The following is a 41,157-nucleotide window of genomic DNA, read 5'->3' on the forward strand; positions in this document are numbered from 1 at the left end:
TCCGCGCCGAACAGGCCCGCGCCGAGAGCGACGAGAGCGCCGCCCTCGCCGAGCTCGACCGGCTCAGCAACAAGGTCCGCACCCGCGCCGAGGACGCGCAGCGCGTCGGCCAGCTCGGCGGCGCGCCGCGTCCCCGGGGCCCAGGTCGCCGTGACGACGGCGGTACGGGCGCCGGCGGCCGCGTGCCGCGCGAGGACGCCGCCCGCGTGCAGGGACTCGTCGTTCGGGTGGGCGAAGACGCCCAGCAGACTCGGCTCAGCGGCCACGGACGGCACTCCTCCCGGACAGACACACGGCCCCGTAGAGCACGCGGCGGACGCGCCTGATGGTACGCACGAGTCGACCCCCTCTTTGGTCGTACTGAAGGCCGCAGAAGGCCGCAGAAGGCCACGGAAGGCCACGGAAGGCCACGGAAGGCCACCGAAGGTCACCGAAGGCAGCGGCGCATGCCTTGACTGCCCGGTCCGGCGCTCCCTCACCGGGACCAAGGTCCTTGTCTCCGGAGACCTTCGGCCGGCCGCCCGCCATGGCCCGGGTCACCGGGCCCTTCGAGCCTGCGGAGGCGGGCCTTTGGCCCCTGAAGCGGGTGAGGAAGGTCCCGGTATGCGGCTTTCCACTTGCGGAATCACCACTCGCGAGACCGCACGAACCGCGTGGGCGAAGCGAGTGAGATGAGGCTGCCGTGACTGTTCCGAGGGACGCACGACGCGTATGGGTGGGAGACAGGACCCTGCGGAGGGGCGGAGGAACGCGCCTGATACCGGCCGGCGACCGTAAACCGGTCGCGTCCGCGGGGAGCCCGCCGCCGGGCACTCTCGGCAAGGCACGCGGGGCGCCGTGCTGGCTGAGCCTGGCCTCCCGGGACCTCAAGGCCGCCCAGGAGTTCTACGGCAGGGTCCTCGGCTGGTGCCACGTACCGCTGCTCGGCTCGCCGCGCAGGCCGCGCGCCCTGGCCCTGAAGGCCGGGGTGCCGGTGGGCACCATCAGCGAGACCGCGTGCGACCTGGGTGTCCACGCGGCCTGGACGCCCTACTTCGCCGTCGAGAACGTGGACGGTGCGGTGACCCGGCTCCGAGAGCGCGGTGCCACCGTGGCGGTCGGCCCGCTGGCGACCGACGCAGGACGGATCGCCGTGGTGGCGGGCCCCGAGGGCGCGGTGTTCGGTCTGCGCCAACGGGCCCCCGACGAGCACTGGACGGTGGGCGACGGCCCCGTCGCCTGTCTCGAACTGCACACGCGGGACATCTTCGCCGCGGCCCTCTTCTACGGGGGCGCGCTCGGCTGGGCCGACGGGTCCGCGGACAGCTGCGAGGTGGAGTACGCCGACGGCCGGATCCTGGTGCGCGACGGGCTGCGCACGGTCGCCGCGCTCCGGGACGGAACGCCGCCGGGATTCGAGGGCCGTCACCGTTGGCACGCGTGCTTCCGCGTGGCCGACGCCGACGCGGCCGCCGCCGCGGCCGTGGCCTGGGGCGGACGGGTGGTCTCACCGCCGCAAGGACCCCCGCACCGGCGCGAGGCCGTGCTGGAGGACCGCGAAGGAATCCCCTTCACGGTGGTCGCGAGCTGACCGCGTTCGCGAGTGGAGTCATCGCCGGCGCAGTGAGTCGCGGGCAAGTCGAGAGCAGGGAAAACAGACGATGTTTCTTGGGGCAATGGGCGTGGACGCGACCGTCGAGCCGACCGAATCAGCCCGACCGGCCCGGCCGATGCAGCCGGCCCGGCCGACCCAGCCGTCGCGGGACGAGATCGTCGGCCTGCCGCGGATCGAGGCCGACCAGGTCGCGCCGAAGGACGCCCGGGAGCTGTCGAAGCTCTTCTTCGAGCGGCTGGAGACCCTGGAGGAGGGCTCGCCCGACCACCTGTACGCCCGCAACACCCTGATCGAGATGAACCTCTCGCTGGTGCACTACGTGGCGGGCCGGTTCCGCAACCGCGGCAACGGCCACATGGAAGACATCGTCCAGGTCGGGACCGTGGGCCTGATCAAGGCGATCGACCGGTTCGACGTGAGCCGCGGGTTCGAGTTCGTGTCGTTCGCCGTCCCCTGCATCCTCGGGGAGATCAAGCGCCACTTCCGCGACACCAGTTGGGCCGTGCACGTGCCGCGCAGGCTGAAGGAACTCCGCTCCGAACTGGTCAAGTCCCGGGAGCAGTTGTTCGCCACGCTCGGCCGCGAACCGACGGTCAACGAACTCGCGGCCGACCTCTCGGTGACCCAGGAGCAGGTCCTGGAGGTGGTCGTGGCCGCCAACGGTTACGCGGCCGGGTCCCTGGAATCCCAGCATGGCGGGAACGACGACGGTGACGCGCACCGGAACAGCCGCTCACTCGCTGACGTCATGGGCGAGCCGGACCACGCCATCGAGGTCTTCGAGAACATCCACGCCCTGGCCCCGCTCCTGGCCGAGCTCGACGAACGGGAGCGCCGCATCATCGAGATGCGCTTCGGCCAGGAGATGACCCAGGCCGAGATCGGCGCCGTGCTGGGGATCTCGCAGATGCATGTGTCGCGGCTGCTCTCGCGCACGCTGGCCCGCCTGCGCACGGGTCTGCTCGCGCACGAATAGAGGGGCGGGGCTCCTGGAGATAGGGGGCGGGACTTCGGCCGCGGGCGGCGGCGGTGGTTCACGGACAAGTCACCGTAAGGTAACTGGTCCGGCCTCGTTACCTCACCAACGGGATCTAGCGTCACGGGAGTTCACGCCGGGCAGCACGCTCCACAGACCCGGCCCGGCCAGAGGCAAGGATCCCCGTGAGACCCGTGAGACGACGCACTCCCTTCGTGATCACCGCCGCGTCCTTGGCGCTGCTGTTCCCGGCCGCCGCCCAGGCATCCGTCCCGACAGCCGGGGCGGCGGCCCGCCCCGCGGACCCGGCCCGCACCGCCCCGGCCTCCCCCGACTTCAGCAGCGCGGGCGGCCGCTACGAGCGCCCCGTCTCCCTGACGCTGCGGGCCGAGCGCGGCACCACGGTCCGCTACACCCTGGACGGCACCACGCCCACGCGCGAGAGCCGCCTCTTCGTGCCGGGCCGCCCGCTGCGCATCACGAAGGACACCAACGTCACGGCCGTCGCGTTCCGCGGCGGGCGGGCGAGCGTCCCCGTGTCGGCCGGATACCTCGTCAGGACCGCGGAGAAGCCGCTCGCGCGGCTGGTCGTCATGTCGGACGTGCACATCGGCGACCACAAGAACAACGACAAGAAGTACGAGAGCTTCTTCGACACCATCGCGTCGGTCTTCCCCGAGCCCGACGCGATCCTCTCCAACGGCGACATGATCAACGACAACGGGGACGGCCGTGGCGCCGACCACCGCATCGTCTCCGAGATCTTCCAAGCCAACCTGAAGCGCAAGGGCATGGACGACACACAGCTCCTGCTCTCCAACGGAAACCACGACGCGAGCCTCGCCGACATCCGCGCCCACTACCCGCGCGACTGGTTCCCCGACTCCGGCGGCGGCTACTACGAGTCGACGGTGCGGGGCGTGCACCTGTTCACGGTGAACACGGAGACGTACAACTCCGATTCCGCACAGCGCACCTGGCTCAAGAAACGGCTCGCCGAGCTCACGGCCGACCCGGCGAACGCGCGCACGCCCATCCTCGTACAGGGCCACCGTCCCGCGCCCGGCACCGCGATGGACGGCCAGCAGGCATCGAACCCCAGGCTCACCGAGGACCTCGGCGCGCACCCGCAGGTGATCTACTTCTCCGGGCACTCGCACCTGAACATCAACGACGAACGCTCGGTCCACCAGCGCGACTTCACCGCCGTCAACGACGGATCGATGTCGTACGTCGAGATGGACCACGGCTATCAGGCGGTCACGGAGACGGGCCTGGCGGACCGCTTCGAGGCGCCGACCGCGCAGGCGCTGTTCGTCGAGGTGTACCGCGACCGCACGGAGATCGCTCGCGTCAACATGGCCGCGGACAAGCACGACATCTACACCGGAGGCGAGTGGTCGGCCAACTGGCAGCCCCCGTACGCCAGCGCGGGCACGCTCAGCGGACCGACGTGGACGGTACGCCTGAAGGGGAGCAGCCCTCAGCAGATCAAGGACGGCTTCACGTACACCGACGCCCGACGCAACACCACCGCCCCCGAGTTCACGGACCGCCACCCGCTCGGCCTGGTCCGGAGCGAACGGCCCTCCGGGAGCGAGCGGCCCTCCGGAGAAGCGGAGGGCAAGGCGCTGCGCGTCCGGCAGGCACGGGACGACCAGATGGTGCATCACTACCGCGTCGACATCGAGGAGAAGGCGACCGGCACGAAGCTGCTCTCGTCGAAGGTCCTCTCCGAGTACTACTTCATGCCGCGCCCCAACTCCCTGGACATCCCGGTGCCCGCCACGAAGCACGGCGTGCGGTACGCGGCGCGGGTGCGCGCGGTGGACGCGTACGGGAACGCGTCTCCGGAGGCGAAGTTCACGTTCACGGGCTGAGCAGGTGGCCTGATGGTGCGGGATGGCAGAATCGCGTGCATGGACCAAGTGATTGTGCCGGGGTCGGAGCCGGAGGGCCCCCTGCTGGTCGTGGCCGCCGCGATCGTGCAGGAGGGCCGCCTCCTCGTCGTCAGCAAGAAGGCGGCCCCCGACGTCTTCTACCTGCCGGGCGGCAAGCCCGACGCGGGCGAGTCCCCGCTGGAGGCGCTGGCACGGGAGCTCGACGAGGAGCTCGGGGTGGACCCGCTGGAGCCGCGCTTCCTGGCGGACGTAGAGGCCGTCGCGGCGCTGGAGCGCGTCCCCATGAGGATGACCGTCTTCGAGGCCCGCATCGGCCGCACGCCCGAGCCCGCGGCCGAACTGGCCCACCTGCGGTGGGCGTCCGGCCACGAGGACGAACTGCATCTCGCCCCTGCAGTACGGGATCACGTACTGCCGCTGTTGCGGCAGCAGGGTCTGCTCGCGGCCTAGGCGCATGTGTCCTGCCAGTCGATGGCGTCATGGCCTGAGTGGCCACTGCCCCTGCCTTCCGATTCATGAGCATGATTGTTTATCCTGCTCTGATGAAACGTATGTTCGAGCGAAGACGGCGTCTTCTCGGGTTCTCCCTCGGTGTGGCCACAGCGTTATCGGTCCTCATGCCGATCCAGTCGGCTCAGGCCGCAACCGGCCTGGAGCCGTTGGACACCGCCTCTTTTCAACTCACGCGTATCGGTGCGGACAACACGGACCTCATCAAGTCGGTCGAGGCGACCTTGGGTGCGGACAAGGTGGCGCCGGTCACCGAGGTCCTGGGCGGACGCACGGGCCGTGCGAACCTCTGTCACGGCACCGGAGTGAACTGGGCTCTCAAGGTCGATGGGTTCTGCTGGGACGAAGACGACGACAAGAGCGGGTACACCGACGAACCCCTCGGTGGCTGGATGCCCCAAGGCTTCGCCGGAGCGCACGCCGCCACCCCCGACGGGCTGTATGCGGGCCGGCATCTCTACGCCACCTCCTGGTACTTCGGCAAGTTCCGCAACGGCGACCCAGGCGAGGACTACACGCGGATCTCGATCGCAGAGTCCACCGGTGACCGGGTCACCTACGGACACATCGCGCTCGTAGAACCGACAAGTGGCGGCTTCAAGCAGCTGAGGTACAAATCGCACGCGGACGGTGTCGCCTGGTACGGCGACCGGCTGTTCGTCGCCAACGGTGTGGAACTCCAGGTGTACGACCTGACACACATCTGGCGAATGGACGACACGACCCGCGGCGACACCGGCTTGATCGACGGCAAGACCTCTGCCCGCTTCCACCGTTGGGCCCTGCCCCTCGTGGCCCGCTACAGCACCTACACGAAAGCGGGCAAGGACCCCACCGAACCGTTCCCGGGCGCGAACCCCCGCAGTTGCGGACCGGCCAACGACGAACTGTGCCTGAGCACGGTGAGCGTCGACCGTTCCGACAGTCCGAGCCTGGTCTCCGCGGAAAACAGGAAGGGCGCCGGCGGGCGCATTGTCCACTGGCCGCTGGCGGACCTGGGCGTCGGCGCACCCACGGTCGTGCCCGCACTGCAGAAGGGGTACACGTCACCGGTGTACAACATGCAGGGCATCGCCACGGACGGCACCGACTACTACATGAGCGGCGACTGCCCGGAAACCTGGCCGGGATACAAGACCTACAGCTGCATTCACGTGGCCGGGCCTGGTGACGCTCCGCACGTCAAGACTCAGGCGCCATGGCTGACCCAGGGGCTGTCGTGGGATCCCCATGCCAAGCGGCTCTGGGGCGCCAACGAAGCGCTCAAGGACACGAACGGCAACGGGCGCCGCGTCGTGTTCTCCCTCGACCCCCACGCCGGGCGGACCGTCGACGGCTGGGGCTGGCTCGCCAACCACAACCGCCCCGGCTCCGTGTGCGCGACGCCGCAGAGTGACGACACCGCCGACGGAACGCCCGTCACCGTGTGGACCTGCACCGGGGCGGAAAGCCAGCGCTGGGCCTTCCGGGACGGGCGCATCGTGCACAAGATGAGCGGTAAGTGCCTTACCCCCAAGGGCGACGCCAGTGACGTCGACGGCACCGTCCTGACCCTGTGGACCTGCAACCCCGCATCCAACAGCCAGAAGTTCAGCCCCGGCGTGGGCGCCATCGTCAACAGCTCCGGCAAGGCCATCACGCCCAAGGGCAATGAGTTCATCAACGGAGCGTGGCTCACCCTGTGGACCGCCTCCCCTGATCCGTCACGCCCTGAGAAGCCCGACCAGCACGACGTAGTTCAGGAGTGGGCCGTCACCGGCTTCTGAGTAGCCCTACCTCACCCGGCCAGGGAACGTGCAGGTCGACAGACTTCCCGGCCGGGTGATCTCCCCGTCATCGGAGAGGTGCTCAGGCGCGGACGAGCGGTGTGTCGACCAGGTGCTCGGCCAGGAACCAGGACTGCAGTTCCCCGGTCCTGATGACCTGCGACACCAGCAGGTCGTTCGTGCCGTCGTCGCCAAGCTCGGCCGTTCGGGCGGCGGCGTCGTGCGCCTGCACGAGGATCGACTCGTGGGCCTCAAGGAGTCGCGACAGCATCGCGGGCACCTCCTCCACCCCGTCCGGCGGGCGCGGGATCGACGTCAGTTCCGCGACGTGGCGGGGATCGCCCACCGCGACGCCGCCGAGGGACTGGACGCGCTCCGCGAGGGTGTCGACGAGTTCGAGCTGGTCACCGGCGTGCTTGTCCAGGACCAGATGCAGTTGGTAGAACGTCGCACCGCGCATGAGCCAGTGGTGCTTCTTGTAGAGGCCGTAGAGGATCTGCGTGTCCGCGAGGACCCGGTTCAGTCGCTGGCAGGAGTACATCCGCGCCTCGTACGACAGGCCGATCGGGAACTGCTTCACGGTGCCGTACTCCTGGATCACTTCTCCCCTCTGGTGCAGCCACGGCTGGCTGCCGCCCGCCGCCGGACGGGAACTGCCGCTCACGGGCCGGGCCTTGACGTTCTTGTCGGTCATGGTGTGCCTCCTGTGGATTCGTGCTGTGTGCCAGAAGGACGCTAGGCGTCGGCGAACGGACCTTCTTGACCAGCAGCGCACGCGGTCCTGCCGGGCAGTGCACTGCTGGTGGCCCTGGTGACCTGCGCTGTCGTCGTTCGCTCTCGGGCCAGCACCCGTGCACTGACGGGCAGGGGCGGGGCGCCGGCCGACCTAGCGTCGGCCGGGTCGCCCCCGACCGCGGGGCGGGGAGAAGAGGCAGACAGGCATGAGCGCGCACGAGTGGGCGGACGTGGTGGTCGTCGGGCTGGGGCCGGGCGGCGAGTACGTCGCCGGGACACTGGCCGAAGCGGGACTGGACGTCGTGGGAGTCGAGGCGGAACTCGTCGGGGGCGAGTGCCCGTACTGGGGCTGCGTGCCCAGCAAGATGATGATCCGGGCCGGAGACCTGCTCGCCGAGGCGGGCCGGGTGCCCGCCCTGGCCGGTACGGCGACCGTGGCCCCGGACTGGGGCAGAGTCGCCGCGCGCATCCGTGAGGAGGCCACCGACGGCTGGCACGACCGAGTGGCGGCCGACCGCCTCGCCGCCAAGGGCGGCCGCCTCGTACGCGGCACGGGCCGCCTGGCCGGACCGCGCCGCGTGAGCGTCGGCGACCGCACGATCGAGGCACGGCGCGGCGTTGTGCTCGCCACCGGCACCCGGCCCCGCGTCCCGTCGGTGCCCGGACTGCGGGACACCCCCTACTGGACGAACCGCGACGCCATGGCCGCCAAGGAACTGCCCGAGTCGATGGCCGTGCTCGGCGGCGGCGCCATCGGCGTCGAACTCGCCCAGGTCTTCGCCCGTTTCGGCTGCGCGGTCACCGTGATCGAGGGCCAGGACAGGCTGTTGTCGCAGGAGGAGCCCGAGGCCGGGGAACTGGCCGCCGAAGTGCTGCGGGCGGACGGCGTCACCGTACTGACGGGCGCTCGTGCGCGGGAAGTCCGTCACGACGGCGACCTGTTCACCGTCATGCTCGAAGGCGGCGCCGGGCCGCTGCGGGCCGCCCGGCTCCTGGTGGCCGCCGGCCGTCAGGCCGATCTGGGCGCGCTCGCCGTGGACGCGGTGGGTCTCGACCCGACGGCACGAGCCGTGCACACCGACGGGCGGATGCGGGCGGCGGAAGGACTCTGGGCGGTCGGCGACATCACCGGCCGCGGCGCCTTCACCCACGTCTCGATGTACCAGGCGCAGATAGCCGTACGGGACATCCTCGGCGAACCCGGCCCCGACGCCGACTACCGGGCGCTGCCCCGCGTCACCTTCACCGACCCGGAGATCGGCGCCGTCGGCCTGACGGAACGACAGGCAAGGGAGCGGGGGCTGCGGGTGCGCACCAGCTTCCTCCCCGTCGCCTCCTCCACACGAGGCTGGATCCACGGGCCGGGCAACGAGGGATTCATCAAGCTCGTCGAGGACGCGGACCGTGGCGTCCTGGTCGGCGCCACCTCGGCGGGCCCGGCGGGAGGAGAGGTGCTCTACGGACTGAACGTGGCCGTCCACGCCGAAGTGCCCGTCCACACGCTCCGGCACATGATCTACACGTACCCGACCTTCCACCGGACGGTCGAGGCCGCGCTCGGAGCGCTCCGCTGAACGCCATGCGCGGCCGCGACCCCGAAGAGCGGCACAGGACCGCCACTTCGCTGGAGCTGCTCTTCGACCTGTGCTTCGTCATCGCGGTGGCGCAGGCCTCCGCGAGCCTCCACGAGGCCCTGGCCCACGGGGCGTACGCCACCGGCGTCCTGCGCTTCGCGCTGGTCTTCTTCACCGTGTGGTGGGCGTGGATGAACTTCACCTGGTTCGCCTCCGCCTACGACCCGGACGACGTCCCCTACCGGCTGACGGTGCTCGTACAGATCACGGGTTCGCTCGTGCTCGCCGCAGGTGTCCCCCTCGCGTTCGCGGAGGGGGACCTGCGGGTCATCACCATCGGATACGTCGTGCTGCGCACCGCACTGGCCGCCCTCTGGCTCCGCGCGGCGCGCGCCGATCCCGTACGCCGGGCCACCGCCCTGCGCTTCGCCACCGGAGTGACGGCGTGCCAGGCCGGCTGGGTGGGCCTGCTCCTCCTGCCCGACGCGGCACGGCTGCCCGGCATCGTCGTGCTGATCGCCGCCGAGGTCTGCGTACCGATGTGGGCGCAGTCCGCCGGAATGACGCCGTGGCATCCCCGCCACATCGCCGAGCGCTACGAACTCTTCACCCTCATCGTCCTCGGCGAGTCCGTCGCGGCCGCCACCGTCGCCGTCCGTATCGCCTTCGACCGGCACCAGAGCACGGGCGCGCTGTACGCGACGGCGGCGGGCGGCCTCCTGACGGCCTTCGCCCTGTGGTGGCTGTACTTCGCCAGGCCCGCGCACACGCTCCTCGCGACCACGCACCGGGCACACCGCCGCCGGTTCGTCTGGGCCTACGGCCATTACCTGGTCTTCGCGTCGGCGGCCGCAGAGGGCGCCGGTCTCGCGGCGTACGCGGATCACCTCACCGGGCATGCGGACACCTCGTCCACGGCCGCCGGGGCGGCGGTCACCGTCCCGGCGGCCGTCTTCCTGGTCACCGTCTGGGCCGTACACCTGCGACCCCACTTCAAGACGACGGCCGAGCGCGTGCCGTATCCGGTCGCCGCGCTCGGCCTCCTCGGTGCCACCTGGTCCCCGGCGCCCGCGCTCGCCGCCGGTGCTGTGCTGACGGTGCTCGTCGTCCTGGTCACGGCACCGGCGTCGCGCCGGTGACGAGCGCGGGCGTCCGGGGGAGGTCCGCCGGCGGTCAGCCCGTGGCGCGCACCGCGTCACGGATCAGGCCGGCGACCTCCTTGGGCCGGGACACGGCGACGGCGTGCGACGCACCGTCGAGCTCGACGACCGTCGCACCGGCCCGCCGGGCGCCGAAGCGCTGGACATCGGGGTTGATCGCCTGGTCGGCGCCTGCGACGAGCGCCCAGGAGGGCTTGGTGCGCCACGCGGCGGTCGCGGCCTTCTCCGTGAACGCGGCGGCGGCCAGCGGGCGTTGCGCGACGGCGAGCACCTCGGTGACGTCGGCGGCGACGTCGGCGGCGAAGATCTCGGGGAAGGCTTCGGTGCGCACGGTGAACTCGACGGCGGTCCCGGCGCCTTCGACGGGGTACGTCCACTCCGTCAGCTTGCTGCCGAGCGGCGAGAGGGGGTAGCGGTCCTGCAACTCGCCCAGGCTCTCGCCCTCTTCGGTGACGTAGGCCGCGACGTAGACCAGTCCGGTCACGTTCTCGGCGGCGCCGGCCACGGAGATGACCGCGCCGCCGTAGGAGTGGCCGGCCAGCACGACGGGGCCGTCGATCCCGGCCGCCACGGAAGCGATGTACGCGGCGTCCGACGCGAGGCCGCGCAGCGGGTTGGCCGGGGCGATCACGGGGATGCCGTAGTTCTGGAGTTCCTTGATGACTCCGGCCCAGCTGGAGGCGTCGGCGAACGCGCCGTGCACGAGCAGGACGGTGGGGGTGGGGTGAGCGGTCATGACGGGGTCTCCTCGTCGGTCGTGGGTGGGGATCTCGGATGCTGTCGGGCGTCAGCGGCGGTGGAGAGCCGCCCGCAGGGTGCCCGTCGCCAGCGTGATCGCGGCCTCCGCGGCGTGGGTCTCGCGCAGGGCGTCGAGCATGACGAAGTCGTGGATGATGCCCTGGAAACGGACGGCGGTCACCGGGACGCCCGCCTCGCGCAGCTTGTTGGCGTACGCCTCGCCCTCGTCGCGCAGCACGTCGGCCTCGCCCGTGATGACGAGCGCCGGCGGCAGCCCGGCCAGCTGCTCGGTGGAGGCCCGCAGCGGTGACGCGGTGATCTGAGCGCGCTCGGCCCCGTCGGTCGTGTACTGGTCCCAGAACCACTGCATGCCGTCGCGGCGCAGGAAGTACCCCGTGGCGAACTGGTGGTAGGAGTCGGTATCGAAGGAGGCGTCGGTGACCGGGTAGAACAGCACCTGCTGGACCAGCGGCACGTCACCGCGCTGCTTCGCCATCAGCGTCAGCGCGGCCGTCATGTTGCCGCCGACGGAGTCACCGACCACGGCGAGCCGTGCACCGTCCAGACCCTTCGACGAGCCCTCCTTGACGATCCACCGGGCGACGGCGTAGTTCTGCTCGACCGCCACCGGATAGCGGGCCTCGGGGGAGAGGTCGTACTCGGGGAAGACCACCGCCGCGTGCGCGCCGACGGCGAGCTCACGGACCAGCCGGTCGTGCGTGTGGGCGTTGCCGAACACCCAGCCCGCGCCGTGGATGTAGAGGATCACCGGCAGCGTGCCCTGCGCACCGGCCGGCTTGACGACGCGGGTGCGGACGCCGCCCGTGGGGCCGCCCGGAACGGTGATCCACTCCTCGTCGACCTCCGGCTTCCCGATGGCGCCGGACTGTACCTCGTCGACCGCCTTGCGGCCTTCGGCGGGCGGCAGTTCGAAGAGGTAGGGCGGTTGGGCGGTCGCTTCGGCGAAGGCGGCCGCTGCCGGTTCCAGGACGGGCTGGACGGGCTGGACGGGCCGGAGCGGCTCGACGACGTCGGACATGTGGTTCTCCTGAGTGTCATGTGAGAAAGCCCCGAGGCAAAGCTCCGTGGGGCTGCAGGTCCCACGCTAAAAGCGGCCGGGCGGCGTGAATTGACCATGAGCGCACCGGCACTGACCTGACAGCGCACGGCAGGAATCGGAGTGCACTGTCGGACCGAGAGCAGTGCACTGACGGAAAACACGGCGGTTTTCGCCCGCCATAACGTGGCGGCGAAGCGAATGAAGCGATGGAGCGGTTCCGACACATCAGGAGGTTGTCGAAAGGTGTCCACGATGCCGGTCGGTGGGCTGGTCCCCAGCACCACGGACAACGCGGCGGACCATGCCGCAGGCCACGCCGCGGACCTCGTCGTCCGCAACGCGAAGATCCACACCGGAGACCCCGGCCGCCCCCGTGCCGAGGCGCTGGCCGTGCGGGACGGTGTCATCACGGCCGTCGGGGACGACAAGGACATGGCCGCCCGGATCGGCCCGGCCACCAGAGTGGTCGACGCCCTCGGTCGCCGGATGGTCCCCGGCCTGAACGACTCACATCTGCACGTCATCCGGGGCGGCCTCAACTACGTACTGGAACTGCGCTGGGACGGCGTCCCCACCCTGCGCCAGGGGCTGGCGATGCTGCGCGAACAGGCGGCCCGCACCCCGAAGGGCCAGTGGGTGCGGGTGGTCGGAGGGTGGTCGGCCGAGCAGTTCGCCGAGCGGCGCCTGCCGACCGTCGCCGAGCTCAACGCCGCGGCTCCGGACACCCCGGTGTTCGTCCTGCACCTGTACCAGTCGGCGGTCCTGAACCGCGCCGCGGTCAAGGCCGCCGGCTACACCAAGGACACGCCCGACCCCCGCGGCGGCCAGATCGTACGGGGACGGGACGGCGCCCCCACCGGCATGCTGCTCGCGGCGCCCAGCGCCCTCGTCCTCTACTCGACCCTGGCCAAGGCACCGGTCCTCGGGGAGGCCGACAAGAAGATCTCGACCCGCCATTTCCTGCGCGAACTGAACCGCTTCGGCCTCACCTCGGCGATCGACGCCGCCGGTGGATTCCAGAATTTCCCGGACAACTACAGCACGGTCGTCGAACTCGCCGAAGCCGGACAGTTGTCGCTCCGCATCGCCTATCACCTGTTCCCGCAGACCGCGGGGCAGGAAATAGCCGACCTGAAACGCTGGATCGAGATGGCCCGCCCGGAAGACGGGGACGAATGGCTGCGTCTCAACGGCGCGGGCGAGAACCTCACCTGGGCGGCGGCGGATTTCGAGAACTTCGCCCAGCCGCGCCCGGAACTCGCACCCGACTACGAGCAGGACTTCGAGACCGCCGTGCGCCTCCTCATGGCGAACGGCTGGGGATTCAGACTGCACGCCACCTACGACGAGACGATCAGGCGCGACCTCGCGGTGTTCGAGAAGCTCGCCGCGGAAGGCCTCTTCCCGGCCGGGAACCGGTGGCTGTTCGACCACGCGGAGACCGTCTCCGCCGACAGCCTCGACCGCGTCGCCGCCCTCGGCGGAGCCATGTCCGTGCAGAACCGGCTGTCCTTCCAGGGCGAGGCGTTCGTACGCCGTTACGGCCCCGGGGCCGCCGCGGACGCCCCGCCGGTCCGGGCCATGCTGGAGCGGGGCCTGGCCGCCGGTGCCCTCACGCCCGCGGCGGCGATGGCCGCCATGGGGGTCATGACGGTCGCGGGCACCGTCAAGTGGCGCCACGGGCTCTGGGTGCAGAACGACGGTTACGAATACCCGCTGGTCCTGGTGGCGGCCTCGGCGGTCATGGTCCTCACGGGGCCCGGCCGCTGGTCGGTCGACCACGCCCTGGGGCTGACGCCTTGGCCGCCGTGGGTGCAGGCCGTGGCTCTCGTGGCCGGCCCGGTGAGCGGGCTGCTCACCCGAGCGGTGCTGCACCGCCCGCCCACCGCCGGGGCCGTCAGGAGGAGTTCGTATGCGCGCGCTGCTGACTGACGCGGCCCACACCCTGGTGCCGCCGAGGGACGACCGGCACGGCCCGCTGCCGCCGCTCCTCCTGGTGCTGACCGTGGTGACCGGCCTGGTGGACGCCGTGAGTTATCTGGCGCTCGGGCACGTCTTCGTGGCCAACATGACCGGCAACGTCGTCTTCCTGGGGTTCGCCCTGGCGGGCGCCGACGGCCTGTCCGCGTCCGCCTCCGTCGTCTCGATGGCGGCGTTCCTCGCGGGCGCGCTGGCAGGAGGGCGGCTCGGCACCCGCTTCGCGGCGCACCGCGGGCGGCTGCTCGCCCTCACCACGGCGCTGCAGGCGGCGCTGGTCACCGCGGCCCTCGTCGCGGCCGCGGTCACGCACGGCCGGGTCACCACGCCGGTCCAGTACACCCTGATCGTCCTTCTCGGCCTCGCCATGGGGCTGCAGAACGCGGCCGCGCGCCGCCTGGGCGTTCCGGACCTGACCACGACGGTGCTGACCCTGACCCTGACGGGTCTGGCCGCGGACTCGGTCCCGGCCGGCGGTGCGGCGCCCCGGCCCGGCCGACGCATCCTGTCCGTCCTGGCCATCTTCCTCGGGGCCTTCACCGGAGCCGTACTCCTGGCACACGCCGAACTCACCCTGACCCTGGGCCTGATACTGGCCGCACTCGTGGTGACGGCGCTGGTCGCCCGGCACGTGTCCTCACCGGAGGCGAGTTGGGCCGGACCTCTGAAGTGACAGGGGCCGCCGAAGCTCCGGATCAGCGCGTAGGGCCTTTGCCTGCGGGGACTTCGCGTACGGGGTGCTTGCTCATGATGGAGACCCGGTTGAACGCGTTGATGGTGATCGCCACCCAGATCACCGCCGATATCTCGTCGTCGGTGAGAGCCCGGCGGGCGGTCTCGTAGGCAGCTCGACGAGCGTGCGGTCCAGCCCCGCGTCGGCCGCGACCGCGCGCACTGCCTCCGACGTCTCGACCAGCGAGTGGTACGCCTTCGGGCTCTGCTTGTCGACGAAGACGCGACGGCCCGCGCGGCCCGCCGTCGTATCACTCGACCTGGACTTGTCACTCGACTTGGACTCGTCGCTCGACCTGGCTTCCATGGCCGTATCATCCGACATGATTGTTGAAACTCAAAATACATCGGTGGGGCAGTGACTGTGGAGAGCCCGATGAGCAATGCCGTGAAGGTCGAGGTCCTGTCCGCCCGTGACGTCCCGCTGGGCGGCCCGCGCTCGATGACGGTGCGCCGCACGCTGCCGCAGCGGGCCCGCACACTGATCGGCGCCTGGTGCTTCGTCGACCACTACGGACCCGACGACGTCGCCGACACGGGCGGCATGGACGTCGCACCCCACCCGCACACCGGCCTGCAGACGGTGAGCTGGCTGTTCACGGGGGAGATCGAGCACCGGGACAGCCTGGGAACCCACGCGTTCGTCCGGCCCGGCGAACTGAACCTCATGACCGGCGGGCACGGCATCAGCCACACGGAGGTCTCCACGCCCCGCACCACCGTCCTCCACGGCGTCCAGCTGTGGGTCGCGCTCCCCGACGAACACCGCCACGCCGACCGCGACTTCCAGCACCACGTCCCGACCCCGGTCGAGATGGAGGGTGCCGAAGTCAGGGTGTTCCTGGGCGAGTTGCAGACATCCTCTTCCCCGGTTCGAACCTTCACGCCGCTGCTCGGCGCCGAACTCCTCCTCCGACCGCACGCGACGCTGAAGCTCACCGTGAACGCGGATTTCGAGCACGGCCTCCTCGTCGACAAGGGCCAGGTCGACATGGCCGGCACACTCCTGAACCCGGCCGAGCTGGGCTACCTCGGCCCGGGCCGCGACACCTTGACGCTCACGAACGACACGGACGACGCCGCGAGACTGATCCTGCTGGGCGGAGAGCCGTTCGAGGAGGAGTTGGTCATGTGGTGGAACTTCGTGGGCCGCACACACGAGGACATCGCGCGGGCCCGCGAGGACTGGACGACCGGCGACCGCTTCGGCGTCGTGAAGGGATACGAGGGGGACCCACTCCCCGCCCCCGAACTGCCGAACGTGCCGCTGAAGCCGCGGGGACGGGTGCGCTGACCTGGGGTTTTGCGTCTGGGACAGGTGGGCGGGAGGTCTCTCGGGAGAGGCCGTGATCGCCCGCGGCGGGCGTAGCGGAGGGGTTGGGCCGATCTCAGATGTGATCGGCCCGTCCGCGGGTGATGCTCGCGCGTGTCGGCACGTGTGACCAGGTCCAATCGGACTCATGTTGAGCGTTGATGCGAGCGCGGCCAGGACGTCGATGGCCTCGCGGATGTAGCGGTAGACGGTCGCGATCCCGAGGCCGAACCCGGCGGCGAGCTGGGTGGAGGTGTCACCGCACCGCAGATGCGCCAGGGCAAGCAGAGCCTCACGGCTCGCGGTCAGCCGTCTCCACCGCGTGCCGACCTCCCCTCTCCGTGCGGCGAGTTGTCCCGCCAGGTACCGCAGCGTGCGGCTGGACAGATCGATCGACGACGGACAGGCAAGCACACGGAGCTCCTGGCGAAGACGGTTGATCCGGGTCGACAACCCGTCCACCAGGCGCTTCACCATTATGCAGATGCGTCCAACTCCCGTTCGTCACAACCAGGTCGGAAGAGGCTCAGGTAATACCGACTCATTCGGTCCTCAGTCCATCAGGACGCATCATGCGCCACAGCGGTGGCAGGCTGAGCAGCGTCACCAGGAGGACGACGCCGCCTCCGATGCCCGCCATCACCGCGATGCCCGCCCAGTCCACGGTCAGCGGCAGGGCCGCCATCTTCAGCAGGATCGCGCCTAGGGCCAGACCGCCGACGGTTGCCAGCGTCAGGCCGAGCGCCACCGGCAGCGCTGTCTGCCACAGCACCGACAGGCTGAGGGCCGCGCGCGGGGTGCCGAAGGCGACCAGCACCGCAAGGAGCTTCTTCCGCGCGCGGAGCTGCTCCAGCATGACCACCAGCATGCCCACGCCGATCAGCAGGAGCGTGCCGGTCGCGCCGATGAACAGGCCGCGTTTGATGTTCACGAACTCCGGTGCCTGCTCGACCTGGTCGTAGTATTCGACGCTCTGCAGCGGATCGATCCGGGCGACCGTGTTGCGGACCCGCTCGGCCGCGTCGCGGTCGGAGGGGTTCAGCTTCGCCAGCAGCTCGGTGTTTGCGCCGCCCAGGTCGCCGATCCTGATCGCCTCGGGTGTGGCGAAGACTCCGGTGTGGAAGGATCCCGCCGGGTCCGGAACCAGCCGGGTGGGAACGGTGGTGGCGGGGACGGTCCACATTCGAGGCTTCGCGGTTGTGCTCTCCTCGGCGTTCAGGTCGACCTGTTCGCCGGGGGCTGGGATGAACTCGTCGCCCGTCTCGTCCGGGCCCTGAGCGGGTGGAGGGGCCGCGGTGTAGACGCTGCCGGGCCTGCAGCCGGGGGTCTCGACGATCTGGCCCAGGGCCGCGCAGTCGCCGACCACCACGAAGGCCCCGGGAAGGCCGCTGCCGGGCTTGTTGGCGTAGCCGAGTGTGTACGTCAGGGTGGACGTCACGCCGGCCGTGGCGCGCAGGGCGGCGATGTCCTTGGCCTGCTGTGCCGTATCGATGGAGTCCCGGGAGACCCGCAGTTCGGCGCGGACCGGGCTGTGGCCGGTGTTGTGCGTGTACCGGCTCTCCAGCCCGGAGAGCAGCATCTGCACGGCTATCGCCCCGGCCACCGCGACCGTGATGCCGTTGACCAGCCGCGCCGACGCGCCGCTCTCCAACTGGAGGCGACGGGTTGCCAGCTGGAGCGGCAGCGGACCGCCGCGTATTCGTCCGACCACGGCATCCAGCGCCGACGGCAGCAGCACCGTCACCCCAGCAAGCAGCAGGACCGCGCCGGCCGCGATCGTCGGCTCGTTGACACGGGTGGTCGGATCGAGGCCGTCGACCATCGGGAACAGCAGCATCAGTCCGAGGACCGGCAGTAGCAGCCGCCACCACAACCGCCGCTTGGCCGTGCCTGCTTGGCGTACGACTCCCAGCGGTTCGATGGAGACCGTACGCAGCGCGAACAGGGTGACGGTCACGGCCACGACCGGCACGCCGACCACGATCAGCGCGGCAAGGACCGGGTTCGGAGTCACGTCGGAGGCGAAGACGCTGATCCGCCACAGCTCGACCGTACCGATGAGACGTCGTCCGCCCACGAAGAGAACGAGGCCCACCGCGAGCCCGATCAGCGCGCCGAACAACGCCTCGCCGGCCGCGATCCGCCGCATCATCGTGGTGTCCGCGCCGACCAGCCGCAGCGCGGCCAGCCGCCGGTCACGGCGCTCGCCGCCGAAGCGGACGGCGGTGGCGATGAACACGGCCACCGGCATCAGCAGCACCACGAAGGTGACGATGACCAGCAGCATCAGGAACGAGTCGAGACCGTCGGCCGAGCTGGGTCTGCCGATGTCGTCGGTGCGGGTCGGGTTCTCACCGCCCGCGACCAGATCGTCGGCCCCCGCGTAGTAGGCGAGCTCCCGCGGACCGAGGAGCCCCGCATCACCGATGGTGCCGCTGATGCGGTGGCCGAGGCGCTCCCTGAGGAGGGCGCCGTCGGGCGAATCGAGCACCTTCTTCAGCTCGGGGGAGACGAACATCTCGCCGGGGGCGGGCAGTTCGTCCAGTCCTGGCGGGAGAACCGGCTGGTCGCCGTCCGGCTGGACCAGCCGCCCGTAGATATCCTGGCCCCGGTAGGTGGTATCCACCTTGCCGGTGACGATCGTCTCGGCGGTCGGCTTCACCAGAGTGCCGTAGGCGGAGTCGTCGCGGGCCGCGCCGCGGTCGTCCCTGGCGTTCAGGACGGCCGGGACCGCGGCAGCGACGAGCAGCAGGGCGACGCCAAGGCCGACGCCGACGGCGGTCAGGAGCGTACGGGTCCAGCCCTCGCGCCCGCCGCTCACCGCGAACCGGACGCCGACCGCGAGGTCACGCGCCCAGTCAACGGGAGTGGCGCGGACCTCGCCCCGCGCTTCGCGGCGGCGCTGCATACGGCTGGCCTTCACGCGGCCGGGCTTCACGCGGCTCGTCTTCACGCGACGCGCTCCGTCTCGCGGGACTTTCCGTCGCGGACGACGACCTCGCGGTCGGAGTAGGCGGCCACACGCGCTTCATGGGTGACCAGGACGACGGCCGCACCGGTCTCCCTGGCGGCCTCGGTGAGCAGGTGCATCACGCGCTCGCCGCTGAGGGAGTCCAGGGCGCCGGTCGGCTCGTCGGCGAACAGGACACGGGGCTCCGCGACCAGGGCGCGGGCGACGGCGACGCGCTGGCCCTGGCCGCCCGAGACCTCCCCGGGGCGCTTGCCCGCCAGGTCGGCGACCTCCAAGCGTTCCATCCACTCGGCTGCCCTGCTCCTGGCCTCCTTGCGCTTGGTGCCGTTCAGCCGCAACGGCAGCGCGACGTTGTCCACGCACGTCAGCTCGGGCACCAACTGGCCGAACTGGAACACGAAGCCGAAGTCGCCCCGCCGCAGCCTGCTGCGCCCGGCGTCCGACAGGGTCGCCATGGCCCGCCCTTTGTACATCACCCGTCCTGAGTCGGGTGTGACGATGCCCGCGAGACAGTGCAGGAGAGTGGACTTGCCGGAGCCCGATGGCCCCATCACCGCGACGACCTCGCCAGAGCTGATGCTGAAGTCCGCGCCGTCCAGCGCGGAGGTCCGACCGTAGGCCTTGTGCAGGCGCGTGGCAGACAGAATGGGGTCGGTCATGTACGGATCTCCGTGGCGAACTGGTCGGAGCGGGCGGTGTGGGTACCAGCCACTGCGGGTCCAGCGAACACTACACGGCATGTATACCCCGCGTGTATAGCCAGTTGGGCGCCGATCCTTGAATTCCAGATGAGACGCCACTCGGATGCGCCACAACCATCCCCGTACGGGCCCTGGCACTGCGGCGCGTGTGCTGGAAGTGCGGTGAGACCACCGCATGCGTGGCTGGCCTGCACCCGCAGCGGGCCCGCCCACACCGACCATTGGGTGCGGTCGGTGGACGAGTCCTCGCGCGCATGGATCAAGCCGTTGTCGGAGAACGCCGAAGGGTGTAGCTCTCCCCGGGGGACGCCTGCGGTTCAGACCGTGAGGTCGTAGCCGTGCTGGTCAGAGGTGGAATAGAGCCGTTCGTGCTCGCGGGCGAGATGGAAGGCGAAGTAGGCGTCGAGGTCACCGTTGTCCTTCACCGCCCGGAGTTCGAGGACGGCCTCGGCGCCGCTCAGCCCCCACCTTGCCCCGGTGATCTCCAGACGGCGATTTGCTTGGCCTGCATCGGCTTCGCGGCGTCGGTAAGGACCTCGATGATGTCCCGGTAGACATCCGGCAGCACCGCAGCCGACAGCCCCTGGCGCCAGTGCGGCACTGTGATCGCCCCGACCACCCGCACCCCAGGGTGCACCGGGTTCTCCGGCTCCGCGCCGCCGGCCACCGGTGTGGTCGCCCCGGACCCGCCCAGATCCATGATCACCTCTGCCACCGTCTCCCGGGCGATCCGCAGCCGCGACCATGCCTCCCGCTCGTCCTCCGGACGGGCCGTCAGCCGGGCGAGCTCCGCTTCGAGCGCCTCCACCCGGGCCCGGGCCGCCGCCTCCCGCGCCTCCAACTCCCCGATCGACGACCCCATCAGTGTCGCCTCCTCCACCTACACGGTAGAGACCCGACCACGCCGCCGCCCCTCATGCGCAGTCGTACGTCAGCCCGCCCGCTCATAGGTAAGGACGGTCTTCGGGTGGTTGCCGATCGTGCGTAGGCGCAGCGGGCCGTCCGAGGACTTCACGTCGAAGTCGTACTTGAGCTCCTCCGGCGGGCAGTTGACGGTCCTGGTGCCCTGATCAAGCTTGAAGTTGCTCAGGGACAGGCCGTGCTGGTCGCTGCCGGAGACAAAGGCGCTGCCCTTGCATCGCGGGCCGGTGCGGGACTCGATGACCACGCGTGCGCGTCTGCCCGGCTCGACCTGGTGGAAGGTCAGCTGCTGGCTGCCGTCCGTGGCTCGCCACCGGCCCACGAACCAGGGGTGGATGGGCTTGTACTCCGTGGCCACCTTGGCGAATCCGGAGCCTTTGCGCCAGGTCAGCGTGGTGGTCTGCAGCATGCTGCGATCGACGAAGTCCACTCGGGCGCCACCGTCGCGAATGCGGGCCTTCGGCCAGACGAGGTAGTTTTTGGTCGGGTCGGTGGTCCAGGAGGAGAGGTCCCCGGTGGCGACGGCCGCGATCACCTCTTGCGGTTCTTCGCCGTCCCTGCAGTACGCGCCGAAGCCGGCCGCGAGCCACACTGTGTCCCGGTACGCCTTTGCCCTGATGCCGTGGCACGGTTTGGTGCCGGTCTCATAGACCGTCTTCCGGGCGGACCAGGCGTCGTCAGAGGCGTGGCGATGCTGTGCCTCCAGGCCGCGGCGAGTGAAGCGGAGGGACACCTGCCGGCCGTCGGACAGTTCGAGGACGGTGTGGTCGTCGTCGTCCTCGACGACTCGTGAATCAGGCTTGTCCTCGGGTTCGCGGTGGGACTTCGTGTGCTTCGCGCTGCTGCCGGACGGTCCCCTGTCCGATTGCTCGGCGCAGCCGCCGACGGCTGCGCCGAGCATCAGCACCGCTACCGCCCACGCCGCTGCGCTCTTCGTTCTCATGCCGTGTCAGCTCCCCTGTACGCCGTGCCGCGATGCCCGGGCCGGTGGGTGGCACGAACTCGGCGATGCTAGTCGGTGGGCGGCCCGCCCCGCTCGGCCCCCGGCACGGTGCGGCCGCGGCAATTCCGTCACTCGTCGAGGACTGCGGCGACCGCACCCGTGCCCGGGCCGCCGCCTCCCGCGCCTCCAACTCCCCGATCAACGACCCCATCAGCGTCGCCTCCTCCACCCACACGGTAGAGACCCGACAACGCCGCCATCACCCACAACCACGATCTCCCAGCTCAAACCATCGGGGCCGTCCCCGGAAGAGAGGTACACCCGACCTTCTTGCTGACCCCTAGCAGGAAACGGGGCGTTTGACCTGCGCAAACGTCCAAGGTGTGTGAGACGTGGTGGAACTTCATCGGCCGCTCCCAAGAGGACATCGAACGGGCCCGTGAGGGCTGGACGACCGGCGACCGCTTCGGTGTCGTCAAGGGTTACGACGGGGACCCGCTGCCCGCACCCGAACTGCCGACGGTGCCGCTGAAGCCGCGAGGTCGGGTGCGCTGACCTCCTCCTGTCCGCGGGGTGACCGTCCGGGCGGGCTCAGGGCGTGAGGGGGCGAGCGGGCATTATTGCGGGCCTGAACCGTCCTGGTGCTCATGCACTGCGGCCTGTGGCGGTTTCCGGTCGGGATGCCTTTGACCCAGTGACGAGGGTCCATGCGTCGATGTCCTGATAGCGCCGTGGGCCTGAGTGGCCTCTTACCGTGCTGCCGACCAGGTGGAGGCGTTCGGTCTGCCAAGGGCGCCCGGTGAAGCCGTCGAGGCAGGCGGCCGCAGCCGTTACGGACGCGTTGTCGTAGCGGCGAGCGCGGGCCAGCGTGAGGTGGGGACGCAGCGGACGCTCGGCGAAGGCGACGTCGCAGTCCCTGATCCGCGCCCGTACCGCTTCGGTCAACTCGTGCAGTCCGTCGAGATCGCCCTCGATGCCGCTCCACAGCACTCGCTCGTCGAAGTGCCCGCCACCGAGCAGCGACAGTTCGAGAGAGGGGCGGGTAGTCGCCAGATCGGCGAGGGGTGAACGAAGCCGCTGGACGGCCTGCACCGGCAGCTCGCCCAGGAACGCCAGGGTGATGTGCCAGTCCTCGACGCGGTTCCAGCGCAGGTCGGGGTAGGCGGCGTAGACCGGGTTCAGGGCGCGCGCCAGCTCGTTCTTCGCATGGTCGGGCGGGGCGAGGGCGATGAACGCGTGCTGGGTGGCGGGCTGGGGCGGTTCGGTCACGCATGTCTTCATACCTCATGCGGCCGCGCGATACCTCATGCGGTCGCGCGGCCGAAGCCCGACTGTGCCCGCGGCGGAGATCTGGGCAGGGGGCGCGCCTTTCGCGAGGGGGTCCACCTGCAAACGGCCGAGTTGTCCGCCGCGAGTGACGACAACGCGGTGGTGGCGAAAGAGTCGCGGGTGAGTGTGCGTTGGGTGCAACGCTGGCGCCGCGCCTGGCAGGACGGCGGGGATTGCCGTCTACGTTCCAGGGGTTCAACCCATTACCCCATCGCCCATCGCGCAGATGCTGCGGCGCCACGGCTGGAGCCACCAAGTCCCGGCCAAGCGGGCCCAGGAGCGTGCGTCTCCGTGGTCACTGGTCACTGGCCACTGATCCGGTGATCGGCGCCGGGCAATACCGCGTTCAGCGACCCGGACCGTCTGATCCGGTCACTCCGCCGCACGCTCCGCGAGATTCAGTACCGCCCCGGACTCATCGACGCATGCCGCGCCGCAACCGGCCTCCCCCCTCACGACAACACGCCCACAGCCTCAGTGAGCCCGGGCGGCGGGCAGCAGTACCGAGACGTCCGGCTCCGACCGGGTGTCGAAGCCGCCGGTGACGGTCAGGCGATCGAGGTCGACGACGACGATCCGGTCGCCGTCGAGCAGGGACACGTACGCCACCGCCTCGTCGGGGTGGAGCGAGACGGCGGCCGGGATTCCGTCGAGCTGCAGGGTGCGCAGGGGACGCAGGTCGGCGGTAGCGCACACCGTGAGCGTGTTGCCGACGATGTCCGTCACGAGCAGCCGGTCCTCGTCGAGGGTGTAGACCCGCAGCGGGTCGCCGCCCACCTTCCGGCTCCGCTTCACCTTCATGGTGCGCGCGTCGACGGCGACCAGGGCGGGACTTCTGCGAGCGCCGACGAACAGCGTCTTCTCGTCCGTGCTCAGGCAACTACTCTCCGGCAGTTGCCCCGGTGTCACGAGGACCGGGGGTACGGAAGCGTCGTACGGCCTGACCAGGCTCACCGTGTGAGACAACAGGCCGGTGACATACGCCCGTTCACCGTCGCGGGTGAGGGAGAAGAGATGGGTCTTCACCCCGTGCGTCGGCACCGCCCTGGTGGGCGCCCGGTCGGTGGCCGGGTCGTCGAAACCGAGCAGCACCGCCTTCTCCTCGCTGAGCGCGTACAGCCGGTCCCGGTTGTCGATGCCCATGCCGTGAACGCGGTTGTAGGGGCGGATGTCGATGGTCCGGGACAGGGCCCGCTCGTCGAGGTCGACCACGAAGACGGCGGCGCCGCCCTCGCCGACGGTGGAGGCCATGCGGACGCCGTAGTGCCCGACGTAGGCGAAGCGCCGTCGCGAGTCGACGACCATCTCGTGGGGGTAGTCGGGCAGTTGGACGGTCCCCAGACGTCGGCCCGACATGACGTCGTAGAAGCTGACCGCGTGGCTGCTCTTCTCCACCACCAGCAGCACGTCACCCCGGGCAGCGGCCCGGGAGGCGCTCGCGGCAGACGCCGGGAGACCACCTGCGAGCGCGCCACCGCCCGCTGCCTTGACCACCGTACGACGTGCCACCACGGCCCCCACCTCGTTTCCTCGACTCCGAACACTGTGGCCCCAGGAGCCTCTGCGAGGACCTTGCCCCTCATGTCATGTGACGCAGGTCATACACATGGCCCGATCGGTTCGTGCGGCAACGCGGGTCATGACTGGGGCATCACCCGCGTACCCGTCCGCGTTCATGTGAGGAGCAACGGACATGGACCGTGCACAGGTTCTGTCCTGGACGAGGGACGAGCGGCTGTACCTCGCCGACTTCACGCGACGCGGCTCGGGCGCGGGCGGCGTGGTGCGGCGCGGGTGATCTCGTCGTCCACAGTTCCGCGCGACTGCGGGCCCACGGACAGGACACCGCACGCCCCATGCCCGTGGAGCAGACCGTCGCGGCCCTGGGACACGTCGTGGCTGGCCCCTTCTACGGAGCCAGGAAACGCCCGCGGAACGTACGCCTGGTGGCGACCGACGCGGGCTGATCGGCGGGACCGGGCCCAGACGAGGCGCGCGGCCCCGCGGGTGACCTGCTACTGCCCGCGACCGGGCGCCCGGCGGGGCTGGCCGGAATCTCGGGGACGGGCGCATCGCGGCGGTGCTGCCCCACTGCCCCCGGGGCTCTCCCAGGGGTAGCTCCGGCTGCACCCCGTGCCCCGCCCGGAAGCGACCTGCGGGAAACTATCGGCACTGGAAAAGCTCCGCCGAATTGATCAAGGGGAGTGTGCCGACTGAGGACGTGGCCGACTCGTGTGCCGGCCCACCGACGTGGCCCCGGGCCTGTGCCGCCCCCGCCCGAGGGGCGGGGGATGAGCAGGGAAGAAGAGAGCACCCGCACATTCGTGGAGCTCGCCGACACCTTGGCCGACGACTTCGGCGACTTCGACGACATCGTCTACGCGCGGCGGCTGATCTCCCGCTGGCGCGAGATCCTCGACGCCGCGGACGCCGCGGCCCTGATGACCTCTCCGGGGACGCACATGGGCGCCCCCTTGGTGTACGGCTGGTGCACGGCGACGGTTCCGCCCGGACCGCACTGCTCGATGTGGCCGGGCACGAGGGCCCCGCCCCGTCGTTCGTTCCGTCCCGCTCCGGATGACGGGTGGCCGGCAAACGCGGGGAAGTCCCCCAGTGGCGATCACTTCCCGGGCGAGGGTGGTCAGCGGCTGCCGGCCGCTGCGCGCGTGGCGGCGCAGGGTCTCGCAGGCGTCGCCGGGGGGTCATGTCGTGACCGACTGAGCATGTGGGCGGGCCCTTCCCCGCCGACCGCGGCCGGCGCTCCGGGCCCCCGCGGCCCACGACCCGGTGCTCGGCGACGGGTATAGAGGCTGATCACGTGGCACCTACCGAAGACCCGACGGACGAGAGCGGCACCGCGACGGACCTGCCGTCGTTCGCGGTCCAGTTGCGCCGCATGAACGGCGAGCTCAATCGCGTGGTGCACGCCTTCGCGGCCGGCCAGGACCTGCACGCCACCGATGTCCAAGCGCTGAGCGCCATCCTGGATGCCGACGAGCCGAGGACCCCGGGGCCCATCTTCCTGATGTCGCGGGTCCGCGAGGAGTCCGTACGACATGGCACGCGTGAGGGAGCCCTGCGCGGGCTGACGACGACCGGCGGTGTCATCACCTCGGCCGGTGTCGTCCTGGCCGCGACATTCGCCGCCCTGGGCGTCATCCCTTTCGCGTTCCTCCTCCCGATCGCCTTCATCGTCGCCTTCGGCGTCCTCCTCGACACCCTGGTCGTACGCTCACTCCTCGTTCCCGCGCTGATCCGCGACATCGGCGACACGGCATGGTGGCCCGGGCGCGTCTGAGCGCACCTGGACGGGGTCCTTGTGGTCCGGGTGCGTCGATGGTGTTCGTGGCACGCGTGTGGCAGAAACAGGCTATGCAGACCCCCTGTCGGCTCGCCTCCATGTGGCGGGGCTAAACGTGATGTGAGGGGGCATGGTCCGGCAGCTGACCGGAAGGAAACGGTTGCCCCCGGGCGCTCGCGGAAGGCCCGGCCGACGCCAGGCGGCGAAGGGGTTGGTGTGCGGGGCTGACGGAACCAGGTAACGTCTTTGTCATGTTCTTCCAGACGCCGATTCACGAGTGAGCGCGTGATGGCCCCCCGCTGACGTCCTTCGACGTCGCCGCGCCAGTCCCCCACCGATGAACCCGTAGATCACTTCACATCATTACCGGGAGAACCCGTGACCGTGAGCAAGAACATCAACAACCCCGTGGGCCAGGGTGGCGGCCAGCGCAAGAAGCTGTCCCGTGCCGAACGGCAGAACAACGGTCCGCACCGCAATCTCGACCGCCAGACTGCCGCCGACCAGAAGGCGGAGCTGGTGCGCAAGATGCGCGAGAAGGCAGGCGCGGCCGACAGCGCGGGGCAGACGGGCGACGACACCGCACAGAACTGACGCACCGCCGCCGCAGGGCGGCACCGACGGGGCAGGGCCCGGACTGCGACGCGCGGTCCGGGCCCTGCTGCCCTACCGGCCGGCACCGCTCAGCTCTCGGCCAAGCACCCGCGTCTCAGCCGATCCTCCGGGGCACGGGCACGGGCACGGGCGCGGGCAGATTCAGCAGCCCTGTACCTCACACCACCCCGGGCGCCACCTCTCAGAAGAGGTGGTGAGCACGCGGAGTTCCCGGCCTGTGAGGGTGACGCCACTGCTCACGTATCTCAGGACCAGGATCACCGGTTCCGGGCATGCAAGGCATGCGAGAGCGCGCTCATGCTGATGTCGACGATCGTGCGGAGCTGCTGCTGGCTCGCCCCGGTCCTGCTCATCACGGCCAGTGACTGGTTGACCGCCGCGAGGTGAACCGCGAAGTCGTCGGCGTCGCCCTCGGTCAACTGCGCGGCGTTCAAGGCGGTCCGCAGCCGCGCGTGCTGAACGCCCAGAGCTTCGACCGCGCGTGCGGCGACGGCGGGGCTGAGTACCGGTGTCGCCATCGCGGTCTGGGCGACCAGGCATCCATCAGGTACCTCGGGGTCGGCGATGCGCTGCAGGGTGACCTCGAAGAACGCCCGTACTGCCTGGAGCGGTTCCTCGGAGGCACGCGAAAGTGCCTGGTCGTACCTGGTTCCGTACCGCGCGGCATAGCGGTCCAGGCAGCGAAGATAAAGCGAGTCCTTGTCGCCGAACGAGGAGTAGATGGAACTGCGGTTCAGTCCGGTCGTCCTGGAGAGGTCGTCGAGAGATGTGTCGGCGTATCCGGCTCGCCAGAACTGGACCATCGCCGCGTCGAGCGCGATGCCCACGTCGAACTGCTTCTTCCCGGCCATCACGCATGCACCTCGTCCCCGGATCAGCAGTTGCGGCCCTGCCCATCCTATCTTGAACTAGTCAGTCCAAGATGCGGTAGGTTCCATACATGACCGACGACGCCATAGCTCCGAACCGCTCCTGCGACCAGAACCCGGTCCCCGAGTTGCCGCTGCACGACCTTGCGGGTTTCACTCACCGCTGGGTCGACGCGGAGGGAATCCGACTGCACGCCGTGGAAGGTGGCCGGTCGGCCGGTCCCACCGTCGTCCTGCTCGCTGGATTCCCGCAGACCTGGTGGGCTTGGCGAAAGGTGATGCCGGGCCTTGCCGAGCGATTCCACGTGATCGCGATCGACCTGCCGGGGCAGGGCCACTCCGACCGCCCTCAAGGGGGCTACGACACGCACACCGTCGCTTCGCGTGTCCAGGCCGCTCTGACCGCGCTCCGTGTGCCGAAGTACTGGCTTGTCGCCCACGACATCGGGGCCTGGGTCGCCTTCTCGCTGGCCCTGAAGTACGAAGAGCACCTGCACGGCGTCGCTCTGCTCGACGCCGGCATTCCCGGAATCACCCTCCCGGACTCCATCCCAATGGACCCCGAACGGGTGTGGAAGACCTGGCACTTCGCGTTCCACCTGGTGCCCGAACTGCCCGAGACTCTGCTTACCGGCCGCGAGCGTGACTACGTCGGCTGGTTCTTGAAGGTCAAAGCTCTTTCCCCGACCACGTTCGACGAGGCCGAGGTCGACCATTACGCCGCCGCCATCGCGGCCGAGGGCGGGCTCCGAGCGTCTCTCGCCTACTACCGCGACGCCGCGGAATCAGCGCGTAGAAACCAAGACGCCCTCGAACGAGGGCACTTGACCGTCCCGGTCCTGGGAATCTCCAGCTCCCACGGCTCGATCCCCGACATGGCCGCCTCCATCAGCCCGTGGGCAGAGAACGTGACCGGCGTCTTCATCCCACAGGCCGGACACTTCATTCCCGACGAGCAGCCCGACGCAACTGCGGACGTGCTGACCGCGTTCATCGATCACGAGCGTGTCGGATAGTTCGCCATCACGAGACCCTCGGCACGCTCAGGCAGCGGCTCGTCTGGAGTGGTGGGCGTCGACCATGCGGCGGACCACACACTGAGGCTCACCGAAGCCGAGCCGGGCACCGCCCTGTGCGACGTGGTGGTCAAGGAGTGTCTGTCGTCTTCCCGCAGCCGTTTGATTTCTTCCGCCACTTCCGCCGACATGAGATGGCTACGCAGAGTGGCTATCTGCATGGGTTAACAAGCCCAGAGGACGTCCGTGCCGCATGGCGCGGCCTGGTCTGTGGGCGATGTCGACGTAGTGGGCGTAGTCGCCGCCGCGGGTGAGGTCGCGCAGCCGGGAGATCGCTGACCTTGTTGTGGTCGTTTTGAACGGCGTGGTGGAAGCAGAGAGCCAGTTCCAGTGCTGCGTTGGCGGCTGTCGGTCCGGTGTTGCTGATCTGGGTGCGCAGGAGGCGTACGGGTTCGAGGCTGCTGAGTGCCCCGGCGTCCCGGACGATGGAGGCGGTCTTCGTGGTGAGGGCGGTGGCGCGCAGGTCGAGCCCCGTGAGCAGCTGGTCGGCGAGGTGGAGTTCGTCGTCGGCGGCGTGCGCCGGTAGGTCTGCGGGCTGACGCGGGGGGTGCGTTTGAAGCGGTCACGAAAGGTGGTGGGTGAGCCGAAGTCGACCTGGCTGCCGATGCGCTCCACGGAGTGCTCCTTGGTTTCCAGCAGGTGCTGTGCCTGGCGGATGTGGGCCCGGCGGAGCCACTGGAGCGGCGTGGTGCCGGTCTGGTTGCGGAAGCGCCGGATCAGGGTTCGGGTGCTGGTTCCGGCCCGCTCGGCGCCGTCGGCAAGGGTGAGGTCGCGGGCCAGGTTTTCCTGTAGCCAGGTGAGCAGCGCCTCAAGCTCGGAGCCCTGCGGTGTGGGTGCGTGGTCGCAGACGATGAACTGCGCCTGCCAGCCCTCCCGTTCGAGAGGCATCACTGCGGGCGGGCGGCGTCGGCGGCGGCGACGGCCGAGCCGTGGTCACGACGGATCGTGTGCAGACACAGGTCCATGCCCGCCGCGGCGCCGGCCGAGGTGAGTAACTGGCCGTTGTCGACGTGGAGGACGTCCGGGTCCACGTCGATGTCGGGGTGGGTGACAGCCAGAAGACCGGCCGCGCGCCAGTGGGTCGTGGCGCGCAGTCCGTCGAGGAGCCCGGTGTCCGCCAGGGGGGAAGGTGCCGGGGAAGGTGTCCACGCAGATGGAGGCGATCCGGGTGCCGTCGGCAGCGGCCGACCGCGGCGCGTCGTGCACGGCGGGAGGGAGTGGGGCAGCGAGATCGGTGACGCCCGGCACGATGATCGTGTCCGCACCCTGAAGGCCCTCCAGACCCCAGGGGGGCACGCAGGGTGAAGGCTCCGGCGTCGACCACCGATCCCGATCCGGTGGATGCCGGCAAGCATCTGAGCCGACTGCTGGACCAACGCAGAACGCAAGCGGACGATGCTGCTCCTCGACGACGTCCGGACAACCCCGCAACTCGAACCCATGCGCGCAGCAGGCCGACGTGTCGACCACGACGCGCCGCTTGCGCCCGTTGACCAGCTTGCCGCCGCCGAACCCGGAAGCCTCCTGTATCAGGGCCTCCTGCTGTTCGGCGATTCGACACGAACGAGCTGTTCAGGAGGCCCTGTTCGAATGCACCAAGTGCTTCACGACCACACAATCGGAACTCCCGTCCGACGCACACCCCTCAAGACCGGAAAGGCGACGGCTTCTCATAGACACCAACGAGTGACAAACCGTCCCCTATGCCCCCCTTTTGGTGTTTACACGGTGACCCACAGATAAACAGGTGACGGGCAGGGGGAGGTGAGGGCGTGGTCGGCGAACTGGCGGAAGTCGTGCTGCCGGAGCCGGAGCCGGAGCCGTCGGCCGAACGGCTGCTCCCGGAGTGGCATCTCGCGGCTGCGCGTGACTGGCTGCCACACCAGTTCGTGCCGTGGGGCTCGGCGCCGGACTTCGACGGGTCGCTCAAGACTTTGTCCCAGGAATCGGCGCAGTCGACGCCGTCGCAACCCGTGCAGAACGCGTTGATCATCAATCTCCTCACCGAGGACAACCCGCCTGGTCACCACTTCGAGATCGCGACCCGCTTCGGGCGGGATGGTGCCTGGGAGCTTGGCGTGATGTCGACGACCGGATTGGGTGCGGCCGGGCGACAGGCGCAGGACCGACTCGGTCAGCACGTGGAGTGGCTTGAGACGCAAGCTCCCCGCGCGCGTGGCCTCAGACGAATGAACGCGGGCAGCGCCGCAGGGCCTCTCGCAGCGAGGAAACAGGAGATCCAGGCATGAGGCAGGCGGCGGAAGACGCGACGGAGTCGGCCCTTCCCGAGGAGTTGGTGGCCCTGCTGACCGGCCACCTCAATGTAAAGGCGGATGCCGGTGAGTTTTCCGGCAGGACGACGTTTGAGAGCCTCGGCCTGGACTCGCTGTCGCTGATGGAGTTGGTGGTGGCGGCGGAGGAGGAGTACGGGCTCGTTCTGCCCGAGAACGCCCTGGACCTGCGCCCGTCTTCGACCCTGGGCGAGGCGGCGCGGGCGTTCGAGCATGCGCGCTGAGATCGCGGTCACCGGACTGGGCCTTGTGACTCCGGCCGGGCATACGGTGGAGGCGAACTGGGCGGCTTTGTGCCGGGGGCGCTCGCTGGCCGCGACGGATCCCGACCTGGCGGGGCTACCGGTCGACTTCTCCTGCCGGGTGACGGACTTCGACGCCGAGACGGAGCTCGGCCGGGCGTCGGCGCGGCGCGTGGACCGCTTCATCCAGTTCGCCCTCGTCGCCGCCCGGCGGGCCGTCGCGGACGCGGGCCTCGATCGTCGTACCTGGGAAGCGGAGCGGGTCGGTGTCGTGCTGGGCGTGGGATCGAACAGTTTGAGTGCGTACGTCACTGAGTTCGGTCACCTCGGCGCCGGGCGGCCGGGGCGGGTCTCGCCCCTCGCGCTGCCGCGCAGCGTTCCGAGCATGGCCGCGGGCGAGGTCGCCATCGACCTGGGCGTGCGCGGCCCCAACTTCACCACCGCCAGCGCCTGCGCGTCGGGCGCCACCGCGATCGGAGTGGCCCGGGACCTGCTGCGGTCGGGTACCTGTGACATCGTGCTGGCGGGCGGGAGCGAGTCGGCTCGCTCGCGCATGACGGCCACGTGCTTCACGCGGATGCGGGCGCTGTCCCGGCGCAGAGCTGAACCGGACCTGGCCAGCAGGCCGTTCGACGCGCAACGTGACGGCTTCGTCCTGGGCGAGGGTGCCGGCATCCTCGTCCTCGAACGCGCCCGCGCGGCTCGGGCCCGACGGGCCCCCGTCCTGGCGCTGCTGCGGGGCTATGGTGCCGGCGCCGACGCGCACCATCCCATCGCCCCGCACCCGCAGGGCGATGGCGCGGTCCGCGCCATCCACACCGCTCTCGCGGACGCCGGGTGCGGGCCGGGGAACGTCGGCCACATCAACGCGCACGGTACCTCCACCCCGCTGAACGACGCGGCCGAGGCACGAGCCCTCGTCCGCGTCTTCGGTGACGATGGGCCGCCGGTCACCGCGTCCAAGGGCGTGATCGGGCACGCGCTGGGGGCGGCCGGGGCTATCCAGGCGGCGTACACGGTTCTCGCGCTGCGCCATGCGGCCGTCCCGCCGGTGGCGAACTTCGATGGCCACGACGGGGACCGCAAGCTGGACATCGTCGCCGGACGTCCCCGCCCCACGCGCGGCGACGCGGGGATCAGTTGCTCCTTCGGCTTCGGCGGCCAGAACGCCGTTCTGCTGTTCACGGCTTCCTAGTGGGAGCCGGGGGAGCCAGGGGAGCCGGGGGAGCCAGACGAAACGTCCGGGTCGGATGCGAGGCGGAGGCATACGGATGGATGCGCATGCGGCGCCGGGCCTGGCGGGTGGTGGTGAGTGCCCTGCTGGCCGCGGTGTGCGCGGGAGCGCTGGCCCCGGTCGTCTTCCCGGCGCTGAGCACGGGCGGCGCGGTCGCGCTGGACACAGAGGCGACGCGCGCCAGACAGCAGGCAGAGCGGCTCGGCGTACCCTCGCCCGATCTGTTCCTGGCCGTTTCACAGCGCACCGGCGACGAACGCGAGACCCGCGTCCGGGACGGCACCACAGCGGTGATGGAGAAGCTGGCCGGGCAGCGCGACGTCAAGACCGTGTGGTCGGCACAGACCACCGGCGACACATGGCTGCGCTCCAAGGACGGACGGACCCAACTGGTCGCCGTACGGCTGCAGGGGACGGACAAGGAACGTAAACAGATGGCGCCCGATGTGGTGGCGGCGGCCCGCTCGGCCGCCCCACGGATGCGGGTGGAGCCCAGCGGCGAGGTGTGGGCCAACCGGGAGATCGACGAAACCATCGCGCGCGATCTGATCCGGGCCGAACTGCTGGCCGCGCCGGTACTCTTCATCGTCCTGGTCTTCGCCTACGGGTCCGTGGTGTCCGCGCTGCTGCCCGTGATCGTGGCAGCGCTGGCCATCGGCTGCACCATCCCGGTTCTGGGCCTGCTGGCGCAGGTGACCGACGTTTCCCGGGTCGCGGTGAACGCCGCATCGGCGATCGGTTTCGGCCTGGCCGTCGACTACAGCCTCTTCCTGATGGCCCGCGTAAGGGAGGAGACCGCGCGGGGCGCGGACCTTCACACGGCGCTGGCGGCCGCCCGCCGCTCCAGCGGCCGTTCGGTGGCATTCTCCGCCGCCGCCGTCACCGTATGCCTCGCCAGCGCCTTGTTGGTGCCGGTGCCGATGCTGCGCGCACTGTCCCTGGCGGGCATGACCGTCACCGTGCTGGCGGCGTTGGTCGCCCTGACCGTGTTGCCCGCCTGTCTGCGGCTGCTCGGCCCCCGGGCCCAGACGTGGGACCCGCTGGCGCGGTGGCGGCGTGCCCATACCGGGGACGTAAGTCGTTTCTGGCATCGCACGGCGTCCACGGTCACCGCACGGCCCCTCCTGGCGGGCGGCCTGGCGGTGCTGCTGCTGGCCCTGCTGGCCCTGCCCTTCACCCGCACACAGCTGGGCGTTGTGGACGAACGCACGCTGCCTTCGTCGGCTCCGGCTGCCGCCGCGGCCGAGCGTGTACGCGCCGAGTTCACCGCGCCACCGGAGCGGCTCCTCACCGTGGTCGTCACCGGACCGCGGGCGACGGACGGTGCACCGGCTTACGGCGACCGACTCGCACGCGTCCAGGGAATCACTGGTGTCCGCGTGATGCGTGCGGCTCCGTCCGGTGAGGCCGTCGTGCTGCTGGCGGCCACGTCCGCCGCCCCCGGCACGCCGGAGGCTCACATCGCGGTGCGCGAGGTACGCCAGACCCCCGCCCCGGGAAGCGTGGCGGTGGGCGGGCGAGCCGCGGAGGTCGTCGACACGGAGGGCGCCGTCCTCGCCGCCCTCCCGTGGTGCCTGTTTCTGCTGGCTGTGGGGCTCCTGGCTCTCCTCGGCGCCTTCACCCGTGCCGTGGTCGCCCCCCTGAAAGCTTTGATCGTGGCCGCCGCCAGCCTTGGGGCGAGCCTCGGCGCGCTCGTCGTTCTCTTCCAGGACGGCCACGGCAGCGCAGTACTCGGCCACTTCACGGCGACGGGAACGCTGGACGCCTCGACCCTGCTGTTCGTCCTGTTCATCGCGCTCGCCCTGTCGGTGGACTACGAGGTCTTCCTGCTCGGCCGTATCCGGGAGGAGTACGACCGATGCGGAGACAACCGCTGCGGAGACAACCGCACCTCGATCATCGAGGGCGTCGCCCGCACCGGTCGACTGATGACGTCCGCTGCGGCAGCCGTGGCGATTTCGACCGCGGCCATGGCCACCTCCCACGTCGCCCTGCTCAAGTTCATCGGCGTCGGCGTCGCACTCGGCGCGCTCGTGGACGCCGTCCTGGTGCGGGGAGTTCTGGTGCCCGCCGTCATGGCCGCCCTTGGTCCGGTGAACTGGTGGGCTCCGGCCCGCATCAGGTCTCCGTTGTTGATCACTACACCTGTGAAGAAAGGCGGAAGCTGATGCCGATGCGTAAGGCGACGCATGACGACACCCGGCAGTCAGGGGCCGCCGGCCCACAGGTGGCGGCGATCCAGACGGCCTTCCCGCCGTATCAGTACCGGCAGGAAGAGATCCTGGCCGCCCTGGCCCGCACGACGCTGCTGGAGTCCGAGATGGGCGCTCTGGTCCTCCGTAAGATCCACGCCAACTCGGGTGTGGAGACCCGTTCGCTGTCCCTGCCGTTGGAGAAGCTCGTCGAGCTCGCCCGCCTGGAGGACTTCACCGAGCAGAACCGCGTCTGGCTCGACACCGCCATGGACCTGGGGGAACGGGCGCTGACCGGCGCGCTGCGCACCGCGGGCATCCAGCCGGAGGAGGTCGACGCGGTGATCAGCACCACCGTCACCGGGCTGGCCGTGCCGTCGCTGGAGGCTCGGCTCGCCCACCGGGTCGGGCTACGGCCGGACGTCAAACGTATCCCGCTGTTCGGCAGCGGCTGCGCCGGAGGCGCCGCAGGTCTGGCCCGGCTCCATGACTACCTGCTGGCCCACCCCGACCAAGTTGCCGTCCTGCTCGCCGTGGAACTGTGCACACTGGTGCACCAGCTCAAGGACGGCTCCGTGGCGAACATCGTCGCCGGCAGCCTCTTCGGGGACGGCGCGGCCGCCGTCGTGGCCGTCGGAGCCCAGCGGGACGGCTGCCCCGCCGGCCCTGAGCTGGTGGACACTCACAGCCTGCTGGTCCCCGGCACTGAGGACGTACTTGGCTGGGACATCGGCTCCCACGGCTTCCGGATCCTACTGTCGCCCGAGGTTCCGACGCTCACGCAGAAGCACTTGCCCACGGCCGTCCAAGGGCTCCTCTCGCGGCACGCACTGGCGCCGCACCAGATCGCGAGCTGGATCATCCACGGTGGCGGACCGAAGGTCTTCACCGCAGTACAGCAGGCCCTGGGCGTGCAGCCCGGCGCACTGGAGCTCACCCGGCGCTCCGTGGCCGAGCGGGGCAACCTCTCATCGGTCTCCGTACTGGACATCCTGCACGCGGCCATGGAAACACCGCCCCCCGCGAACACACCCGGCCTGGTCGCCGCCATGGGGCCGGGGTTCGCCATCGAACTGATCCTCCTCCGCTGGTAGGGGCCGCCCGCCGCCACCGAAACCTGCCGACCGCATGACCAGAAAGGTGTCACGGACCGTGCCCGCCATCCCCGCAGACGTACGCATCTTGATCGACCTCGAGCCGGTGGTCGCCGACGCTCTCGACACGCACTTCCGGACTACCGTCGACTGGTACCCGCACCAGTACGTCCCGTGGAGCCAGGGCCGTGACTACGACGGTCTCCTCGAAGGGGAGCCATGGGACCCCTCCCAGCAGACACTGAAGGCGGCCGCTCGGGACGGCCTCCTCTACAGTCTGCTCACCGAAGAAAACCTGCCCAGTTACCACCGGGTGATCGGGGAAATGCTGTCGCTCGACGGCCCCTGGGGTGTCTGGGTCAATCGATGGACCATGGAGGAGGCCAGGCACGGCACCGCCATCCGTGACTACCTCGTGGTCACCCGCAGTGCCGATCCGGTGCTTCTGGAGGACGCCCGCGCCGCACATGTGCAGCACGGCTACGAGATCGACTACCGCGGCGACCTCATCGCCTCTCTGGTCTACGTCACCATCCAGGAACTCGGCACCCGCGTCAGCTACCAGGGAATTCGCCGACTGTGCGACGAACCGGTGTGCGGGGCTCTGATGCAGCGCATCGCCCACGACGAGAACCGGCACATGCTCTTCTACCGGACCACCCTCCAGGCGTGTATGCGGATGCACCCCGACCGAACGCTTCAGGCTGTGGCCAAAGTCCTAAAGACATTCCGTCCCCCCGGCCACGCCGCACCCGGCTTCGGCCGGCTGATCAGCTCCCTGGCCAGGTCGGGCATCCTCTCACCGGAGACCTACTACAAGGACATCGCCCTTCCTTTCGTCCGCATGCTCGGCGCCCTCGACACCACCGGACTCACACCGGTCGGACAGCACGCCCAGGAGGAGATCGCCGCGCACATGGAGGAATCAGCGGACCGTGCCGGCAGATACCGCGTCCTGGCCGAACGCCTCAACCGACTCGCGACCGTTTAAGACGAAGATTCCGCCGTCCGGGAGTGAGAAGGACGATCCGACATGTCTCTTGGCTGGATGACGATCCCCGTAAGTCTGTTCGTTCTCGTGACCGCGGTGGCCGTCGTGCGCCTGGTCGAACTGACAACCGCCCGTCGCAACGCGCGATGGGCCATCGACCGTGGCGGCGTCGAGTACGGGCAACGCCACTACCCCGTCATAGTCGCCCTTCATGTCTGCCTGCTCGTTGGGACCGTCGCAGAGGTCGCCCTCACCGGACACGCCTTCGTCCCTTTGATCGGTTGGTCGGCGCTGGCCGTCCTCATCCTCGTGCAGGCAGGCCGCGCCTGGTGCATGAGGGCGCTCGGCCCCCGATGGAACACCCGCGTCATCGTCGTGCCCGGGCTACCGCTGGTCACCACCGGGCCCTACCGTTGGATGCGGCACCCCAACTACCTCATCGTCCTGTTCGAAGGCATCGCCCTGCCCCTCGTCCACACCGCATGGATTACTGCCATGCTCTTCACCGTCGCCAACACGCCTTGGCTCGTTGTCCGCGTCCGCACGGAGAACGCGGTGCTGTGGCCTGCGGTGGGGCCGGCGGTGGGGCCTGCGGCGCGGGGCAGTTCGTGGAGCTGTTCGCCGATCTCGTCGACGGGCTCCTGCTGTTCGCGCTGCGCGTCACCTACCCGCACATCGTCGTGAGCCTCGATCGGCGAGGTACCGGGGCGTGGACCTGCGGGATGCGGTCGGCGCCGCGCGCAGGCCGAACGGACGGGGCACGACTCGGGGCACGAGTCGGGGCACGGGTCGGGGCACGGGTTTCAGGGAGATGACCATCCTTCGGGCGGAAGAAGACGGAACGTGGAGGTCGACCATGCAGTGCGCCGTCGCGGATGCGCTGTGGCACTACACCACCACCCCGGTCGCCAAGCCGTACTACGTGCGCGGGTGCATCCCGGACCTGGACGAGCCTCGGGTGACCGTCGCGCTGTGGACCGGCCCCGCGGCGCGCGAGAAGAAGAACCTCTTCCTGTCCATCCCGCTGGTGTCCGACGGCGTGCCCCTCTCGGCGACGCACGTCACCTTGGGGCTGCTGCGGCTGGGCCGGGGAACCCATGTGTTCGGCTTCACCGGCCACCGGTTCGACGGCAAGCGCGTCCTTGACGGCAGCGCGCTTGTCGAGGGTGTCGCGGCGGCTCCACCACCTGGGAAGAGTGGTGAACGGCAGGGGCCCAGGGGCTTCTATTTCGAGCGGCCGGGACGGTTGACGAAGTACTGAGTACGGAGCCGCCCCTGAGCCCGCGCGGGGCCCAGTGCCCGCCCATATTCCGGCACCGCCAGCCGCACCGAGAACTGCCAGATCGGTGTCTTCGCCGCCTTCGCTTACAGCGGCGGTCGGGCCGGAGGCCCTACCAGGTCGCCGCTGACAAGGCCTACAGCTCCTACGCTTCCGCGCCTACCTGCGCAGAGGAAGATAACTCCCAGGGCGACCACTGCAACGAGAAACGCTACTTGACCTCAGACGGGAAGGTCGGACCCGCCGCCCGGAGCCGCTATTTCTGCAGCATGGGGGTGGATCGCGCCGTCGTCATCGAAACTGACGCCGCCTCTGATACATCACACCTCGGGGGCTGTACCTGTAGGTGTTGACCTTGGTGCTGGACTCGTCCGCGACCGCGATGACGGAGCCGAGCGCGTCGGTGAGGTAGAAGTACGTCTTCCCGTCCCGGGGCATGGAGTTGAGAGTGTTCTGGTCGGTGGAGCCGTACTGGCAGGGCGAGTTGAGCGTGGCGCCCTTGCTCTCCGCTGCGTAGGAGAAACGTCCGGCGCCGTCGTAGGTGTAGGTGGTCTTCATTCCCGCGACGCTGTCAGTCTTGGTGCGGACCTTGTTGCCGTCGGTCTGGCCCCTCGTTCGCTTCCTGCCTAGTTCCCGGCCCGGGGCAATGCTGCACCCCGAGGGGCCGGGTGTGGGTGGGGAGGCGGGCTACCAGCAGCCCTCGGGCAGCTCGGCGCCGTTGTCGCGCAGATGGCCGAGGGCGGCCGCGAAGGAGTAGCAGTCGAACAGCGCTGAGTGTTCCTGTCCGGCAACGGGCTTGGGCAGTCCCAGTACGTGCCACAGGCGGCCGACGTTCGCCTGCGCCGTGGCCGGTGCCATGGTGTTCAACCAGGGGCGGATGTTGACGAAGGCTGCGTCGAGGAAGCTGTGCTTGAGCTGTTCGCCGCGGGCGCGCGCCCAGCCGACGTTCTCGCCGAGCACCACCATGTCGTTGCCGTAGGACAGGACGGTCTGGTCCCGGCAGAATCCCAGGAAGTTCCCCAGGGCCTCCGCGGCTGGGAGCCCGCCGTGGTCGACGGCCTGTTGGCTGATGCCGGTGAGCTCGGTGAAGTACGACGACAGCTCGGTGTTGACCGTGGGGCGCACGAGAGCCTCGTACTCTTCGATGACGGTGCAGTCGTCACGCAGGCGCAACGCGCCGATCTGTACGATCTCGCGCAGCTGGCCGGGCGCTGACCAGTCCTGTTCCAGCGCACGGGGCCACGAGGTGAATTCAAGGTCGAAGACAACGAAGGTAGACACCCTGACACCCTGCCCGTCGCGACCCCGGACAGCACGCCGGAGCGCGAGATGTCCGGCAGCTGTTAACGGTACGTGCAGAGGGCGTTGGCATGTACGGAGAAGGATGCCAGGACCGCTCCGAACGGAGCGGCCCGATCGAATCCGTCGTCAGCTCGAACCGCACGAAATCGCAGGTAGCGCAGGGATCCGTGAACCGTCACCACCCTCACCCGACGACAACGCGACCCAACCTCAGTAGATGCTTACAACTGTTCTTCGGAATCGGCGGTGTCTTTGAGGACGTCGCAGGTGTTCTGGAACTCCTCCATCAAGCGCGTGGCCTCCACTACCAGGACTCCGTAAGGTCGTGAGGCGTCTGCCAGTGGCAGTTCGTTGTCCTGTGCCGCGTCGAGGACCTTCTGCAGTGCTTCCTGTGACGTGCTGGCCAGTTGGCGCATCTGACGGACTTGCTCACCGAGGGTGTCGCTGTCGAGTTCAGCGAGGACGTGCGCGATGTCACGCAGGCTGGCGGCGAAGTCGGCGTACGCCGTCAGGGCGGGCCCGTAGGTGTAGGTGTTCTCCGTCTCGCGCCACTGGCCCAGGCTTCGAGTGAGCGAGCCCAGCTGGTACACCGCGCGTTCCAGGGCGTTGACGGTCTGGCGGTAGCGGCCGAACGTGAGATAGCTGCGGTGGGACGGCAGCAGGCGCCGAGGGTTGAAGGGCAGGCTGTTCTCCGCCGTGCTCAATCCGGCTCGGGCCTGGCCGACGGCACGCTGCGCGCTCTGTGCGGTCATCCGCCACTGTTCGGCGCGTTGGGCATCCACGTCACCGGTGCACAGGCCGTCGGCCATGTCGTCCAGCAAGGATTCGACCGCGCTCGCCAGGGAGTGCAGCCCGTACTCGGCGCTTCGGTAGCGCAGTGGGGGCGCGATGCACAGGTTCACGCCCAGGCCGATGGAACACCCGATCAGGACGAGGAGGACGATCTGGCCGAGCTGGGTGGCTTTGTCGCCGGTCGTGGTGGCTGAGGCGTAGGTGGAGAACGCGAAGAAGGCGGCGGTGGCCACCTGGGAGCGCTGTTCCCCCAGTGCCGGCCACTGCCCGATGCACAGGGCGATGACCGCGACCAGGACGAAGGCGAAAAGGTCGGGGCCCGCGAGGAAGCCGATCGCTGCCTGGACGGCCACGCCGACGGAGACCGCAGCCGCGTAGCGAAGGGCCTGCCACACGGATTTGTAGATCGTGACGTTCATGATCAGGACGGCGGAGAACGGTGCGAACGCCGGGGATGTGGCGTTCAGCAGATCGTGGGAGATCCACCAGGCCAGTGTCGCCCCCAGCGAGCTCTTGCCCACCAGCAAAGCCTTGTGGCGTTCATGGCCCGGCGCGCTGTACGCCCGCTTCAGCCATGCCACGCCGTTCTCCAGACGCCCGATCACTTCTGTGCTGCCCTTCTGCGTTCCGCACGTTCCGCACTGTCGACCTCGGAGTAGCCCGGGATTAGGCAACAATGTCAAATGCGGAGATCTATAAGATGTATCCATATACCTTCCGTATGCGTGTCATGAGTAAGTGCATGACCACGCCTTCGTGTCGGGTGACGACGAACTGCCCGGTGCCAAGCTCCTCGTGGCGGTGCCGCCGGGTTGCCCTCGAGGGAGCGCTTCGCCGCTCGGTCGGTATGAGGGACAGGGGCTACACACGAGAGAGCGGTGGCGGGCCGGGGGCGGCCGCCCCCCAGGGGTTGGTGCGGGGCCGTGTTTGTGTTGTGGCTTTTGGCGGGGGGGGTCGGGACCGTAGCTGAGCGGCAGGG

The 41,157-nt window shown here is 69.8% G+C and carries 34 protein-coding genes and 7 pseudogenes; 23 read left to right on the forward strand and 18 right to left on the reverse strand.

The window, feature by feature from the left end; translation table 11 throughout:
• Positions 1–266: PIG-L family deacetylase (locus AB0N81_RS40815; protein WP_365367806.1), on the reverse strand; the 266-nt coding region annotated here is incomplete at its 3' end.
• 449 nt (positions 267–715) lie between these two features.
• Here AB0N81_RS40815 and AB0N81_RS40820 point away from each other — a divergent pair.
• The 5 genes from AB0N81_RS40820 (at position 716) to AB0N81_RS40840 (ending at position 6,747) form a co-directional block, all read left to right on the forward strand.
• On the forward strand, positions 716–1,570 hold the full coding sequence (locus AB0N81_RS40820; protein ID WP_365367808.1) for a VOC family protein: 855 nt from the start codon (positions 716–718) through the stop codon (positions 1,568–1,570).
• A gap of 139 nt (positions 1,571–1,709) precedes the next feature.
• On the forward strand, positions 1,710–2,570 hold the full coding sequence (locus AB0N81_RS40825; protein WP_365367870.1) for a SigB/SigF/SigG family RNA polymerase sigma factor: 861 nt from the start codon (positions 1,710–1,712) through the stop codon (positions 2,568–2,570).
• Between the two features lie 194 nt (positions 2,571–2,764).
• A complete protein-coding gene (locus AB0N81_RS40830) occupies positions 2,765–4,450 on the forward strand; it encodes a metallophosphoesterase (RefSeq protein WP_365367809.1) in 1,686 nt (561 codons plus the stop codon).
• Positions 4,451–4,489: 39 nt separating this feature from the next.
• Positions 4,490–4,921 carry an NUDIX domain-containing protein gene (locus AB0N81_RS40835; protein ID WP_365367811.1) on the forward strand — a complete coding sequence of 144 codons (432 nt, stop codon included), beginning with the start codon at positions 4,490–4,492 and terminating at the stop codon, positions 4,919–4,921.
• A gap of 92 nt (positions 4,922–5,013) precedes the next feature.
• On the forward strand, positions 5,014–6,747 hold the full coding sequence (locus tag AB0N81_RS40840) for an RICIN domain-containing protein (protein ID WP_365367813.1): 1,734 nt from the start codon (positions 5,014–5,016) through the stop codon (positions 6,745–6,747).
• Positions 6,748–6,829: 82 nt separating this feature from the next.
• Here the strand turns inward: AB0N81_RS40840 and AB0N81_RS40845 are convergent, their stop codons facing one another.
• Positions 6,830–7,441 carry a DNA starvation/stationary phase protection protein gene (locus tag AB0N81_RS40845; protein WP_365367815.1) on the reverse strand — a complete coding sequence of 204 codons (612 nt, stop codon included), beginning with the start codon at positions 7,439–7,441 and terminating at the stop codon, positions 6,830–6,832.
• Between the two features lie 247 nt (positions 7,442–7,688).
• Between AB0N81_RS40845 and AB0N81_RS40850 the strand changes: the two genes are divergently transcribed.
• Positions 7,689–9,056: an NAD(P)/FAD-dependent oxidoreductase gene (locus AB0N81_RS40850; protein WP_365367817.1), complete on the forward strand. Its 1,368-nt coding sequence runs from the start codon at positions 7,689–7,691 to the stop codon at positions 9,054–9,056.
• Between the two features lie 5 nt (positions 9,057–9,061).
• Positions 9,062–10,195, forward strand: coding sequence for a low temperature requirement protein A (locus tag AB0N81_RS40855; RefSeq protein ID WP_365367819.1), 1,134 nt, complete (start codon positions 9,062–9,064; stop codon positions 10,193–10,195).
• Positions 10,196–10,229: 34 nt separating this feature from the next.
• Here AB0N81_RS40855 and AB0N81_RS40860 read toward each other — a convergent pair whose 3' ends face one another.
• Positions 10,230–10,952 carry an alpha/beta hydrolase gene (locus AB0N81_RS40860; protein WP_365367821.1) on the reverse strand — a complete coding sequence of 241 codons (723 nt, stop codon included), beginning with the start codon at positions 10,950–10,952 and terminating at the stop codon, positions 10,230–10,232.
• A 51-nt stretch (positions 10,953–11,003) separates the two neighbouring features.
• A complete protein-coding gene (locus AB0N81_RS40865; protein ID WP_365367823.1) occupies positions 11,004–11,993 on the reverse strand; it encodes an alpha/beta hydrolase in 990 nt (329 codons plus the stop codon).
• 264 nt (positions 11,994–12,257) lie between these two features.
• Here AB0N81_RS40865 and AB0N81_RS40870 point away from each other — a divergent pair, with 264 nt between their 5' ends.
• A complete protein-coding gene (locus AB0N81_RS40870; RefSeq protein ID WP_365367824.1) occupies positions 12,258–13,946 on the forward strand; it encodes an amidohydrolase in 1,689 nt (562 codons plus the stop codon).
• Positions 13,927–14,664 (forward strand): YoaK family protein, encoded by a 738-nt coding sequence (locus tag AB0N81_RS40875; protein WP_365367826.1) that lies wholly within the window; start codon positions 13,927–13,929, stop codon positions 14,662–14,664. The genes AB0N81_RS40870 and AB0N81_RS40875 overlap by 20 nt, the downstream gene beginning before the upstream one ends.
• A gap of 22 nt (positions 14,665–14,686) precedes the next feature.
• Here AB0N81_RS40875 and AB0N81_RS40880 read toward each other — a convergent pair.
• Positions 14,687–15,030, reverse strand: a pseudogene (locus tag AB0N81_RS40880) (hypothetical protein).
• Positions 15,031–15,099: 69 nt separating this feature from the next.
• Between AB0N81_RS40880 and AB0N81_RS40885 the strand changes: the two are divergent.
• Positions 15,100–16,017, forward strand: a complete 918-nt coding sequence (locus AB0N81_RS40885) for a pirin family protein (RefSeq protein WP_365367828.1) — start codon at positions 15,100–15,102, stop codon at positions 16,015–16,017.
• A 171-nt stretch (positions 16,018–16,188) separates the two neighbouring features.
• Here the strand turns inward: AB0N81_RS40885 and AB0N81_RS40890 are convergent.
• The 6 genes and pseudogenes from AB0N81_RS40890 to AB0N81_RS40915 form a co-directional block, all read right to left on the reverse strand.
• A pseudogene (locus tag AB0N81_RS40890) lies at positions 16,189–16,449 on the reverse strand (transposase family protein); the annotation flags it as partial.
• Between the two features lie 127 nt (positions 16,450–16,576).
• On the reverse strand, positions 16,577–18,988 hold the full coding sequence (locus tag AB0N81_RS40895; protein WP_365367830.1) for an FtsX-like permease family protein: 2,412 nt from the start codon (positions 18,986–18,988) through the stop codon (positions 16,577–16,579).
• Entirely contained in the window at positions 18,985–19,665 is a 681-nt protein-coding gene (locus AB0N81_RS40900; RefSeq protein ID WP_365367832.1) for an ABC transporter ATP-binding protein, read from the reverse strand. The genes AB0N81_RS40895 and AB0N81_RS40900 overlap by 4 nt, the downstream gene beginning before the upstream one ends.
• Positions 19,666–20,024: 359 nt before the next feature.
• Positions 20,025–20,198 (reverse strand): annotated as a pseudogene (locus tag AB0N81_RS40905) (ISKra4 family transposase); the annotation flags it as partial.
• Positions 20,165–20,569, reverse strand: a complete 405-nt coding sequence (locus tag AB0N81_RS40910; protein ID WP_365367834.1) for a hypothetical protein — start codon at positions 20,567–20,569, stop codon at positions 20,165–20,167. The pseudogene AB0N81_RS40905 and the gene AB0N81_RS40910, both read right to left, overlap by 34 nt.
• Before the next feature lie 69 nt (positions 20,570–20,638).
• Positions 20,639–21,571 carry a hypothetical protein gene (locus AB0N81_RS40915; protein WP_365367836.1) on the reverse strand — a complete coding sequence of 311 codons (933 nt, stop codon included), beginning with the start codon at positions 21,569–21,571 and terminating at the stop codon, positions 20,639–20,641.
• A gap of 393 nt (positions 21,572–21,964) precedes the next feature.
• Between AB0N81_RS40915 and AB0N81_RS40920 the strand changes: the two are divergent.
• Positions 21,965–22,126, forward strand: a pseudogene (locus AB0N81_RS40920) (pirin family protein); the annotation flags it as partial.
• A gap of 90 nt (positions 22,127–22,216) precedes the next feature.
• Here the strand turns inward: AB0N81_RS40920 and thpR are convergent.
• Positions 22,217–22,840, reverse strand: coding sequence for an RNA 2',3'-cyclic phosphodiesterase (gene thpR / locus AB0N81_RS40925; protein WP_365367838.1), 624 nt, complete (start codon positions 22,838–22,840; stop codon positions 22,217–22,219).
• A gap of 534 nt (positions 22,841–23,374) precedes the next feature.
• Positions 23,375–24,409 carry a YncE family protein gene (locus AB0N81_RS40930; RefSeq protein WP_365367840.1) on the reverse strand — a complete coding sequence of 345 codons (1,035 nt, stop codon included), beginning with the start codon at positions 24,407–24,409 and terminating at the stop codon, positions 23,375–23,377.
• Positions 24,410–25,191: 782 nt separating this feature from the next.
• On the opposite strand from AB0N81_RS40930, the gene AB0N81_RS40935 reads away from it, so the two are divergent.
• From AB0N81_RS40935 to AB0N81_RS40945, 3 genes and pseudogenes are all read left to right on the forward strand, one after another.
• Positions 25,192–25,707 (forward strand): hypothetical protein, encoded by a 516-nt coding sequence (locus AB0N81_RS40935; RefSeq protein WP_365367842.1) that lies wholly within the window; start codon positions 25,192–25,194, stop codon positions 25,705–25,707.
• Positions 25,708–25,916: 209 nt separating this feature from the next.
• Positions 25,917–26,198, forward strand: a pseudogene (locus tag AB0N81_RS40940) (MMPL family transporter); the annotation flags it as partial.
• Between the two features lie 381 nt (positions 26,199–26,579).
• Positions 26,580–26,795, forward strand: a complete 216-nt coding sequence (locus AB0N81_RS40945; RefSeq protein WP_365367844.1) for a DUF6243 family protein — start codon at positions 26,580–26,582, stop codon at positions 26,793–26,795.
• Positions 26,796–27,073: 278 nt separating this feature from the next.
• Here the strand turns inward: AB0N81_RS40945 and AB0N81_RS40950 are convergent, their stop codons facing one another.
• Positions 27,074–27,667: a TetR/AcrR family transcriptional regulator gene (locus tag AB0N81_RS40950; RefSeq protein ID WP_365367846.1), complete on the reverse strand. Its 594-nt coding sequence runs from the start codon at positions 27,665–27,667 to the stop codon at positions 27,074–27,076.
• Positions 27,668–27,756: 89 nt separating this feature from the next.
• On the opposite strand from AB0N81_RS40950, the gene AB0N81_RS40955 reads away from it, so the two are divergent.
• Positions 27,757–28,701, forward strand: a complete 945-nt coding sequence (locus AB0N81_RS40955) for an alpha/beta hydrolase (protein ID WP_365367848.1) — start codon at positions 27,757–27,759, stop codon at positions 28,699–28,701.
• 573 nt (positions 28,702–29,274) lie between these two features.
• On the opposite strand, the pseudogene AB0N81_RS40960 reads toward AB0N81_RS40955, so the two are convergent.
• Positions 29,275–30,082, reverse strand: a pseudogene (locus tag AB0N81_RS40960) (helix-turn-helix domain-containing protein); the annotation flags it as partial.
• Positions 30,083–30,533: 451 nt separating this feature from the next.
• On the opposite strand from AB0N81_RS40960, the gene AB0N81_RS40965 reads away from it, so the two are divergent.
• The 8 genes from AB0N81_RS40965 (at position 30,534) to AB0N81_RS41000 (ending at position 38,066) form a co-directional block, all read left to right on the forward strand.
• Positions 30,534–31,010, forward strand: coding sequence for an acyl-ACP desaturase (locus AB0N81_RS40965; RefSeq protein WP_365367850.1), 477 nt, complete (start codon positions 30,534–30,536; stop codon positions 31,008–31,010).
• Positions 31,007–31,276 (forward strand): acyl carrier protein, encoded by a 270-nt coding sequence (locus tag AB0N81_RS40970; protein ID WP_365367852.1) that lies wholly within the window; start codon positions 31,007–31,009, stop codon positions 31,274–31,276. Before AB0N81_RS40965 ends, AB0N81_RS40970 begins: the two co-directional genes overlap by 4 nt.
• On the forward strand, positions 31,266–32,489 hold the full coding sequence (locus tag AB0N81_RS40975) for a beta-ketoacyl-[acyl-carrier-protein] synthase family protein (RefSeq protein ID WP_365367854.1): 1,224 nt from the start codon (positions 31,266–31,268) through the stop codon (positions 32,487–32,489). The genes AB0N81_RS40970 and AB0N81_RS40975 overlap by 11 nt, the downstream gene beginning before the upstream one ends.
• Positions 32,490–32,569: 80 nt before the next feature.
• Positions 32,570–34,696, forward strand: coding sequence for an MMPL family transporter (locus AB0N81_RS40980; RefSeq protein ID WP_365367856.1), 2,127 nt, complete (start codon positions 32,570–32,572; stop codon positions 34,694–34,696).
• Positions 34,696–35,814, forward strand: a complete 1,119-nt coding sequence (locus AB0N81_RS40985) for a type III polyketide synthase (RefSeq protein WP_365367858.1) — start codon at positions 34,696–34,698, stop codon at positions 35,812–35,814. Before AB0N81_RS40980 ends, AB0N81_RS40985 begins: the two co-directional genes overlap by 1 nt.
• Before the next feature lie 58 nt (positions 35,815–35,872).
• Complete coding sequence (locus AB0N81_RS40990; protein WP_365367860.1) at positions 35,873–36,805, forward strand: acyl-ACP desaturase; 933 nt, start codon at positions 35,873–35,875, stop codon at positions 36,803–36,805.
• Positions 36,806–36,862: 57 nt separating this feature from the next.
• On the forward strand, positions 36,863–37,489 hold the full coding sequence (locus AB0N81_RS40995; protein ID WP_365367862.1) for an isoprenylcysteine carboxylmethyltransferase family protein: 627 nt from the start codon (positions 36,863–36,865) through the stop codon (positions 37,487–37,489).
• Between the two features lie 172 nt (positions 37,490–37,661).
• Positions 37,662–38,066 (forward strand): hypothetical protein, encoded by a 405-nt coding sequence (locus AB0N81_RS41000; protein ID WP_365367864.1) that lies wholly within the window; start codon positions 37,662–37,664, stop codon positions 38,064–38,066.
• A gap of 339 nt (positions 38,067–38,405) precedes the next feature.
• On the opposite strand, the pseudogene AB0N81_RS41005 reads toward AB0N81_RS41000, so the two are convergent.
• The 3 genes and pseudogenes from AB0N81_RS41005 to AB0N81_RS41015 form a co-directional block, all read right to left on the reverse strand.
• A pseudogene (locus AB0N81_RS41005) lies at positions 38,406–38,684 on the reverse strand (hypothetical protein); the annotation flags it as partial.
• Positions 38,685–38,771: 87 nt separating this feature from the next.
• Positions 38,772–39,365: an exonuclease domain-containing protein gene (locus tag AB0N81_RS41010; protein ID WP_365367866.1), complete on the reverse strand. Its 594-nt coding sequence runs from the start codon at positions 39,363–39,365 to the stop codon at positions 38,772–38,774.
• A 242-nt stretch (positions 39,366–39,607) separates the two neighbouring features.
• Entirely contained in the window at positions 39,608–40,759 is a 1,152-nt protein-coding gene (locus AB0N81_RS41015) for an aromatic acid exporter family protein (RefSeq protein WP_365367868.1), read from the reverse strand.
• Between the last annotated feature and the right edge of the window lie 398 nt (positions 40,760–41,157).

The organism is Streptomyces sp. NPDC093510 (assembly GCF_040683555.1).
Taxonomy (GTDB): domain Bacteria; phylum Actinomycetota; class Actinomycetes; order Streptomycetales; family Streptomycetaceae; genus Streptomyces.

Coding starts and splice junctions, on each gene's coding strand:
- AB0N81_RS40825 (WP_365367870.1), top strand. CDS start 1,710: ATGCAGCCGGCCCGGCCGACCCAGCCGTCGCGGGACGAGATCGTCGGC.
- AB0N81_RS40835 (WP_365367811.1), top strand. CDS start 4,490: ATGGACCAAGTGATTGTGCCGGGGTCGGAGCCGGAGGGCCCCCTGCTG.
- AB0N81_RS40840 (WP_365367813.1), top strand. CDS start 5,014: ATGAAACGTATGTTCGAGCGAAGACGGCGTCTTCTCGGGTTCTCCCTC.
- AB0N81_RS40845 (WP_365367815.1), bottom strand. CDS start 7,441: ATGACCGACAAGAACGTCAAGGCCCGGCCCGTGAGCGGCAGTTCCCGT.
- AB0N81_RS40850 (WP_365367817.1), top strand. CDS start 7,689: ATGAGCGCGCACGAGTGGGCGGACGTGGTGGTCGTCGGGCTGGGGCCG.
- AB0N81_RS40855 (WP_365367819.1), top strand. CDS start 9,062: ATGCGCGGCCGCGACCCCGAAGAGCGGCACAGGACCGCCACTTCGCTG.
- AB0N81_RS40860 (WP_365367821.1), bottom strand. CDS start 10,952: ATGACCGCTCACCCCACCCCCACCGTCCTGCTCGTGCACGGCGCGTTC.
- AB0N81_RS40865 (WP_365367823.1), bottom strand. CDS start 11,993: ATGTCCGACGTCGTCGAGCCGCTCCGGCCCGTCCAGCCCGTCCAGCCC.
- AB0N81_RS40875 (WP_365367826.1), top strand. CDS start 13,927: ATGCGCGCGCTGCTGACTGACGCGGCCCACACCCTGGTGCCGCCGAGG.
- AB0N81_RS40885 (WP_365367828.1), top strand. CDS start 15,100: ATGAGCAATGCCGTGAAGGTCGAGGTCCTGTCCGCCCGTGACGTCCCG.
- AB0N81_RS40900 (WP_365367832.1), bottom strand. CDS start 19,665: ATGACCGACCCCATTCTGTCTGCCACGCGCCTGCACAAGGCCTACGGT.
- AB0N81_RS40910 (WP_365367834.1), bottom strand. CDS start 20,569: ATGGGGTCGTCGATCGGGGAGTTGGAGGCGCGGGAGGCGGCGGCCCGG.
- AB0N81_RS40915 (WP_365367836.1), bottom strand. CDS start 21,571: ATGAGAACGAAGAGCGCAGCGGCGTGGGCGGTAGCGGTGCTGATGCTC.
- AB0N81_RS40935 (WP_365367842.1), top strand. CDS start 25,192: ATGAGCAGGGAAGAAGAGAGCACCCGCACATTCGTGGAGCTCGCCGAC.
- AB0N81_RS40950 (WP_365367846.1), bottom strand. CDS start 27,667: ATGGCCGGGAAGAAGCAGTTCGACGTGGGCATCGCGCTCGACGCGGCG.
- AB0N81_RS40955 (WP_365367848.1), top strand. CDS start 27,757: ATGACCGACGACGCCATAGCTCCGAACCGCTCCTGCGACCAGAACCCG.
- AB0N81_RS40970 (WP_365367852.1), top strand. CDS start 31,007: ATGAGGCAGGCGGCGGAAGACGCGACGGAGTCGGCCCTTCCCGAGGAG.
- AB0N81_RS40975 (WP_365367854.1), top strand. CDS start 31,266: ATGCGCGCTGAGATCGCGGTCACCGGACTGGGCCTTGTGACTCCGGCC.
- AB0N81_RS40980 (WP_365367856.1), top strand. CDS start 32,570: ATGCGCATGCGGCGCCGGGCCTGGCGGGTGGTGGTGAGTGCCCTGCTG.
- AB0N81_RS40985 (WP_365367858.1), top strand. CDS start 34,696: ATGCCGATGCGTAAGGCGACGCATGACGACACCCGGCAGTCAGGGGCC.
- AB0N81_RS40995 (WP_365367862.1), top strand. CDS start 36,863: ATGACGATCCCCGTAAGTCTGTTCGTTCTCGTGACCGCGGTGGCCGTC.
- AB0N81_RS41000 (WP_365367864.1), top strand. CDS start 37,662: ATGCAGTGCGCCGTCGCGGATGCGCTGTGGCACTACACCACCACCCCG.